This window comes from Comamonas sp. C24C (genome assembly GCF_053345995.1).
Map to the genome: position 1 here is coordinate 621,092 of NZ_JBKFBC010000002.1, position 55,478 is coordinate 676,569.

General features: G+C 62.3%; 50 protein-coding genes, 1 tRNA gene and 2 riboswitches (1 of these 53 cut by a window edge). Of the genes, 24 read left to right on the forward strand and 27 right to left on the reverse strand.

The window, feature by feature from the left end:
* Positions 1-383: 383 nt before the first annotated feature.
* A riboswitch (cobalamin riboswitch) is annotated at positions 384-641 on the reverse strand.
* A 49-nt stretch (positions 642-690) separates the two neighbouring features.
* Together ACLBXN_RS06505 and ACLBXN_RS06510 are read right to left on the reverse strand one after the other, a co-directional pair.
* Positions 691-1,488, reverse strand: a complete 798-nt coding sequence (locus tag ACLBXN_RS06505; protein WP_447611558.1) for an ABC transporter ATP-binding protein — start codon at positions 1,486-1,488, stop codon at positions 691-693.
* Positions 1,485-2,549 (reverse strand): iron chelate uptake ABC transporter family permease subunit, encoded by a 1,065-nt coding sequence (locus tag ACLBXN_RS06510; protein ID WP_087864258.1) that lies wholly within the window; start codon positions 2,547-2,549, stop codon positions 1,485-1,487. Before ACLBXN_RS06510 ends, ACLBXN_RS06505 begins: the two co-directional genes overlap by 4 nt.
* A 237-nt stretch (positions 2,550-2,786) precedes the next feature.
* Positions 2,787-3,030: riboswitch (cobalamin riboswitch) on the reverse strand.
* A gap of 313 nt (positions 3,031-3,343) precedes the next feature.
* On the opposite strand from ACLBXN_RS06510, the gene ACLBXN_RS06515 reads away from it, so the two are divergent.
* The gene (locus ACLBXN_RS06515; RefSeq protein ID WP_043004273.1) at positions 3,344-3,841 is read left to right on the forward strand and encodes a DUF2721 domain-containing protein; all 498 of its coding nucleotides are present in this window, start codon (positions 3,344-3,346) and stop codon (positions 3,839-3,841) included.
* A gap of 14 nt (positions 3,842-3,855) precedes the next feature.
* Positions 3,856-4,185, forward strand: a complete 330-nt coding sequence (locus ACLBXN_RS06520; protein WP_447611559.1) for a hypothetical protein — start codon at positions 3,856-3,858, stop codon at positions 4,183-4,185.
* A 1-nt stretch (position 4,186) separates the two neighbouring features.
* Here the strand turns inward: ACLBXN_RS06520 and ACLBXN_RS06525 are convergent, their stop codons facing one another.
* Positions 4,187-5,107, reverse strand: coding sequence for an HTH-type transcriptional regulator ArgP (locus ACLBXN_RS06525; protein ID WP_447611560.1), 921 nt, complete (start codon positions 5,105-5,107; stop codon positions 4,187-4,189).
* A gap of 91 nt (positions 5,108-5,198) precedes the next feature.
* Between ACLBXN_RS06525 and ACLBXN_RS06530 the strand changes: the two genes are divergently transcribed.
* Entirely contained in the window at positions 5,199-5,849 is a 651-nt protein-coding gene (locus ACLBXN_RS06530; protein ID WP_343677987.1) for a LysE/ArgO family amino acid transporter, read from the forward strand.
* A 58-nt stretch (positions 5,850-5,907) separates the two neighbouring features.
* On the opposite strand, the gene ACLBXN_RS06535 is transcribed toward ACLBXN_RS06530, so the two are convergent.
* Complete coding sequence (locus ACLBXN_RS06535; RefSeq protein ID WP_447611561.1) at positions 5,908-6,216, reverse strand: hypothetical protein; 309 nt, start codon at positions 6,214-6,216, stop codon at positions 5,908-5,910.
* A 155-nt stretch (positions 6,217-6,371) separates the two neighbouring features.
* Positions 6,372-6,848: an Lrp/AsnC family transcriptional regulator gene (locus tag ACLBXN_RS06540; protein WP_043004189.1), complete on the reverse strand. Its 477-nt coding sequence runs from the start codon at positions 6,846-6,848 to the stop codon at positions 6,372-6,374.
* Between the two features lie 88 nt (positions 6,849-6,936).
* Between ACLBXN_RS06540 and ACLBXN_RS06545 the strand changes: the two genes are divergently transcribed.
* The 4 genes from ACLBXN_RS06545 (at position 6,937) to ACLBXN_RS06560 (ending at position 13,196) form a co-directional block, all read left to right on the forward strand.
* The gene (locus tag ACLBXN_RS06545; protein WP_447611562.1) at positions 6,937-7,836 is read left to right on the forward strand and encodes an EamA family transporter; all 900 of its coding nucleotides are present in this window, start codon (positions 6,937-6,939) and stop codon (positions 7,834-7,836) included.
* A 463-nt stretch (positions 7,837-8,299) separates the two neighbouring features.
* Positions 8,300-10,222 (forward strand): PrkA family serine protein kinase, encoded by a 1,923-nt coding sequence (locus ACLBXN_RS06550; protein WP_167010036.1) that lies wholly within the window; start codon positions 8,300-8,302, stop codon positions 10,220-10,222.
* 74 nt (positions 10,223-10,296) lie between these two features.
* On the forward strand, positions 10,297-11,565 hold the full coding sequence (locus ACLBXN_RS06555) for a YeaH/YhbH family protein (protein WP_447611563.1): 1,269 nt from the start codon (positions 10,297-10,299) through the stop codon (positions 11,563-11,565).
* Complete coding sequence (locus ACLBXN_RS06560) at positions 11,562-13,196, forward strand: SpoVR family protein (RefSeq protein ID WP_407715984.1); 1,635 nt, start codon at positions 11,562-11,564, stop codon at positions 13,194-13,196. The genes ACLBXN_RS06555 and ACLBXN_RS06560 overlap by 4 nt, the downstream gene beginning before the upstream one ends.
* A 199-nt stretch (positions 13,197-13,395) precedes the next feature.
* Here the strand turns inward: ACLBXN_RS06560 and ACLBXN_RS06565 are convergent, their stop codons facing one another.
* The gene (locus ACLBXN_RS06565; protein ID WP_003055852.1) at positions 13,396-14,181 is read right to left on the reverse strand and encodes a MetQ/NlpA family ABC transporter substrate-binding protein; all 786 of its coding nucleotides are present in this window, start codon (positions 14,179-14,181) and stop codon (positions 13,396-13,398) included.
* 157 nt (positions 14,182-14,338) lie between these two features.
* On the opposite strand from ACLBXN_RS06565, the gene ACLBXN_RS06570 reads away from it, so the two are divergent.
* Positions 14,339-14,578 carry a DUF3820 family protein gene (locus tag ACLBXN_RS06570; protein ID WP_043004196.1) on the forward strand — a complete coding sequence of 80 codons (240 nt, stop codon included), beginning with the start codon at positions 14,339-14,341 and terminating at the stop codon, positions 14,576-14,578.
* A gap of 89 nt (positions 14,579-14,667) precedes the next feature.
* On the opposite strand, the gene ACLBXN_RS06575 is transcribed toward ACLBXN_RS06570, so the two are convergent.
* Positions 14,668-16,497 carry a sensor domain-containing diguanylate cyclase gene (locus tag ACLBXN_RS06575; RefSeq protein ID WP_343677990.1) on the reverse strand — a complete coding sequence of 610 codons (1,830 nt, stop codon included), beginning with the start codon at positions 16,495-16,497 and terminating at the stop codon, positions 14,668-14,670.
* A gap of 397 nt (positions 16,498-16,894) precedes the next feature.
* On the opposite strand from ACLBXN_RS06575, the gene ACLBXN_RS06580 reads away from it, so the two are divergent.
* From ACLBXN_RS06580 to ACLBXN_RS06605, 6 genes are all read left to right on the forward strand, one after another.
* Positions 16,895-17,401, forward strand: coding sequence for a sigma-70 family RNA polymerase sigma factor (locus ACLBXN_RS06580; RefSeq protein WP_211456006.1), 507 nt, complete (start codon positions 16,895-16,897; stop codon positions 17,399-17,401).
* 6 nt (positions 17,402-17,407) lie between these two features.
* Complete coding sequence (locus ACLBXN_RS06585; protein ID WP_447611564.1) at positions 17,408-18,361, forward strand: FecR domain-containing protein; 954 nt, start codon at positions 17,408-17,410, stop codon at positions 18,359-18,361.
* A gap of 111 nt (positions 18,362-18,472) precedes the next feature.
* Positions 18,473-20,914 (forward strand): TonB-dependent siderophore receptor, encoded by a 2,442-nt coding sequence (locus ACLBXN_RS06590; protein WP_447611565.1) that lies wholly within the window; start codon positions 18,473-18,475, stop codon positions 20,912-20,914.
* Positions 20,915-21,150: 236 nt separating this feature from the next.
* Positions 21,151-21,441 (forward strand): DUF3649 domain-containing protein, encoded by a 291-nt coding sequence (locus tag ACLBXN_RS06595; protein WP_447611566.1) that lies wholly within the window; start codon positions 21,151-21,153, stop codon positions 21,439-21,441.
* Between the two features lie 2 nt (positions 21,442-21,443).
* Complete coding sequence (locus ACLBXN_RS06600) at positions 21,444-23,129, forward strand: PepSY-associated TM helix domain-containing protein (RefSeq protein WP_447611567.1); 1,686 nt, start codon at positions 21,444-21,446, stop codon at positions 23,127-23,129.
* On the forward strand, positions 23,126-23,476 hold the full coding sequence (locus tag ACLBXN_RS06605) for a DUF3325 domain-containing protein (RefSeq protein ID WP_447611568.1): 351 nt from the start codon (positions 23,126-23,128) through the stop codon (positions 23,474-23,476). The genes ACLBXN_RS06600 and ACLBXN_RS06605 overlap by 4 nt, the downstream gene beginning before the upstream one ends.
* Positions 23,477-23,630: 154 nt before the next feature.
* Here ACLBXN_RS06605 and ACLBXN_RS06610 read toward each other — a convergent pair whose 3' ends face one another.
* The 6 genes from ACLBXN_RS06610 to mfd form a co-directional block, all read right to left on the reverse strand.
* On the reverse strand, positions 23,631-24,137 hold the full coding sequence (locus tag ACLBXN_RS06610) for an ABC transporter substrate-binding protein (RefSeq protein WP_447611569.1): 507 nt from the start codon (positions 24,135-24,137) through the stop codon (positions 23,631-23,633).
* Positions 24,138-24,452: 315 nt separating this feature from the next.
* Positions 24,453-25,010 carry an NADPH-dependent FMN reductase gene (locus ACLBXN_RS06615; RefSeq protein WP_447611570.1) on the reverse strand — a complete coding sequence of 186 codons (558 nt, stop codon included), beginning with the start codon at positions 25,008-25,010 and terminating at the stop codon, positions 24,453-24,455.
* Positions 25,011-25,153: 143 nt separating this feature from the next.
* A complete protein-coding gene (gene serB / locus ACLBXN_RS06620; RefSeq protein ID WP_043004205.1) occupies positions 25,154-25,867 on the reverse strand; it encodes a phosphoserine phosphatase SerB in 714 nt (237 codons plus the stop codon).
* 159 nt (positions 25,868-26,026) lie between these two features.
* Entirely contained in the window at positions 26,027-27,049 is a 1,023-nt protein-coding gene (locus ACLBXN_RS06625) for a Bug family tripartite tricarboxylate transporter substrate binding protein (protein ID WP_447611571.1), read from the reverse strand.
* A 181-nt stretch (positions 27,050-27,230) separates the two neighbouring features.
* On the reverse strand, positions 27,231-27,902 hold the full coding sequence (locus ACLBXN_RS06630) for a hypothetical protein (protein ID WP_447611572.1): 672 nt from the start codon (positions 27,900-27,902) through the stop codon (positions 27,231-27,233).
* 90 nt (positions 27,903-27,992) lie between these two features.
* A complete protein-coding gene (mfd, locus tag ACLBXN_RS06635; protein WP_447611573.1) occupies positions 27,993-31,484 on the reverse strand; it encodes a transcription-repair coupling factor in 3,492 nt (1,163 codons plus the stop codon).
* A gap of 276 nt (positions 31,485-31,760) precedes the next feature.
* On the opposite strand from mfd, the gene ispD reads away from it, so the two are divergent.
* Together ispD and ispF are read left to right on the forward strand one after the other, a co-directional pair.
* Entirely contained in the window at positions 31,761-32,528 is a 768-nt protein-coding gene (gene ispD / locus ACLBXN_RS06640) for a 2-C-methyl-D-erythritol 4-phosphate cytidylyltransferase (protein ID WP_447611620.1), read from the forward strand.
* Between the two features lie 122 nt (positions 32,529-32,650).
* Positions 32,651-33,133, forward strand: a complete 483-nt coding sequence (ispF, locus tag ACLBXN_RS06645; protein ID WP_407715995.1) for a 2-C-methyl-D-erythritol 2,4-cyclodiphosphate synthase — start codon at positions 32,651-32,653, stop codon at positions 33,131-33,133.
* 34 nt (positions 33,134-33,167) lie between these two features.
* Here the strand turns inward: ispF and ACLBXN_RS06650 are convergent, their stop codons facing one another.
* The 3 genes from ACLBXN_RS06650 to ompR all read right to left on the reverse strand — a co-directional run bounded on the left by ACLBXN_RS06650 (position 33,168) and on the right by ompR (position 36,038).
* On the reverse strand, positions 33,168-33,563 hold the full coding sequence (locus ACLBXN_RS06650; protein ID WP_447611574.1) for a GFA family protein: 396 nt from the start codon (positions 33,561-33,563) through the stop codon (positions 33,168-33,170).
* Between the two features lie 61 nt (positions 33,564-33,624).
* On the reverse strand, positions 33,625-35,127 hold the full coding sequence (locus ACLBXN_RS06655) for a sensor histidine kinase (RefSeq protein WP_043004213.1): 1,503 nt from the start codon (positions 35,125-35,127) through the stop codon (positions 33,625-33,627).
* 179 nt (positions 35,128-35,306) lie between these two features.
* On the reverse strand, positions 35,307-36,038 hold the full coding sequence (gene ompR, locus ACLBXN_RS06660; protein ID WP_003055820.1) for an osmolarity response regulator transcription factor OmpR: 732 nt from the start codon (positions 36,036-36,038) through the stop codon (positions 35,307-35,309).
* A gap of 312 nt (positions 36,039-36,350) precedes the next feature.
* Here ompR and ACLBXN_RS06665 point away from each other — a divergent pair, with 312 nt between their 5' ends.
* A complete protein-coding gene (locus tag ACLBXN_RS06665; protein ID WP_447611575.1) occupies positions 36,351-37,100 on the forward strand; it encodes an SIMPL domain-containing protein in 750 nt (249 codons plus the stop codon).
* 147 nt (positions 37,101-37,247) lie between these two features.
* Here ACLBXN_RS06665 and ACLBXN_RS06670 read toward each other — a convergent pair whose 3' ends face one another.
* A complete protein-coding gene (locus ACLBXN_RS06670; protein ID WP_447611621.1) occupies positions 37,248-38,030 on the reverse strand; it encodes a 3-hydroxybutyrate dehydrogenase in 783 nt (260 codons plus the stop codon).
* A gap of 75 nt (positions 38,031-38,105) precedes the next feature.
* On the opposite strand from ACLBXN_RS06670, the gene ACLBXN_RS06675 reads away from it, so the two are divergent.
* The 3 genes from ACLBXN_RS06675 to ACLBXN_RS06685 all read left to right on the forward strand — a co-directional run bounded on the left by ACLBXN_RS06675 (position 38,106) and on the right by ACLBXN_RS06685 (position 41,532).
* Positions 38,106-39,122, forward strand: coding sequence for an alpha/beta fold hydrolase (locus tag ACLBXN_RS06675; RefSeq protein ID WP_447611576.1), 1,017 nt, complete (start codon positions 38,106-38,108; stop codon positions 39,120-39,122).
* Positions 39,119-41,350, forward strand: a complete 2,232-nt coding sequence (locus ACLBXN_RS06680; RefSeq protein ID WP_043004215.1) for a RelA/SpoT family protein — start codon at positions 39,119-39,121, stop codon at positions 41,348-41,350. The genes ACLBXN_RS06675 and ACLBXN_RS06680 overlap by 4 nt, the downstream gene beginning before the upstream one ends.
* Positions 41,351-41,455: 105 nt before the next feature.
* Positions 41,456-41,532, forward strand: a tRNA-Val gene (locus ACLBXN_RS06685).
* A 359-nt stretch (positions 41,533-41,891) separates the two neighbouring features.
* Here the strand turns inward: ACLBXN_RS06685 and ACLBXN_RS06690 are convergent.
* The 4 genes from ACLBXN_RS06690 to ACLBXN_RS06705 form a co-directional block, all read right to left on the reverse strand.
* Positions 41,892-44,441 carry a TonB-dependent siderophore receptor gene (locus ACLBXN_RS06690; protein WP_447611577.1) on the reverse strand — a complete coding sequence of 850 codons (2,550 nt, stop codon included), beginning with the start codon at positions 44,439-44,441 and terminating at the stop codon, positions 41,892-41,894.
* A gap of 141 nt (positions 44,442-44,582) precedes the next feature.
* Positions 44,583-45,536: a FecR domain-containing protein gene (locus ACLBXN_RS06695; protein ID WP_447611578.1), complete on the reverse strand. Its 954-nt coding sequence runs from the start codon at positions 45,534-45,536 to the stop codon at positions 44,583-44,585.
* Between the two features lies 1 nt (position 45,537).
* A complete protein-coding gene (locus ACLBXN_RS06700) occupies positions 45,538-46,017 on the reverse strand; it encodes a sigma-70 family RNA polymerase sigma factor (RefSeq protein WP_447611622.1) in 480 nt (159 codons plus the stop codon).
* A gap of 200 nt (positions 46,018-46,217) precedes the next feature.
* Positions 46,218-47,147: a LysR family transcriptional regulator gene (locus ACLBXN_RS06705; RefSeq protein ID WP_447611579.1), complete on the reverse strand. Its 930-nt coding sequence runs from the start codon at positions 47,145-47,147 to the stop codon at positions 46,218-46,220.
* A gap of 68 nt (positions 47,148-47,215) precedes the next feature.
* Here ACLBXN_RS06705 and ACLBXN_RS06710 point away from each other — a divergent pair, with 68 nt between their 5' ends.
* Together ACLBXN_RS06710 and ACLBXN_RS06715 are read left to right on the forward strand one after the other, a co-directional pair.
* Positions 47,216-48,214 carry a tripartite tricarboxylate transporter substrate binding protein gene (locus ACLBXN_RS06710; RefSeq protein WP_447611580.1) on the forward strand — a complete coding sequence of 333 codons (999 nt, stop codon included), beginning with the start codon at positions 47,216-47,218 and terminating at the stop codon, positions 48,212-48,214.
* 29 nt (positions 48,215-48,243) lie between these two features.
* The gene (locus ACLBXN_RS06715; RefSeq protein ID WP_447611623.1) at positions 48,244-49,869 is read left to right on the forward strand and encodes an FAD-dependent monooxygenase; all 1,626 of its coding nucleotides are present in this window, start codon (positions 48,244-48,246) and stop codon (positions 49,867-49,869) included.
* 161 nt (positions 49,870-50,030) lie between these two features.
* Here the strand turns inward: ACLBXN_RS06715 and ACLBXN_RS06720 are convergent, their stop codons facing one another.
* Together ACLBXN_RS06720 and ACLBXN_RS06725 are read right to left on the reverse strand one after the other, a co-directional pair.
* Positions 50,031-51,284 carry a hydantoinase/carbamoylase family amidase gene (locus ACLBXN_RS06720; RefSeq protein WP_447611581.1) on the reverse strand — a complete coding sequence of 418 codons (1,254 nt, stop codon included), beginning with the start codon at positions 51,282-51,284 and terminating at the stop codon, positions 50,031-50,033.
* Positions 51,281-51,952 carry an orotate phosphoribosyltransferase gene (locus tag ACLBXN_RS06725; protein ID WP_043004235.1) on the reverse strand — a complete coding sequence of 224 codons (672 nt, stop codon included), beginning with the start codon at positions 51,950-51,952 and terminating at the stop codon, positions 51,281-51,283. Before ACLBXN_RS06725 ends, ACLBXN_RS06720 begins: the two co-directional genes overlap by 4 nt.
* A 175-nt stretch (positions 51,953-52,127) precedes the next feature.
* On the opposite strand from ACLBXN_RS06725, the gene ACLBXN_RS06730 reads away from it, so the two are divergent.
* Positions 52,128-53,048: a LysR family transcriptional regulator gene (locus tag ACLBXN_RS06730; protein WP_211456037.1), complete on the forward strand. Its 921-nt coding sequence runs from the start codon at positions 52,128-52,130 to the stop codon at positions 53,046-53,048.
* 129 nt (positions 53,049-53,177) lie between these two features.
* On the opposite strand, the gene ACLBXN_RS06735 is transcribed toward ACLBXN_RS06730, so the two are convergent.
* From ACLBXN_RS06735 to ACLBXN_RS06745, 3 genes are read right to left on the reverse strand one after another with little or no spacing between them, the layout of a single operon-like run.
* The gene (locus tag ACLBXN_RS06735) at positions 53,178-53,597 is read right to left on the reverse strand and encodes a DUF6691 family protein (RefSeq protein ID WP_447611582.1); all 420 of its coding nucleotides are present in this window, start codon (positions 53,595-53,597) and stop codon (positions 53,178-53,180) included.
* A gap of 19 nt (positions 53,598-53,616) precedes the next feature.
* Positions 53,617-54,060: a YeeE/YedE family protein gene (locus ACLBXN_RS06740; RefSeq protein ID WP_447611583.1), complete on the reverse strand. Its 444-nt coding sequence runs from the start codon at positions 54,058-54,060 to the stop codon at positions 53,617-53,619.
* On the reverse strand, positions 54,057-54,401 hold the full coding sequence (locus tag ACLBXN_RS06745) for an ArsR/SmtB family transcription factor (RefSeq protein WP_447611584.1): 345 nt from the start codon (positions 54,399-54,401) through the stop codon (positions 54,057-54,059). The genes ACLBXN_RS06740 and ACLBXN_RS06745 overlap by 4 nt, the downstream gene beginning before the upstream one ends.
* Before the next feature lie 94 nt (positions 54,402-54,495).
* Between ACLBXN_RS06745 and ACLBXN_RS06750 the strand changes: the two genes are divergently transcribed.
* Positions 54,496-55,401 (forward strand): MBL fold metallo-hydrolase, encoded by a 906-nt coding sequence (locus ACLBXN_RS06750; RefSeq protein ID WP_447611585.1) that lies wholly within the window; start codon positions 54,496-54,498, stop codon positions 55,399-55,401.
* Here ACLBXN_RS06750 and ACLBXN_RS06755 read toward each other — a convergent pair whose 3' ends face one another.
* Positions 55,402-55,478: the final stretch of an MBL fold metallo-hydrolase gene (locus tag ACLBXN_RS06755; protein WP_447611586.1), read on the reverse strand. Its footprint extends 1,411 nt past the window's final position; the window shows 77 of its 1,488 coding nt (coding positions 1,412-1,488); the start codon falls outside the window, past its right edge; its stop codon occupies positions 55,402-55,404.

Genomic DNA, 55,478 nt, shown 5'->3' on the forward strand with positions numbered 1-55,478 from the left:
ACGCTGGCCGGGAGGTCCAGCACGGGTACGTTCACATGGGAGGCCGTGGTTGACGGCTGGCTGGTCTGCAGCTCATGCGAGGGCAGGCGGTTTTCCCGCACCGTGACTTCGGGCAGGGACTGCTGGGCCATGCCGACGGCGGGGCAGAGCAAAAGCAGCTTGAGTGCGGTGCTGCCTAGATGGCGCAGCTGAGGCTTGGAGTTGAGGGCGGAATGAAGAGCAGCAGAGGTTTGTGGATGAGAGCACATATCACGAGGCCGAAACTGCCTGAAGGGATAGCTGTGCCGCAGACAGGTCCGCCTTTACCAGGCATGACGCAATCCACTTTCTGGCCGCTATCCGCACCCCGCAGACAGTTTTCGTAAATACCGCCCCAAGGGGCGGAGTTGAGTCATCGGCAGGCCGGTCTCCGGGCTCACAGGCAATTCATTGCTGAATTCACGACTCGCCTTCCCAAAAGATGCAGACCGTCGCGATGCGAGGGGCCGGATCATGTCCAGTGGCTGCAAGCGCAGATGCGCTCGCATGAGTGTGTTGACCTGTTTACCGTTGCGGGGGCAGCCAAGGCTTCCTGAGCTTGCGATCAGACCTTGTTCCCGTTTCACTCGCTTCAAGCGAGCACCTTCCGAAACGAAGCGCCATCAAGGCGCCGCGAGAGTTTATCAGTCCCCGGGCGAAACGCGCAGGGATTTAGAGCAACTCGTCCGGCATGAACTCGATCAGCGGTCTGCCGCTGCGCTCGCTCAGGCGCACCTGGGCATGCACGCCGTAGACCTCGGCAATGGTCTGCGCGGTCAGCACCTGGGCCGGCGTGCCCTGTGCCACCAGTTCTCCTGCCTTGAGCAGGTACAGGCGGTCGCAGTAATGAGCGGCCAGTGGCAGCTCGTGCAGCGCGGCCAGCGTGGTCAGGCCCAGGCTGCGGATCAGGTTCATCAGCTCGAACTGGTGGCGTACGTCCAGGTGGTTGGTGGGCTCGTCCAGCACCAGCAGCCTGGTCTGCTGGGCCAATGCCCTGGCCATGAGCACGCGCTGCTTCTCGCCCCCCGAAAGGGTGGAGAACATGCGCTGCGCCAGCGACTGGGCACGGACCTGAGCCAGGGACTGGGCGACGATGCGGAAGTCTTGCTCGCTGTCCCGGGCGAAAGAGCTCTGGTGCGGCGTGCGACCCATGAGCACCACATCGCAGACGCGCAGATCGAACTCGCTGACGCTTTCCTGGGTCAGCACCGCCATGGAGCGGGCATTGTCGCGAGCGCTGCGCAGCCAGACGTCCTGTCCGTCTATGCAGACCGCACCGCTGGCAGGCCTGAGCATGCGGTAGATCATGCGCAACAGGGTGGACTTGCCGCTGCCGTTGGGGCCGAGCAGGCCGACCAGTTCGCCATGCCGGATATGCAGGCTGATGTCCTTGACAATGGAGGCGGCTGCCGTCTGCCAATGCAGGCGGCTGGCCTCCAGCAGGCAGCAAGCGCTGGGTGCGGAACTCACGGATTGCCCTTTTCCCGCACGCTCTTGCGGCACAGCATCCAGACAAAGAAGGGGCCGCCCAGCAGCGAGGTGATGACCCCCACGGGTACTTCGGCGGGGGCAAAGCTGATGCGCGAGAACACATCGACCCAGATCAGGAAAATGGCACCTGTGAGAGCGGCCACTGGCAGCACGCGCCGGTGCTCGGAGCCGACCAGCATGCGGGCGACATGGGGCACGATGAGGCCGACAAAACCGATCGGACCCGTCAGCGCCACCAGCACGCCCGTCACCATCGAGACCAGAACGAATAGCCAGCGCCTGGTGCGGGTGGTGTCCACTCCCAGCGTGGCGGCGGTCTCTTCGCCTGCCAGCAGTGCATTGAGTGAGCGAGCCTGTGTCAGCAGCAGGGCCACGCCAGCTGCCAGCAAGGCAGCCGGCAGGCCCAGCTCCTGCCAGCGGGTTCCGGCCAGGCTGCCCAGGGTCCAGGTGAGCACGGAGTTGGCCAGCTCGCGCTGATCGGCCGTCAGCACAATCAGGCTGGTGACGCCGCCCAGGCAGTAGGCAATGGCCACGCCGCCCAGAATGAGTCGCGATGCCTGCAATCGTCCATTGGCATGGGCCAGAAAGTACACGGCCACACAGGCCAGCAGCGCGCCGCTGAAAGCGCCCAGCGGCAAGGCCAGCTCGCCGGCGAATGCCAGTGCGCCGAAGGCCAGCACGCTTACGGCACCGACCGACGCACCGGAGGAAACGCCCAGCAGATAGGGGTCGGCCAGCGGATTGCGCACCATGGCCTGCATGGCCACGCCCACCAGCGCAAGGCCAGCGCCGGTCAGGGCTGCGAGCAATACGCGCGGCAGGCGCACGCGCCAGACAATCTGGTACTGGGCGCTGCTCCAGCTGCCCGAAGGCCAGTCCAGGCCCAGTCGCTGACCCAGCTCATAAGCCGTGATCTGCCAGGCTTGCCCGGGGGCGATCCGTACCGGCCCCAAGGTGATGGCCAGAGTCAGAGACAGCAGCAGCACTGCCGCCAACATGGCCAGCCATAGCTTCAGCTGATGGCGTTGCTGGACGAACATCTGTGTCAACGGCTGGGTCATGGCTGCAGCAGGGGGGGGTCCCAGGTGGGCATGGCGCCAGCGGGCCCGAAGCGCGAGGCGAAAGCCTGTGCAAGGTGTCTCATTGTCATTAGCCAGGGCAGACGGTCTGCATGCTGGTGACGAGATCGGGCGGAGGGCGGGACTCGCAGCCTGTTGCCGTCACGCTGCTCCCCGCAGACGCTCGTTGCACATGCCGACTGCCGGGACTGGGTCCGGGTGGTCAGCGCTCAACAGGCCGGTATCCGGGCTGGCAGATTGCGCGAGGCATGTCACTTCGCCTTCCCGGCGTTGCCGCGCACCTCGTCGAAGAGGCCACGTAGAACACCAGTGACAGACTCCTGCAAGCGCAAAAGCCATGAAGTGGTTTGATCTGCTTACCGTTGCGGGGGCAGCCAAGGCTTTGAACCTTGTTCCCGTTTAACCCGATGAAGCACCGGGCACCTGTCGCATGGAGAAAAAGCCTGCGGCACGGCCGTGCCGAGACTTGTTTCAGCAAAAAATTATATAGCAGCGCATCCAGACATCGTCTGGGAGATCAGGGCGATTCCTTTGGGGCAGCGAGGCACAGCTCAAGGTAGGCGTCGCGTTCAGCGAGGCTCTGGTGCAAGTTCAGGCACTGTGGCGACGCTGCCCGTGATCGATATCCGATGCCCAAACAGGCTGCAGCCGCCTGAAATGTCGGCGGCGGCTGTTTTTGAGTGGCTGCAGTCAAAACTGCGCTGACATTTGTGCACAAAATAGAGGCTGAGAAAGCCCCCGATTCTGAGGACATCATGAGCATCTGGTCCATCGACGCACAGACCGTCACCCACAGCATTCAGCTCGCTGTTGCGCCGGTTTTTTTTCTGACTGCCGTGGCCGGCATGATCGGCTCCGTAGCGGGGCGGCTGGCCCGCATCATTGATCGCGCCCGCAAGCTGGAGGAAAGCCTGCGCACCCTGGAGGATCACGATCTGATCGCCCGCCATCTCAAGGAGCTGCATTTTCTGCGCGAGCGCGGGCGGCTGGCCAACGTCTCCATTGCGCTGCTGACGCTGTGCGGCATGTGCATAGGGCTGACCATCGTGCTGCTGTTCGTGGGCCAGGCCTACGGCGTCAGCGGCCACGGCTATGCCGTGTTCAGTTTTTTGCTGGGAGTTCTGGCCTTTGTGCTGGCGCTGTGCTGCTTTCTCTGGGAGACCATCATGGCGACACGCATTCTGGACTTTCATATGCTCAGCCAGGCTAGGGCGGCCGTGCGCCATGTGGCGGAGTCCGAGCGCCGTCCCTGAGGGGTCTGCGAGACATGTTTTTCCTGCCTTTGATCCTGGTGCCCATCGTTTTCCTGATGGCACTTGCTCGCCTCTATCAGATTCCCGTGCAGCTGCGCTCGGGGCGGTTGCGGCTGGTCGAGCGTGGCAGGCCGGGCTTGCGCCTTGCTACCTTGCTGGCCTATGTCGGTCTGCTGACGGGTAGCGGGGCATTGCTCGCGGCCTTGGTGTATGCGAGCTTTTTCGCGCCACAGCGCTGGCCCGCCTATCTGCACCTGGCTCCTTATGTGGCGCTTTATCCCTTGCTGTATCTGGCTGCCGCATGGGTGTTCTATTACGGCCTGAAGAAGTCTGCTGCCGCCTGAGCTAGTCCTGCATGGGCTCCAGCCAGGCGGTCGCAGCATGGATGATGCAGTCGGTCAGACGCTGCAGGCTGGCCTGGGCATTGCGGGTGTGAGCCCAGTACATGGGAATGTGGAGATCTCTGCCCGGCAGCAGTTCCATCAAATCGCCACTGGCCAGCTGCGGGGTGATCAGCTGCGCCGGGTGCATGCCCCAGCCCATGCCCAGTTCCACGGCTCGGGTGTAGCCCTGATTGGAGGGCAGAAAGTGACGTGCATTGTTGCGCCGTCCGTCCAGTCCCAGACCATGGAGCCATTGGTCCTGCAGGCTGTCCTTGCGGCCGTAGTACATCATGGGCGCCTTGGCCAGCATCTGTGCCAGTTCCCGGTCCGACTCGGCTTGGGCCAGATGGCGCTGCACAAACTCCGGGCTGGCCACGGCGATATAGCGCATGCGGCCCAGCGGCCAGGTGTTGCAGCCAGCAATCGCCGAGCCCGTGGCGGTGACGGCGGCCATGACTTCACCTTCCTTGATGCGTTTGGCCGTGTGGTCCTGGTCGTCAATGCTGATGTCCAGCAACTCGTTGCCATCCTGCGTGAAAGCCGCCATGGCATCCATGAACCAGGTCGACAGGGAGTCGGCATTGACTGCCAGCTTCAGCGTGGGCAGGGCGGTCTGGCCTTCGGGGACCAGCTCGGGATTCTTGCGGCGCAAATCGTTTTCCAGCAGCGCCACCTGCTCCACATGCAGGCACAGGCGTCGTCCGGCCTCCGTGCCGCTGCAAGGCGTGCCTCGCAGCACCAGCACCTGTCCCACGCGCTCCTCGAGCAACTTGATGCGCTGGGAGATGGCGGAGGGGGTGACATGCAGCTTGCGCGCCGCACGCTCGAAGCTGCCCTCGCGCAATACCGCGGCAAGCGCTTCCAGTCCTGCGTAGTCAAACATTAGAAATTCTTCATTGGATTGAGTAAATGTAATTTTACTTAATTGCTCCGTGGAGCAAGAATCCGGGCCGGTTTGGAGGAGTCAGCGGCTCATGGATATGACAACTAATTTTTATTCCGCCTGGATTGCAGGCTTTACGGTGTGCGCTTCGCTCATTGTTTCCATCGGTGCCCAGAACCTGTATGTGCTGCGTCAGGCAGTGCAGGGCGAACATGTGAAGGCCTGCGTGGCTCTGTGTGTGCTCAGCGATGGGCTGCTGGTAGCGCTGGGGGTGGCCGGCATGGCGCAGATGCTGACCAGCTATCCGGCATTGGCCCAGTATCTGACGCTGGGCGGAGCTGCATTCTTGCTGGCCTATGGTCTTTTCGCCTTGCGGCGCATGTGGCTGGCTCCGGATGCAGCCATGGAAGCCGGCGAGCGCAGGGCGGCACCGCGCGGGATGATGAGCGTGCTGGCTGCGCTGGCGGCCATCACCTTGCTCAATCCCCATGTGTACCTGGATACGGTGTTGCTGATGGGCTCGATTGGTGCCCAGCAGGAAGGTGCGGGCCGCTGGTCCTACGTGGTGGGAGCTGCCTCGGCCAGCTGTCTCTGGTTTGTGCTGCTGGCGATGGCAGGGCGCCGTCTCAAGCACCTGTTTGCCAACCCCGGCGCCTGGCGCGTCATGGATGGCATCACCGGCGTGATGATGCTGGGTCTGGCCTGGTGGGTGGCGAGCAGCGCATTTGGAATGGACGTCTGAGTCTCAGGTCGAGCCAGCGCTTCGCACTACGGATTGCTGCGCAGGCGCTGGCTGCGGTTCAAGCCGCTGCAGCCTGCTCCCACAGACCCACGGCTTCGATGAGGTTCCAGCTATTGCATTCGATACGGTAGTGGCCTGTGGCTCCGGTTTTCTGGCTCTGGCCCTCGATCACCACAATGTGCTTGCCATGGCGCTGGGCTTGCGAGATCGGGCGGATCTTGTCGTAGTTGTGCTTCTCGGCAATGTCGCCGCGAAAGGCAATCGTCACCTGCTCGCGCCGGGGGAAGTAGTCCTTGGCATATTTGTCCAGCGTGCGATCGGCAACCAGCGTGGCCATATCGGGCGGGGTGGCGGAAGAAGTGTTCATCGTGTCTCCTCAAGAGTGGACTCTTGTTGTGTGCAGAACCTGAGCAGGTTTATGACGCAATTGTTGCATTTTGTTTCCGGTGGCGCCAGTGCCAATCTCCATGGCAGATGGCAGCCATCGTTCTGCACCAACTCGGGCCACAAGGCAGAACTGCCTCATGGCGCGGACAGCGGCAGCTGCAGACCTGTCTTGATGCGTTCCAGTGCGATCGAGGTGCTGTAGCGGCGAATGTTCTCGTCTCCTTCGAACAGGCGTTTGCAGATGGCCTGGTAATCATCCATGTCGGTTGCCGTGACGACCAGGATGTAGTCGGTTTCGCCCGTCACATAAAAGCATTGCTGCACGGCCGCTTCATCGGCGATTCTGGCCCTGAAGCCGCGCGACAGGTCCGGCCTGTCGTTGACCAGCTGCACGGTGATGATCGCGGTCAGCGTACGGCCCACCTTGACGGGCTCCAGCACGGCCACGTTGGCGGCAATCACCCCAGTTTCCTGCAATCGCTTGATGCGTCGCTGCACGGCCGGGGCCGAGAGGTTGATGTGCTCCGCAATCAGACGCTGTGGCATGAGGTTGTCACGCTGGAGCAGGGCAAGAATCGCGTGGTCAAAGGAGTCCAGATCGGCAGCAGGCATGGTGTGGGATGGGTTGAGAGCGAAACTTGCAGATTCAGGGCCGAAAACGAGCAAATTTCGCGGGTGACATGCAATATCGTACCCACCTATGTCAAAAAACAGCTGGAATCACTGGTGGCCCGTGTTGGCCGTATTGGGCTCGGTCACTGCACTCGGGCTGGGAACTTCGCTGGCCAAGCAGCTGTTTCCCCTGGTCGGTGCCCAGGGAACCTCGGCATTGCGGGTGGGCTTTGCCGCGCTGATTCTGGTGTGCGTCTGGCGGCCCTGGCGCTGGTCGCTCAACCGTCAGCAGGCACAGGCGCTGCTGATTTTCGGCATGGCGCTGGGCGGCATGAACCTGATGTTCTACATGGCGTTGCGCGATATTCCGTTTGGCCTGGCCGTGGCCATAGAGTTTTCAGGGCCGCTGGCCGTGGCCATCTATTACTCACGCCGTGCACTGGACTTTGTCTGGCTGGCGCTGGCGGTTGCCGGGCTGGCCATGATTCTTCCTCTGGGCGGCAATGCTTCGGGCCTGAACCTGTCGCCGGTGGGCATTGCCTGTGCGCTCGGAGCCGCCATCTGCTGGGCCTCCTACATCGTGCTGGGGCGCAGGCTGGGCCATATTCCCAGCGGTCAGGCAGTCTCCCTGGGCTTGCTGTGCGCGGCTTTGGTGGTGGTGCCATTTGGCGTGGCCGAGGCCGGGCTCAAGCTGCTGACGCCGTCGATCCTGTTGTTCGGTCTGATGGTGGCGGCCATCTCCAGTGCCTTGCCCTACACCTTGGAAATGCTGGCCCTGCGCCGCCTGCCGCCTGCGACCTTTGGCATTGCACTGGCGACCGAGCCGGCCATTGCGGCACTGATGGGCATGCTGCTGCTCAGCGAGCATCTGAGCGCCACGCAGTGGACTGCGATTGCCTGCATCATGGCTGCAGCCATGGGCAGTGCCGTGACGCGGCCAGGTAGCAAACCGCCCACCGTGGATGCATCGGCAGCCACTTCCGGATGAATACCCATGCTATGAAAAGAGGTGCTGTAAGCGCTTGCTAATCAATGCTTTGCAGAATTTTTTCTAGTGAATAACCCTAGAAATTTGCGCAGCAAGCTCTTTTTTCTGTAGCTGGATGGGTCTGAAGCGCTGCCTGGGCAGCGCTTTTTTTTGCACATCGGCCTGGCTACCGGCAGCCGTTTTCTATGATTCCGGAGTCGCTGAAATCCTGAATACTGGCACACAGATAGCGTGTTTCATGACACAGGTGAAGCCAGTCCTCTATGCTCATTTTGAGTCCTGTTTTTTGACCGGTTTTTGCGCTATCCGGTTTGCGGTTTTGGCTGTCGTGGCTACTGCGTATTTGTAGGACTCTCGGTCTATTCAAATCAGGAGCGAGGTGCTACAACGGATGCACACGGTAACGAATGCTTTGCAACATTGCGGCACTGATTCGAACCCTGGTGCCGCCACGGGAGGTCATATGGATGTCATCAGCAATTCCGCAGCACGCTATGTCCGCCTGCGTGAAGAAGAAATGTCGCTGGACGAGTACCTGAGCCTTTGCCTGCGTGACCCTATGGCGTACGCGGGTGCCGCACAGCGCATGTTGGCGGTCATCGGCGAACCCGAGATGGTGGATACCCGCAACGACCCCGTGCTGTCGCGTCTGTTCGCCAACAAGGTCATCCGCCGCTACCCCGCTTTCTCCGAGTTCTACGGCATGGAAGATGCCATCGAGCAGGTGGTGAGCTTCTTCCGCCATGCAGCCCAGGGGCTGGAGGAGCGCAAGCAGATTCTCTATCTGCTGGGACCGGTGGGCGGCGGTAAAAGCTCTATCGCCGAGCGCCTCAAATACCTGATGCAGAAGGCCCCGTTCTACGCGCTCAAGGGATCGCCGGTGAACGAGTCGCCGCTGGGTCTGTTCGACCCCGTGGAAGACGGTCCGATTCTGGAAGAAGAGTTCGGCATTCCGCGCCGCAATCTGCAGCATGTGCTCTCGCCCTGGGCCGTGAAGCGGCTGGAGGAGTTTGGCGGGGACATTCGCCAGTTCCGCGTGGTCAAGCGCTACCCCAGCATTCTCAAGCAGATCGGCATTGCCAAGACCGAGCCCGGCGATGAGAACAACCAGGACATCTCGAGCCTGGTGGGCAAGGTGGATATCCGCAAGCTGGAAAACTTTTCTCAGGATGACACCGACGCCTATAGCTACTCGGGCGGCCTGTGCCTGGCCAATCAGGGTCTGCTGGAATTCGTCGAAATGTTCAAGGCACCCATCAAGGTGCTGCACCCCTTGCTGACCGCCACCCAGGAAGGCAATTACAAGGGCACCGAGGGGTTTGGCGCCATTCCTTTCGACGGCGTGGTGCTGGCCCACAGCAATGAAAGCGAGTGGAAGGCCTTCCGCAACAATCGCAACAACGAGGCCTTCCTCGACCGCATCTACATCGTCAAGGTGCCTTACTGCCTGCGCGTGAGCGAGGAGGTCCGCATCTATGAAAAGCTGATCCGGGAGTCTTCGCTGGCCAACGCCATCTGCGCGCCCGGCACGCTCAAGATGATGGCGCAGTTCTCCGTGCTCACACGTCTCAAGGAGCCGGAGAACTCCAGCATCTTCAGCAAGATGCAGGTCTATGACGGCGAAAGCCTCAAGGACACGGACCCCCGTGCCAAGAGCTACCAGGAATACCGCGACTATGCGGGCGTTGATGAGGGCATGGAGGGCATCTCCACCCGCTTTGCCTTCAAGATCCTGGCCAAGGTCTTCAACTACGACAGCACCGAAGTGGCGGCCAACCCCGTGCACCTGATGTATGTGCTGGAGCGGCAGATCGAGCGCGAGCAGTTCCCCGCCGAGCTGGAGACCAAATACATAGGCTTCATCAAGGAATATCTGTCTCAACGCTATGCCGAATTCATCGGCAAGGAAATCCAGACCGCCTATCTGGAGAGCTACAGCGAGTACGGCCAGAACATCTTTGACCGCTACGTCACCTACGCCGACTACTGGATTCAGGACAGCGAGTACCGCGACACCGATACCGGCGAGGTGTTTGATCGCAATGCGCTCAATGCCGAACTGGAGAAGGTGGAAAAGCCTGCCGGTATTGCCAACCCCAAGGATTTCCGCAACGAGATAGTCAACTTCGTGCTGCGGGCCAGGGCCAACAACCAGGGCAAGAACCCGAGCTGGACCAGCTACGAAAAGCTGCGCGTGGTGATCGAGAAGAAGATGTTCTCCAACACCGAGGAGCTTCTGCCTGTCATCAGCTTCAACGCCAAGGCCAGTGCCGAGGATGCGCGCAAGCACGAGGACTTCGTCACCCGCATGGAGGCCAAGGGCTATACGCCCAAGCAGGTGCGCCTGCTCTGCGAGTGGTATCTGCGCGTGCGCAAGAGCAGCTGACCGAGGGACCGGTGGTCGTCCTGGGCGACCACCGGCGCGATGATTGAGAACAGTCCCTGGAGATGGGAGCACAGATGGCACTGCATATCATCGACCGCAGGCTTGCAGGCAAGAACAAATCGGTGGGCAACCGCGAGCGGTTTGTGCGGCGTTTCAAGGAACAGATCGCGGAAGCGGTACGCAAGGCCGTGTCTGCGCGAGACATCCGCCATATCGACCAGGCGGAAACCATCACCATCCCGAAAAAGGACATTCAGGAGCCGGTCTTCAGGCATGGGCAGGGCGGTATCCGCGATGTCGTGTTGCCTGGCAACCAGGAACATGTGCGCGGCGATCGCATTGCGCGCCCGCCCAGCGGGGGCGGCGGCTCGGGATCGCAGGCCAGCGACAGCGGCGACGGGCAGGACGACTTCACCTTCACGCTGACCAAGGAAGAGTTCATGGATCTCTTCTTTGAAGACCTGGCCCTGCCGCGCCTGCTGCGCAACCATATCGGCAACACCCTGCAATACAAGACCAGGCGCGCGGGCTATAGCCATGACGGCACGCCCAGCAATCTGGCATTGGTGCGAACCATGCGCGGTGCCCTGGGGCGACGCATTGCACTGACCAAGGCCGCGCATCGCGAGCTCAAGGAACTGGAAGAGCAGCTCGACGCCTTGCTGGCGCAGGATGACGGTACCAGCGAGGCGGTAGCCGAGTTGCAGCGTCAGATCGACGCCCTGCGGGAGCGCATAGGCGGAGTGCCATTTCTCGAACAGCTGGATCTGCGGTTCCGCAACCGCAGCAAGGTGCCCGTGCCCAGCAGCCAGGCCGTAATGTTCTGCGTGATGGACGTGTCAGGCTCCATGGATCAGGAGCGCAAGGAGCTGGCCAAGCGCTTCTTCATTCTGCTGTACCTGTTTCTCACCAGGCATTACGACAAGATCGAGATCGTCTTCATTCGCCATCACACCCAGGCGGCGGAGGTCAGCGAAGACGAGTTCTTCCACTCCACCGAGAGCGGCGGTACGGTGGTCAGCAGCGCGCTGGTTCTGCTCGAGCAGATCATCAGGGCCCGTTACCCGGTCAATGACTGGAATATCTATGTGGCCCAGGCCAGCGATGGCGACAACTTCAGCGACGACGGAGGCAAATGCCACAGCATCCTCGCCGAAAGAATACTGCCGCTGGTGCGCTACTACGCTTATCTGCAGGTGGTGCTCGAGGAGCAGAGCCTTTGGGATGAGTACAACCGTCTGCTGCCGCTATTTCCCCATTTCGCCATGCGCAAGGTATCGGCCGCCAACGAGATCTATCCGGTGTTCCGTGATCTCTTCAAAAAGGATGGGGTATCGATATGAACCTCAATCTCTATCCCGTGCTGGATCTCAGGGCCAGCAAAAGAGCCGGCAATTCGCACACGCAAGGGGAGTCGCGTTACCGCGATGTTCCGCAGGCGCCGCTGGTGGCGTCGCAGCGGCCGTCGTCCCCGCTGCCCGATCCCAGCGACTGGACTTTCGAGCTCATCGAGCAGTATCACGCGGCGATTGCTGCCACGGCCGAGCGCTATGGCCTGGACACCTATCCGAACCAGTTGGAGATCATTACGGCCGAGCAGATGATGGATGCCTATTCCAGCGTCGGCATGCCCGTGAACTATAGGCACTGGAGCTATGGCAAGGAGTTTCTGGCCACGGAGCGCCGCTACCGGCGCGGCCATATGGGGCTGGCCTACGAGATCGTCATCAACGCCAACCCCTGCATCAGCTATCTGATGGAGGAAAACAGCACGGCCATGCAGGCCCTGGTGATTGCCCACGCCGCTTATGGGCACAACAGCTTCTTCAAGAACAACTATCTGTTTCGCATGTGGTCCGATGCCGGCAGCATCATCGACTATCTCGTCTATGCGCGCGACTATGTGGCGCAATGCGAGGAGCGCTACGGTCTTGACAGCGTGGAGCAGCTGCTGGACTCCTGCCATGCGCTGTCGAACTTCGGCGTGGATCGCTATTGCCGGCCCTCGCACAAAAGCCTGTCGCGCGAGCGCGCAGAGCGCGAGGAACGCGAGGCCTATGTGCAGCAGCAGGTCAATGTGCTGTGGCGCACCCTGCCTGCCCGAAGGGACAAGGACAAGGACAGCACGGTGCCGGGCAGCGAGCGCTTTCCTCGCGAGCCCGAAGAGAACATTCTGTATTTCATCGAGAAGAACGCTCCCTTGCTCGAGCCCTGGCAGCGTGAGATCGTGCGCATCGTGCGCAAGATCGCCCAGTATTTCTACCCGCAGCGCCAAACCCAGGTCATGAACGAAGGCTGGGCCACGTTCTGGCATTACACCCTGCTCAACACCTTGTACGACGAAGGCTGGCTGACCGATGGCGTGATGCTGGAGTGGCTGTCATCGCACACCAATGTGATCTACCAGCCGCCCGCAGGGCACCGGGCCTTCAGCGGCATCAACCCCTATGCGCTGGGCTTTGCCATGTACCGCGATATCCGGCGCATCTGCGAAAAGCCGACCGAAGAGGACCGCCGCTGGTTCCCCGACATGGCCGGCACACCATGGTTGCCGGCGCTGCACCACGCCATGCGCAACTACAAGGACGAGAGCTTTGTCGGCCAGTTCCTGAGCCCGCAGCTGATGCGTGACATGCGCTTGTTCTCCCTGCATGACGATCCCGAAGAGCGTGATGTGCTGGTCAGCGCCATCCACGACGAAGACGGCTATCGCACGCTGCGCCAGTTGCTGTCGCAGCAATACGACCTGGGAGCACGTGAGCCCAACATTCAAGCCTGGAGCGTGAATCTGCGTGGCGACCGCAGTCTGACGCTGCGGCATACCCAGTACCAGGGCAGGCCGCTGGCCGAGGATGCGCAGGAGGTGCTCAAGCATGTCGCCAGGCTATGGGGATTTGGCGTGCACCTGGAAAGTGTCAATGGCGATGGCGAGACACCGGTGCTGCTGCATTCTGTGCCAGCTCCCTCGCATTGAGGCACTGCAAGTGAAAATGGCTTCAAACGCTTTCCTGTAAAGCGCTATAAGCTATCAAAATGAAAGCAAAAAGCGCTGCCGTAGCAGCGCTTTTTTTAGGCTCGGGCCGTCAAGTGCAGTCCGCGGCCGGGTCTGCCCGGCCATGGGACTATGCAGTGCAGCCGCGACACCCTGCGAAGAAGGGCGTGGCCTGTGCGCATCAGAACGCAGGAACCACGGCGCCCTTGTACTTTTCCTGGATGAACTTCTTGGTGTCTGCCGAGTGCAGAGCGCTCATCAGCTTGGCAATGTCGGCGCCGTTGGCGCGGTCCTTGCGGGCCACCACGATATTGGTATAGGGCGAGTCGGCGCCTTCGATGAACAGCGCATCCTTGGTGGGATTGAGCTTGGCTTCGATGGCGTAGTTGGTATTGATCAGAGCCAGGTCGACATCAGCCAGTGCGCGGGGCAGCAAGGGCGCTTCCAGTTCCTTGAACTTCAGCTTCTTGGGGTTCTTGACGACGTCCAGAGCCGTGGGGGTCAGGCTCTTGGGGTCCTTGAGCTCGATCAGGCCATGCTTGGCCAGCAGGATCAGCGCGCGGCCACCGTTGGAGGGGTCGTTGGGAATGGCCACGGTGGCGCCATTCTTCAGATCCTTGATGTTCTTGATCTTGCTGGAATAGGCGCCGAAGGGCTCCACATGCACCTTGCCGTTGGGCACGGCCACCAGCGAGGTCTTGCGGTCCTTGTTGTAGCTGTCCAGATAGGGCTGGTGCTGGAAGAAGTTGGCATCTAGCTGCTTGTCTTCCACTGCGGCATTGGGCTGGACGTAGTCGCTGAACTCCTTGATTTCCAGATCGATGCCCTGAGCCTTCAGTGCGGGCTTGATGTGGTTGAGGATTTCGGCGTGAGGCACGGCCGTGGCGCCCACCTTGAGCACGTCAGCGGCCTGGGCCGACAGCGCCAGAGTGGCAATAGCGATAGCAGAAAGAGCTTTCTTCAACATTGGTTCTGACTTTCTTCAGCAAGTTGCGATAAATCCCGGGCCTTGTCTGGGCCGCAGTGAACTAAGGTGCATAGTCTAGTGCCCTGTACCAAGGCCTGCAGGACATTTTTCTTATTTGGTTATAAGAGCGTCGTTTTTTATACAAAGTTTCCCTGTCATGAATCCCGAAATGCTGGAGCGCCTGGTGCGCGTGTCTATGCCCTATGGCAAGTACAAGGGCCGCCTGATTGCCGATCTGCCCGGCAATTACCTCAACTGGTTTGCCCGCGAGGGCTTTCCCAAGGGGGAGATCGGCCAGTTGCTGGCCTTGATGCAGGAGCTCGACCACAACGGACTCGGTGCCTTGCTGGAGCCGATTCGCAGGGCCCAGGGCCTGCCGCCCAGGGCGCAGGAATAGGCCGCAACAGGGTTCTCGGCCAGGCGTGAGTTGCACAGAACAGGAGATGAAATCGGCGGGCCCGGGCTGCGGCCGGGCGGCGCGAGGCTTCAGCTCCCGGGGCCTTGTGCCAGATCCGCGTGCTGGACAATGCGTCCCTTGCCCGCATGCTTGGCCTCATACATGGCTTCGTCCGCTGTCTGCAGCAGGTTTGCCGTGGAGCTGCCTTGCACGCTGATGGAGATGCCGATGCTGCAGCCGACCTGAACCATCACTCCGCCTTGCAGCGCGATCGGCTGGCGCACGGCCTCCATGCAGCGCTTCATCACGGACATGGCCTCTTCGGGCACGTGCAGGCCGGACAGCAGCACCACGAATTCATCCCCGCCCAGGCGGGCGACGCAGTCGCCAGCCCGAGCCTGGGCCAGCAGACGGGCCGCGACCACGCGCAGAACCTCGTCGCCTGCGTCATGGCCCTGGGTATCGTTGACCTGTTTGAAGCCATCCAGGTCCATGAAGCACACGGCAACCATCTGACCGTCCGCCAGTTCCTGGTTCAGCGTTTCCTCGAGCGCGCGGCGGTTGGCCAGGCCCGTCAGCGCGTCGTGATTGGCAAGATGGTTGGCGGCCTGCTCGCCGCGCTTGAGGGCGTCGATGTCCACCAGGATCCAGAGCGACTCCTCAGCGTTGAGCAATGTGCCCGATGCATCGACCCACAACAGCTTGCCTTCGGCATTGCGCATCTGGAACTGCGCATGGAATTTGCCCCGGGCGAGCAAGGAGCTATAGGCTTTCTCGCCGATGCGCCTGTAGGAGGCCTCATCCGGGTACAGCGTGCGCGTGGACGCACCCTGCAGTGCCGCAGCCGACTGCTTGAGCAGGCGGCGCATGGCAGGGTTGGTCCAGACGATTTTGCGCTCGCGCAGGCGCGCCATGCCGATCAGATCATTGTCGATGACCAGCTCCTGCTCCTTGCGGATGCGGCGTTCGCGCTGCTGCAGACGATATAGCGCCACAGAACCCAGGGCGATGAAGGCGATGCACAGGCCGGCCAGGCCCCAGGCCCGCCAGGCCGAGGCGCGCCACATGGCCATATAGGCTTCGGTGCCAAGTCCCGTGAACACGGTCAGCGGATATCCGGGCAGCCGGTGGTAGGCCGTGATGCGCTCCACGCCATCAATCAGGGTCGGCGTGATGTACCAGCCTTCCTCGCGGTTGCGGCCGACGGCACGGTGATACTCGGGCGAGACGGCGGCCTTGCCGATGCCGGCTTCGGCGTCCTGGCTTTCGGCCGGATAGCGCGCGACCAGCCGGGCCTGATCGGTGCGCAGCGCCATGGCGCTGCTCGTGCCAAAGGACTGGCGCTGGAACAGTTGGTGAAAATGCTCCGCCGCGACGATGGCATAGACGATGCCCTGGAACTGACGGTCATCGGACTGAAGACGCCGGGCCAGCACGATGGACCATTTCCCGAAGGAGTGGCTGATCAGGGGCTCGGACACCACCATCCTGTCTGTTTCGCGGGCTTGGGCGAAATAGTCGCGGTCGGCCACCGAAAACGGCAGATCGGCTTCGCTGGGCGCGATCAGCACCTGGCCCGCACTGTCAGTGGTGCGCAAGGCCGTGACAAAAGGGATCAGGGCACGCTGCTCCTGCAGCATTTCATACAGGGCAGAGTTGGCAGCGGGCAGGCCGTCAGAGCTGCGTGCACGATAACGGCTGGCAATCGCCGACAAGGCGTTCTCGACCAGTCTCACCTCGGCAGCCAGCTCCAGGCTCAGGCTGCGTGCCTGGTGTCGTGTGACGGCCACTCCCAGCTCCATGTCCGCGCGGTAATTGGCATGCACGCCCAGCCAGGTGGCAAAGCACAGCAGGGCGGCTACCAGCAGGTTGCCGAGCACGATGCGACGCAAAAGCCGGTGAGGATGAAAGCCTGTCATCTTGATTCTTGAGTTTCCTGATTGGCAGCCCGGGCCGCAAGCGACGCGGTCACCGGCCCAGTAAAACATCGCCGATCTCGGCAGTGCAATAGCCATCGGAAAGTCTATCGGAGGCTGCGGCTCGCAACCGTGGGCCGCCGCCGCGCCCGATCATTGTTTGCCTTTTGCCACACCATCCGGTTGCCGCGATCTCTGGGCAGGCCCGGCATAGAGCAGGGCTTGCGCACAGTGATCTCTGCGCGGCGCTTGCGATCCTTGTGCTTCCAGCCGTCCGGCCTCGGCGCGGCGGGCTGGATGACGGAGCCCGATCCTTTCGGAAATAGTGACGCCTTTGCTTACATTGAAAATGAGAATTGATATCATTTGAGTTTCGCCCGAGCTTTATCTCCATCGCACCATGTCCGCTGCCGAATCCGTCATCCACCGCGAAGTCACCGCGCTATACATCGACCATCACGGCTGGTTGCAGGGCTGGTTGCGCAAAAAGGTCGGCAATGCCTTCGATGCGGCCGATCTGGCGCAGGACACCTTCGTGCGCATACTCGGTGTGCGCGAGCCGCAGCAGATTGAGTCGCCGCGTGCCTATCTGACCACGGTGGCCAAGGGCGTGTTGGTCAACTGGTGTCGGCGCCAGGCGCTGGAGCGCGCCTATCTGGATGCACTGGCCCTGCTGCCCGAGCCCGAAGCGCCGTCGCCCGAGCACCGGGCCCTGGTGCTGGAAGCCTTGCACGAGATAGATGCCATGCTCGATGCCTTGCCGCCCCTGGTGCGGCGCACCTTCCTGCTGTCGCAGCTGGAAGACATGAAGTACGACGCCATCGCGCTGCAACTGGGCGTGTCGCTGAGCAGCGTCAAGCGCTACATGGCCCAGGCTTTCAGGCATTGTCTGGCGCTGATGGATTGAAGCGCCATGGATGCACGCCTGCTTGACGAAGCCGCGGACTGGCTGGTCCGCCTCAACGATGAAGGCCTGACGGCGGCCGAGCATGCCGCCTTCGAGCGCTGGCGCCATACCAGCGCCGACCATGAAGGCGCCTGGATTCGGGCCGAGCTGCTGATGGGCAAGCTCGGTGGCCTGCCGACAGCGTTGGCCATGCCTGCACTGGACCGAACGCAGCGCCGCAGCCGAAGAGCCGCCGTGACCAGACTGGCGGTGCTGCTGGCCGCTGTGCCTGGTGGCTGGATGAGCTGGCGCATGGTGCAGCAACAGGGCTGGACGGCCGATCTGCGCACTGCCACGGGAGAGCAGCGCAGCGTGACGCTGGCCGATGGCAGCCGTTTGCTGCTGGATACGGCAAGCGCCGTGGATATCCGCTTCGATGCTCATCAGCGCCTGATTCATCTGCGTCGAGGCTCCATCCTGCTGGAAACCGCCGCCGATCCCAGCGGCGTGGACCGGCCCTTGCTGGTGGCGACGGCCGTGGGGCGTCTGCGGGCACTGGGCACGCGCTTTTCGGTGCAGCAGGACAGCGAGGGCCGGTTCGTGGACCTGGCCGTGACGCAAGGTGCTGTCGAAGTCACGCTGCACGGAGCCTCCCGGCCTGAGCTGGTGGTGCCTGCGGGCAACTGGGCGCGCTTGACTGACCGGGGCGCCGGAGCGCTGGAGACGGCGAGCGCGCAGCAACTGGCCTGGGCGCAGGGCATGCTGGTGGCGGATGCCATGCCCATGGCCGAAGTCTGCGCACGGTTGGCACGCTACCGCTCCGGTCTGCTGCATTGCGCCCCCGAGGTGATGGCCATCAAGGTCTCGGGAGCCTATCCCCTGGCTGATACCGATCGGGCATTGGCCATGCTGGCCGAGACCTATGCCGTGAGCGTGCACCAGCGCTGGCGCGGGTACTGGGTCACGGTGGCGGCGCGCTGAGTCCGCTGGAGCGGCCGCAAAAAAAAAGATGTAGGCAGCTGAGACTTTTTCGCAAGTTGTTTGGCAAGCAAGGTGAACCACTCATTTTTTGCTTCCAAAGGACTGCTTTTCATGCCTGCTTCCATGGCTTCCCGTTCCCTGCCGAATCCTGTATTTAGACCCGTTGCGCGCGCCGCCCGACTTGCCCTGCTGGGCTGGGCGCTGGCGGCAAGCGCCGTGCAGGCTGCCGAGCCGTCGGCCGCCGGCCAGGCCCAGACCTACCGGATAGAGGCAGGCCCGCTGGGCCGGGTGCTGTCCGAGGTGGCGGCCACGGCCGGCATGGCGCTGTCCTTCGACCCAGCGCTCACCCAGGGCCGGCAAAGCCCGGTTCTGGCCGGCAGCTACACGCCGCGCGAGGCATTGCAGCGTCTGCTGGCCGGCAGCGGTCTGGAGCTGGTCTCGCGTCCCGGCGGCAGCTACACCCTGCAAAGGCAGGCCGTGGCTCCCATCTCGGTTGAGGAGGGCAGCACGCTGTCCGAGGTGCGCGTGACGGCTCAGGCCGAGCGCAGCGGCACCACGGAAGGCACGGGAAGCTACACCCAGACGGGGCCCAGCCGCACGGCCACGGGTCTGAACCTGACGCTACGCGAGACGCCGCAGTCGGTCAGCGTGATGACGCGCCAGCGCATGGATGACTTCAAGCTGGAGACGCTGGCCGATGTGCTGGAGCAGACGCCGGGCATTGGCGTCTATCGCCAGAACAACGCGACGGACTTCCAGGCCCGCGGCTCGGAAGTGAATCTGCAGGTCGACGGCATGTCCCAGCTCAGCAACGGCTGGTACTTCGTCACCAGCACCATGTATGCGCTGGACGATATGGCCGAGATGGACCGTGTCGAGGTGCTCAAGGGCTCGTCGGGACTGGTTGTCGGCAAGGGCGGCTATGGCGCCACCGTCAACCTGATCCGCAAGCGCCCCACGCGCGAGTTCCAGGCCAGCGTGCGCGCCAATGCCGGCAGCTGGGATACCTACCGTGCGCAGGCCGATATAGGCGGCTCGCTCAATGAGGCCGGGACGCTGCGCGGTCGCGTCGTGGCTTCCATGACGGACGCGGGCAGCTTTCGCGACAATGAAAAGAGCAACAGCAAGATGCTGTTTGGCACGCTGGAGGCGGATCTAACGCCCGATACCCTGCTGAATCTGGGCATCACGCTGCGTCAGCGCGAGGCTCGCGGCTTCGGCACGACCCGGCCCATACAGCGCTACACCGCGGCAGGTGCCGAAGTGGGGTTGATGCCGCGCTCCTTCAACAACGGTGCGCCCTGGTCGGGCTATGAACAGGACAGCACCGAGCTGTTCGGCAGCGTGGAGCAGCGTCTGGCCCATGACTGGACGGCAAGCCTGAAGTTCTTCCATCAGAGCGTGAAGATGGACGACATGACACTGGGCTACCTCTGGAACAGCACCACTGCTGCCTATCTGCCCTGGAAGGATGTGGAAAACCGCAACTGGTCGGTCAATCTCGATGTCAAAGGCCCGTTCAGCTTGCTGGGACGCACGCACGAGTTGCTGGCCGGCATGGGCATGTCGCGCTACCACAGCGACCTGCTCTACGGCAGCTCCAAGAGCGTGCCACTGGCCAATCTGGGCCTGAGCTATGCCCAGGGCGGCGGCGCGCTGGCCCAGCCAGACTTCAACAACTGGAACTATGACCGCCATGTATTCAACCAGCGCCAGCGTTATGCCTATGCTGCAGGGCGCTTCCGCCTGGCAGATCCGCTGCAGCTGATTGCGGGCATGCGTGTGACGCAGTACCGCCAGCATGACGTGACGCCCACCTGGTGGAACTACGATATGCGCGAAACCGTCACCACGCCCTATGCCGGCCTGGTCTATGAAGTGCATCCCCAGGTCTCGCTGTACGGCAGCTACGCCACCATCTTCAAGCCGCAAAGCGCCCAGGACGCGCAGGGTCGCACCCTGGATCCCGAGCAAGGCAAGACCTTTGAAGTCGGCGCCAAGGGCGAATTCCTGGACAAGCGACTCAACGCCAGCATCGCCCACTTCTGGATGAAGACCGACAACTCGGCCGAGGAAACCGGCGCCTTCACGCCTGGCGGCGATATGGCCTACCGTGCCGTCAACGGCGCCACGCGGCGCGGCTGGGAGCTGGAGCTGTCGGGCGAGCTGGCGCGCGGCTGGCAAGTCCAGGGTAGCCTGGTGCAGCAAAACAGCTCGCTGACCAGCTCCAGCCTGTATCCCAAGTACCAGCTCAAGCTCGGCAGCACCTACCGCTTCGAAGGCGGCGCGCTGCGCGGTCTGACGCTGGGGGCGGCGACTCGCTGGCAAAGCAAGACTTCGACCAGCGACAGCCACAACACTCTGGCACAGCAGTCCTACGCGGTGCTGGATCTGATGGCCCGCTACCAGGTCGACAAGCATCTGTCGCTGAGCCTGAACGTGAACAATCTGCTGGACAAGAAATACTTTGCCGGCGTCAGCAATCTGGGCGGCCTCTACTACACCTGGGGTGCGCCGCGCAGCGTGAACGTGGGCATGCGCTACGACTTCTGAGGGCTGGCGCCACTTCTGCCTGAGTGCGGCGGCCACTTCTGCCTGAGTGCGGCGCGCCAGGCGGGCGATTGCTGGCCCGCTCTGCCATGGTTCAGCCAAGCCCGGTGGGGGCCGGCCTGTGCCAGGGCGTGGCGCGGATGACCCTTTTTGGGTTTTCGTTTGTCATACATAAAGAAAGGGCCTTGCGGCCTGCTTTGCCCCGGGCTGTCCGGGGCCTTCATCTCTTTCCTTATGTCATGACTCCATTCTTTCTACGCTTTGCGGGCAGCAGCGTCCTGTCCCGGCTGCTGGCCGCCGTCCTGGGCGGCTATCTGCTGGCCAGCGCCCTGGCCGTATTCCTGGCGACGGTCCTCTCCGAGCCGCGTGCCGAGTCGGTGCTGGCGGGCATGCTGTGGAGTTTCCCTGCGTATCTGCTGGCCGTGATCTGGGCCTTTTCGCCGGTGTCGCCGGGCCGCGTCTGGCTGGGGCTGCTGCTGCCCAGCATCCTGCTGGTGGGCGCCTCTGCCTGGCTGGCTGGAGGAGCTTGAGCATGGCCGAGCGTAAAAATGCGGGCGGAGCCGGCCAGGGCGGTTTTCGCCAGGCCCAGGCCTGGCTGCACACCTGGTGCGGCCTGTGGTTTTCCTGGTTGCTGTTCGCGGTCTTTTTCACGGGGACGCTGGCGGTCTTCGAGGAGCCCATCTCCCATTGGATGACGCCCGAGCATCACGCCCAGGAGCAGGCGCAGGCGGCCGCCCGAGCCTCCGGCCAGCGTGGGGGTGATCTGGGCCAGCGCCTGGCCTGGGGCTTGGCCTATATGGAAAAACACCATCCGGGGGCCGAGATGTGGGAGCTGTGGCCTTCGGATGCCGAGGGCGTTGGCGACCTGCGTGTCTACTGGTTCGATGAAAAGCGCCAGTACGCTGCGGCCGAACTGGATTCCGCCACCGGGCAGCCGCTGGGCAAGGACCAGTCTCATGGCGCCGTGCGCGCCACCAAGGGGGGCCACCATTTCGTGGATTTCCACTACCGGCTGCATGCAGGGCAGGCGGGCCTATGGGTGGTCGGCATTGCGGGCATGGCCATGCTGGTGGCGCTGCTCAGCGGGGTCATCACGCACAGACGCATCTTCAAGGACTTCTTCACCTTTCGTGCCCGCAAGGGGCAGCGCAGCTGGCTGGATGCCCACAATGCGGTGGCGGTGCTGACGCTGCCGTTTCAGATCATGATTGCCTATACGGGGATTGCCATCTCCGCCTCGACCTTGATGCCGGCCGGCATTGCGGCCTATTTCGGCACGGGCAGCCAGGGGCTGCGCGACTATGTGGTGGCGCTCAACGAGTCGGACAGGCCGGCACCGTCGGGCCGGTCCATGGCGGTTCCGCAGCTGGAGCCGTTTGTGCAACGCGCCCAGGTGCTGATGGGCCAGCCCGTACGGGCCGTGGTCGTGGACAACCCCGGCGATGCGGCGGCACGCATCGGCGTCTACGGCTGGAACAGCGAGGAGGAAATGCAGCAGCGCCTGAACCCAACGACCGGCATGGTGATGTTCTCGGCGGCGACAGCCGAGGTGCTGAGGCTGCGCCAGCCTGGCGAGGTGGACGGTGGTGACGCCTCCATGACCAAGTCGGTGATAGGTAGCCTGCACCAGGTGGAGTTCGGCGGCCAGGCGCTCAAGTGGCTGTATTTCCTCTGCGGGCTGGCGGGCAGCGCCATGATGGCCAGCGGCGCCATCCTGTTCATGGTCAAGCGCCGCGGCAAGCACCTGGGCCGGCAGGCCGGCGAGTTCGGCAGCGCCACGGCGCGCGTGTACCGGCTCGTCGAGGGACTCAATGTCGCGGCCATCGCCGGTCTGGGCTTGGGCTGCATAGGCTATCTGTGGGCCAACCGCCTGGTTCCCGTCGGGCTGTCCCATAGAGCGAGTTGGGAGCTGGCGGTGTTCTTCGGGCTGTGGGGCCTGACACTGCTGCATGCCATGGTGCGTGCTCCCGCAGCAGCATGGCGGGAGCAGCTGGGCCTGCTGGCCGCCTTGTGCCTGCTGCTGCCGCTGCTGAACTGGATCACGGTCGGTGACAGTCTGCCTGCGCAGATCGCTCGCGGCGACTGGGAGAGCGCAGGGGTGGAGCTGAGCGCCATGGCGCTAGGATTGCTTGCAGCCTGGGCCTGGCACTATCTGCGGCGCCGCAGCGCCCGTTCGGAAAGCCCGGTTTCAGCGAGCAAGATGGAGGTGGGAGCATGAATGTATTGCAAGCATCGTGGCTGGCATTTGCGCTGAGCTTTGCGGGCATGGCGGCGCTGGCGTTTGCCATGGAACGCCACCACGAGCAGCTTACGGCTGCCATGGAGATATCTGCGGCGCGAGCGCGGCTGCTGCGCGTAGTGGGAGTGGGGCTGCTGGCTGCGGCGGTCATGCCCTGCGTACAGGCCTGGGGCTGGTCCGTAGGCGTCGTGGCCTGGCTGGGCTGGCTATCGGCAGGCGCATTGCTCGTCGTTGCCCTGATCAGCATCGCTGCCCGCGGGGCCGCTGCGGCTGCCTGCATTCTGGCGGCGGCTGCAGCGATCATGGCCGCTGTCTGGAGCGCCTGAGTTCGAGGTGGAGGTCGGCATCGGCGGGCACGACCAACTCATGGTGCATGGCCGCGTCCGCGTATCTAGCGTGAAAAAAAGGATGCAAAAAAAGGGATGCAGGTGCATCCCTTTTTTTGCAGTGGCCGCAGGCCCGGCGTGCCGGGCCTGTTGATTACTTGACAGCTGCGCGAGCGGCTTCTGCCTTGGCCTTGGCATCGTCCAGCTGCTTTTGCAGGGCTGCAGCCTCGGCTTCGGCCTTCTTGGCCTCTTCTTCCTTGGCCTTCTTGGCTTCGGCTTCCTTGTCGCCACCGCCCATGGCGCCGGCAATGGCGTTGCCGGCCATGGTGCCAGCCACGGCACCGACGGCAGCGCCGGCCATGGTGCCCATCATGCCGGAGCCACGAGCGGCAGGTGCCGCTGCAGCTGCGGGGGCGGCAGCAGGGGCCGCTGCGGCAGCGGCAGGAGCAGCAGCCTTGGGCGCGGCGGCGGCAGGAGCCACGGGCGCGGGCTGAGCCGGCGCCTTGTTGCCGATGCTGGCAGGGCGCACGGACTTGCTGCTGCCCATGCGCTTGGCCTGAGCCAGCGAAGGCACGGTCAGCGATGCGATGGCGATGGCAATCACGGAGGCGGCAGCACGGTACGAAGTCTTCACGAAATGGTTTCCAGTCATGGTTGTCATAGACGGCCGCCCGCACTCAGACGAGCGAAGGCAACCAGCATGCCCTGCAACGGTTGTCGCAAAAGGCTTGCTTGCTATGGTATTTAAAGTCGAGAGGTGGATTTTCAAGGTGCCGAGCTGAAACTGTCCGTAAAAGGACAGGGCTCGGACCCTGGCGGCCGGATGTTGTGTGATGTATGAGGCCGCACGCTATTGTAGGAACAGTCTGCGTGCGCAAAAGTTCCAGCAGTCTTCAATGCAGGGAAATAGTCATGAAGTGCCCCGCAGCGCTTGGTGCATAAGCGGGGCATGCTATCGAATCGGAGGAAGATTGCTTTAGCGCTTCTGGTGCAGCTGTACCCAGTCCAGAAAGCGTGTCATGTACTTGACGAGGAAGTCATGGCTGCCCTGGCCGATTTTGCCGTCAGCGTCGAGCAGCGTGTCGGACCAGCGCACAAAGCCTTCGGGTTGGGGAAGGGTGGGCATGTCCAGCGACACCAGTACATTGCGCAGGTGCTGCTGGGCCATGGCCGTGGCGGCCGCGCCGGGCGAGCTGCCGATCACGGCGGCCGGCAGTCCTGCCCAGACGGATTGGCCATAGGGACGGCTCAGGCCGTCCAGCACGTTCTTGAGCGATGCGGGGATGGAGCGGTTGTATTCTGGTGTCACGAACAAAACGCCGTGGCAGCCGCGAATCTGGGGTTTGAGGTCGTCAAAGGGCTGGAAATCGGGGGTGTTGTCGAAGTCGCGGTTGTAGACCGGCAGGCGGCTGATATCGATGAATTCGAAATCGGCCTTGTCCTGCATGAGTGCAGCCAGGCCCTGGGCGAGCTGACGGTTGATGGACTGCTTGCTGAGGCTGCCCACGATGACGGCGATTCTGAGTTGGCTCATGCTCTGACCTTTCGACTGGGTTGAGGTGGATGCATGGCACTGTAGCAAAGCTGCCGGGGATGGCTGCACCGCAGCGGGCGCAAAAAAGCCGCTGACCCTGGACGACAGGGCCGCGGCTGATGAGGGCGGGTGCTTGTTCCAGCCTATCGGAGCACTTCCAGCAGGCGATCCAGGCCGCCCTCGTTGATGGCGACCTTGGCTTCGTTGCGCACGCGTGGCTTGGCATGGTAGGCGACGGACAGGCCGGCTGCCTGCATCATGGGGATGTCGTTGCTGCCGTCGCCCACGGCAATGCATTGGCTGGCATCGATACCGATCAGCGAGGCCACTTCCAGCAGGGTACGGCGCTTTTCCGCACCGTCGCAGATATCGCCCCAGGCCTGCTCGACCAGACCGCCGGTCAGTGCTCCGTCCTTGATCTCCAGCACATTGGCGCGCACAAAGTCGATGTCCAGCAGGCCGCGCACATGCTCGGCAAAGTAGGTGAAACCGCCGGAGACCAGCAGTACCTTCAGGCCGGCGGCCTTGGCGGCCTTGACCAGGGTTTCGGCACCCGGCGAGAGTTTCAGACGTTCGGCCAGAACGCGGGCCATGTCGGCCTCGGTCACTCCGACCAGCTTGCCTACGCGCTGGCGCAGGCTGTCCTTGAAGTCGGTGATTTCGCCGCGCATGGTGGCTTCGGTGATCGCCGCCACTTCGGCCTTCTTGCCCGTGGCGTCGGCGATCTCGTCGATGCACTCGATGGTGATCAGCGTCGAGTCCATATCAAAGGCGATGAGCTTGTAGTCCGCCAGCTTCTGGGGAGCGGTAAAGCCGCGGATCATCAGGCCGGGGGCGAATTCGGTGGCGTCGGTCATTGCGAATCGTGCGAATGAGGGGGTAGCAGAAAGGGGAAGGGCGGAGATCGGGTCTGCGCCATTCCTCAAGATGGCCGCCATTATCCGCTGTTGTGGCGGGCCTCGGCTGGCCATTCACCCCTGAGTTTGCCCCCTGGTGCTGTTCGAGGCGGTGCCTGCTTACTGCGGCTGAATGCCCGCAGCCTTGACCAGCTCGGCATGCAGCCTGATGTCCTGGGCCACGGTCTGCCTGAGCTGCTCGGGCGTCGATGGTGCGACTTCCATGCCGTTTTCACCCAGTTTGGTCTTGATCTCGCTGTCCAGTGCAAGGCGCACGGCGCGGTTGAGCTTGTCGATCACGGGCTGCGGCGTCCTGGCCGGTGCGAACAGGCCGACCCAGGCCGAGAGGTTGAGGTCGGCAAAACCGCCTTCCGCCATGGTGGGGGTGTTGGGCAGCATGGCCGCGCGCCTGGGCGCCATCAGCGCAAGGGCATGCAGCTTGCCGGCCTGGATATGGGGCAGGGCTTCGGGCAGCACGGCAAACAGCATGTCCACATTGCCGGCCAGTGTGTCGTTGACGGCCGGCGCACCGCCTTTGTAGGGCACGTGGAGCATCTTGGCCTGGGTGCGCGTCTCGAACATCAGCGCGGCCAGATGCTGTGGGCTGCCGTCGCCGGATGAGGCAAAGGTCAGCTTGCCTGGGGCTGCCTTGGCGGCTGCCACCACGGCAGCCACGCTGGGGAATTTCTGTCTGTCCTTGACCACCAGTACCATGGGTTGATTTACCAGCTTGCTGATGGGCGCGAAGTCGGCCTCGGGGTCATAGGGCAGGGATTTGAAGATGCTCTTGTTGGTGGTCAGGAATGAGGCCGGCGAGACCATCAGCGTATAGCCGTCCGGGGCGGAACGTGCAACGGCCGGCGTGCCGATCTGGCCCGAGGCACCGGCGCGGTTGTCCACCACAAAAGGCTGCTTGAGTTCAGTGGCCAGCTTTTGACCCACGACTCGGGCAATCATGTCGGCGCTGCCTCCTGCGGGCAGCGCGACTATGACCTTGACCGCTCGCTCGGGATAGGCGTCCTGTGCCTGAGCCGTGGCGGCAAAGCCTGCCACCAGCGCACAGGCCAGTGCTGGGCAGGCCATGGCGTGAACGGCATGGCGAATTTTGCTGTGAGCGATATTGCGGACGGGTTGGAGCAGCATGCGATCCCTCTCTTTCTCAAGATATGCACCAGCTTGGTGATTGCCGCGGTGCGATAGCCCGATGATGAGCAAGCCTTGTGCCAAATGCCTTGGCGTTTTGCCGGATGGGAAAGATGCGGTTTGCGCAGTGGTCGGGAAAGTGGCAGAGCTGAAGTGGTAGAGCTGATGCGCTTCGACGGCCTCAGCTTTCAGGATTGCCAGGCGGCTGCAGATATATGGCATCGGACCAGGTGGCCACCCAGTGCGGGCGAAATACCACGAATACCGCTGTCAGCATGCCGGTGGTCACGCCATCGCTCCAGGCCATGAGCCAGCGTGCCATGTGCGAGAGCTCGTCGTTGACATTGGGCAGCACATGCCCGGCCCATTGGCCGAGCAAGGACGCAATGAACACGCACACAACCGTGCCCAGAAAGCCACGCAGGAAAATAAAGACAAAGATGTTGTGCCAGCACCAGCGGCGCACTGCTGCCCCCCAGAGCATGGCCAGCGTGGCCGGCACCAGCCCCTGCCAGACCGCCAGGCCCAGAGCGTCCTGCAGTCCGAGTGCGGGAGCCAGTGCAAAGGCAATAGCGCTTGTCGCAAGCAGTACGGGCACTGCGAGCGGCCAGCCGATCAGAAGCAGCACCAGCGGTGCACCAGACCAGTGCAGTTGCAAAGGCATTTTGTGCAGCTCTGGCAGCGCCCAGACCCAGGGCAGCAGCACCAGAATGGCCAGCAGCGGTGTGATCAGCGGCGACAGTACCGGGTCATGCATGCCGCCGGGGCCGGCCCGGCTGCCCAGCATGCGCCAGGGACGGCAGAGCAGGGCCAGAAACAAAGCGAGCAGGGCAATGGCGGCTTCAAGAAACATGGCAGCTCGGAAAATCAGGTTCCGCCGCCATCTTGCGCCGTCTGCATCGGACTGGGGTCAATAGCCCTGCTGGCTTTGTCAGCAGCCCTGTCAGGCATGAACAGCTGTTTCGCTCTTGAGCGGCTGGCCCAGGCTGCGCAGCACATCGCGCACCATCTGGGCACGGTCCTTGGGGTTCTCCAGCTCTTTTTCGATGCGCAGCTTCTCGTTGCCCGCCAGCTTGATGTGCTTGTTCTTCTGGATCAGGTGAATGATGTTCATGGGATCGATCGGTGGCTGCGGCTTGAAGCTGATGTTGATCACGCCGGGAGCTGCATCGACCTTGACCACGCCATAGGGCTGGCTCAGTACGCGCAGGCGGTGCACGTCGATCAGGGTCTGCGCCTGGGGCGGCAGCTTGCCGAAACGGTCCACGATTTCCTCGAGCAGGGTATCGATCTGATCGGCCGTCTTGGCCGTGGCCAGCTTCTTGTAGAACGACAGACGAAGATGCACGTCTCCGCAGTAGTCGTTAGGCAACAGGGCCGGGGCGTGCAGATTGATATCGGTGGAGGCCGACAGCGGCGAGAGCAGATCGGGTTCCTTGCCGGCCTTGAGGCTGCGCACGGCCTCGGACAGCATCTCGTTATAGAGCTGAAAGCCCACTTCCATCATATTGCCGCTCTGGTTTTCGCCCAGCACCTCGCCGGCGCCACGGATTTCCAGGTCGTGCATGGCCAGATAGAAACCCGAGCCCAGCTCTTCCATCTGCTGAATGGCCTCCAGTCGCTGCTGGGCCTGCTTGGTCAGGCCGTCCAGGTCCGGCACCATCAGATAGGCATAGGCCTGATGGTGGCTGCGTCCCACACGGCCGCGCAGCTGGTGCAGCTGGGCCAGACCGAACTTGTCGGCGCGGCTGATGAGAATGGTGTTGGCCGATGGCACGTCGATGCCGGTCTCGATGATGGTCGAGCACAGCAATATGTTGTAGCGCTGGGCCACGAAATCGCGCATCACGCGTTCCAGCTCGCGCTCGGGCATCTGGCCGTGGGCTACGGCGATGCGTGCCTCGGGCAGGATTTCCTCCAGCTTCTGCTTGCGGTTCTCTATGGTCTCGACCTCGTTGTGCAGGAAGTAGATCTGTCCGCCGCGCTTGAGCTCGCGCAGCACGGCTTCACGAATCACGCCCGTGCCCTCATTGCGCACAAAGGTCTTGATGGCCAGACGCCGCTGCGGCGCCGTGGCGATCACCGACAGATCGCGCAGCCCCTCCAGCGCCATGCCCATGGTGCGCGGAATCGGGGTGGCCGTCAGCGTCAGCACATCGACCTCGGCACGCATGGCCTTCATGGCTTCCTTGTGGCGCACGCCAAAGCGGTGTTCCTCGTCGATGATGAGCAGGCCCAGGTTCTTGAACTGCGTGGATTCGGACAGCAGCTTGTGCGTGCCGACCACGATATCAACCGTACCGTCCGAGATGCCCTTGATGGCCGCCGTGATCTCCTTGCCCGAGCGAAAGCGCGACACCTCGGCCACCTTGATCGGCCATTTGGAGAAGCGGTCCACCAGGGTCTGGTAATGCTGCTCGGCCAGCAGCGTGGTGGGGGCCAGGAAGGCGACCTGCTTGCCGCCCATGGCCGCCACAAAGGCCGCGCGCAGTGCGACCTCGGTCTTGCCGAAGCCCACATCGCCACAGACCAGACGGTCCATGGGCTGGGGGCTGATCATGTCCTGCACCACGGCGTGGATGGCGGCGCGCTGGTCGGCCGTTTCCTCGAAGCCGAAGTCGGCCACAAACTGCTCGTAGTCGGCCGTGGGGAAGCGGAAGGCATGGCCCTGGCGCGCGGCGCGGCGGGCGTAGATGTTGAGCAGCTCGGCAGCCGAGTCGCGCACCTGTTCGGCGGCCTTGCGCTTGGCTTTTTCCCATTGCGTGCCGCCCAGCTTGTGCAGCGGCGCATCGTCGGGCGAGACGCCGGTGTAGCGGCTGATCAGGTGCAACTGGCTGACGGGTACATAGAGCACGGCATCGGCCGCATATTCCAGGTGCAGAAATTCCTGCAGCGCGGGCGTGCCGTCCGGGTTCTTCTGGCCCATATCCATGTTGATCAGCCCGCGATAGCGGCCTATGCCGTGGTCGGAATGGACGATGGGGTCTCCCACCTTGAGTTCGGACAGGTCCTTGATCAGGGCCTCCACATCGCTGACCTGCTCCTGGCGGCGGCGACGGCGGCCCGTGGGACTGCTGGCAAACAGCTCGGTTTCGGTGACGAAGTCCAGGCCTTCCTCGACCCAGGCAAAGCCCGTCATCAGGCTGGAGGTGGCGATGCCGATCTTTTCCGTGGCATCGGCCTGAAACTCGGCCAGAGAATCGAACACGGGCGGGTTGACGCCCGAAGCACGGAAAAAGTCGAGCAGGCTCTCGCGTCTGCCATCGGATTCGGCCAGAAGCAAGACCCGGCTTGCGCTGGCTGCTATATGTTTTTGCAGCTTGGCCAGCGGATCATCGGCTCCGCGCAGCACGGAAAGGTCTTCGAGCTTCTGGAAGATGGCGCTGTCGGCCACATCTTCGGTGCCCGGGCGCAAGGCCAGCTGGGCATGCTCCTTGCTGCGGGTATAGAACTGGTCGGCGCTGAGAAACAGCGTCTCGGGCGGCAGCGCCGGGTGGTCGGGGTCGCCTTGCACCAGGCGGTAGCGGTCCTTGGTGTCCTGCCAGAAGCGCTGGAAGGCAGGCTCCAGATCGCCGTGCAGCACCACGGTGGCCTCGTCGCCCAGATAGTCAAAGACGGTGGCCGTTTCGTCAAAGAACAGCGGCAGGTAGTACTCGATGCCGGCCGTGGCAATGCCCAGGCCCATGTCCTTATAGATGCGGCTGCGCGTGGGGTCGCCCTCGAGCAGCTCGCGCCAGCGGCTGCGGAACTTGGCACGCGCTTCCTCGTCCATCGGGAATTCGCGGCCGGGCAGCAGGCGCACCTCGGGCACGGGGTAGAGGCTGCGCTGCGTGTCGGGGTCGAAGGTGCGGATGGAGTCGATCTCGTCGTCGAACAGGTCCACGCGGTAGGGCTGGAGCGAACCCATGGGGAACAGGTCGATCAGGCCGCCGCGTACCGCGTATTCGCCATGGCTGACCACCTGGGACACATGCTGGTAGCCCGCCAGCGTGAGCTGGGCCTTGAGCTTTGCCTCGTCGAGCTTCTGGCCCTGCTTGAACTCAAAGGTATAGCCGGCCAGAAACGAGGGCGGGGCCAGGCGATAGAGGGCCGTGGTGGCGGGCACGATGACCACATCGGCGCCATGCTGCTTGTCGCGCTGGTTGATGCGCCACAGCGTGGCCAGGCGCTCGCTGATCAGATCCTGGTGAGGCGAGAAGCTGTCGTAGGGCAGGGTTTCCCAGTCGGGAAACAATGCGCAACGCAGCTCCGGGGCGAAGAAGGCCATCTCCTCCATGAGACGGTGGGCATCGGCGGCATCGGCCGTGATGATGGCCGTGACCCGGCCGTCCTGCTTTTCACGCTCGCCCAGCCTGGCCAGCAGCAGCGCGTCGGCGCTGCCAACAGGGCGGGGCAGGTGAAAGCGTTTACCGGGGGTGAGCTTGGGCAGTTGCATGGTTTTTCACAGACGAACGCAGGCAGCGACGCACAGGAGCGGGCTGGGTACGAAAAAACGGGGGCAGATTGAATGCGAGCGAGTCCGGCCATCAAAGGCAGGGCTCACAGCCCAATCAGCGCGGAGCTGATGGTTGGCAGCGCATTCACTCAAAATGGGGACACCTCAAGGCGATGCAAGTCGAAAGCAGGACTTCGATGGATCTCACGGGCTTTCGGACGAAATGCTGATTTTAAAATACTGTGCATGACAGATCGGTTTTTCTCGCCTGAGTCCATGACGGACGACAAGGCAAACGCTGCAGCGGTGTCGTCGCCGGCATCTGCGCCCCGCTGCTGGGGGCTGATTCCCTGCGCGGGCGTCGGTCTGCGCGCCATTGCCGCAGATTCCCCGGCCCCCGAACTGCCCAAGCAATACCAGAGTGTTGCCGGCCAGCCCATGGTCATGCACACGCTGGCCGCCATGTTGGCGGTGGAGCGCATGCACAGTGTGCTGCTGGTGGTCTCTGCTTCCGATGGTTTCTGGCAGGGGCGCGCGACGGACGCTCGGCTCGGCATTGCTGCCTGTGGCGGAGCCACCCGTGCCGAGACCGTGAGCAACGGCCTGCAGGAGTTGCTGCGCATGGGGGCCAGCGGTGAGGACTGGGTGCTGGTGCATGATGCGGCGCGCTGCCTGGTCACGTCGGCGCAGGTCAATGCCTTGATTGATGCCTGCCTGCCGGATGCGGTGGGCGGGTTGCTGGCGCTGAAGCTGCCCGACACGCTCAAGCAGCAGGCCGCAGGCGCGGGCCCTGCGCGTGTGGCGCAGACGGTGGAGCGCAGTGACAAGTGGCTGGCACAGACGCCGCAGATGTTCCGCATTGCTGCGTTGCAGGCGGCGCTGCAGGCGGCGGGTGCTGCGGTGACCGACGAAGCCAGCGCCATGGAGCTGGCCGGTCACTCACCCAGGCTGGTGCCGGGTGGTGCGCAGAACTTCAAGGTGACCTATCCCGACGACTTTGCACTGGCCGAGGCCGTGCTGCTGCAGCGCAAGGCGCGTGGCTAGACGGATTCGCCATCGACAGGGCTTGGCGGCTGGCAAGACCGTGTCCGAGCCGGATTGGTGTAGATTGTATTTAATTTGATAGCTGCTTGCGCTTTATGAGCAAGGGTTTGACAAGGATTTTTATGAATTTTCGTATTGGTGAAGGCTGGGATGTGCATGCCCTGGTGCCAGGCCGCAAGCTGATTCTCGGCGGTGTCGAAGTGCCTCATACGCTGGGGCTGCTCGGCCATTCTGATGCCGACGTGCTGCTGCACGCGATCACCGATGCGCTGTTCGGCGCTGCGGCGCTGGGCGATATCGGCCGCCATTTCTCGGATACCGACGCGCAGTTCAAGGGGGCGGACTCCGCCGTGCTGCTGGCCGAAGCTGCCAGGCGCGTGCGCGCCAAGGGCTTCGAAATCGGCAATATCGACAGCACCATCGTGGCTCAGGCGCCCAAGCTGGCACCCCATATCGAGAAGATGCGCGAGCGTATTGCCCAGGTGCTGGAGCTGGATGTGGAGCAGGTCAACGTCAAGGCCAAGACCGCAGAGAAGCTCGGGCCTGTGGGTCAGCTGCAGGCCATGGAGGCGCGTGCAGTGGCCTTGCTGGTGCGAACTGCCTGACCCTGCTTCACGCCATGGCCGTGGCGAAAGCCGGTCATGAATCGCTATAGAGGGCTTGCACTTCGGCCCCGGTCAGGGTCGGGGTGTCATTGGCCAGCGCGTAATAGTCGGGCTTTTCGTCGATATAGATCTGCTGTGCCAATTTCAGGCCTTGGGCATCCTGGAACAGCCCGGCGGACAGAAAATGCTCGTTGCTGGCCAGCAGGCGATAGAAGAGGTGGGTGCCGCAGCTGCTGCAAAAGACACGCTCGGCCCAGGGCGAGGATGCATAGCGCGTGACCGGGCCGCTGGTCTGCACTGCCGTGCCGCCATGCAGGGTGAAGGCGGGGCCTTCTCCCCAGCGCCGGCACATGCTGCAGTGGCAGACATGAACTTCGTGGGTGTCGGGTGCGGTAACGAGAACGGCTTTGCACAGGCATCGGGCTTGCATGGTGAACTCTCCGGCAGATGGTTGAAAAGGCGATGCCGATTGTGCATGGAGGCGGGCCGATTCAGTCTTCCCCGGTCTCGTCGTCTTTCTTGTCGCGGGGCAGATTGCGCTTGACCTGGGGGCGCTGCAGGCGCTGTTCGGGCGCCGCACCGGCCGTCACGCCCATGGCGCGCTGCAGCTGCAGATGGGCGACCAGGCCGCCCGTCGATGAGTTGGAAAGGGCAAACATGCCGCCCATGCGCTGCACGGTCTTGTCCACGATGGACAGGCCCAGGCCCGCGCCTGCGGCAGCCGTGCGCGCCGTGTCGCCGCGGAAGAAGGGCTGGGTCAGGTTGGCCAGTTGCTCGGCAGGCACGCCCTTGCCATGGTCGCGGATGCGGATGACCACCCATTTCTCGCTTTCCTTGGCAACCACGTCCACTTCGGTGGTGTCGGTGGACGGGGTCTTGCCGTAACGGCGTGCGTTCTCGAAGAGGTTGGAGATCACGCGTGCCAGCTCTACCTCGTCGGCCATGACGTAGAGGTCTTCCGGCACGTTCATGGTGATCTGCAGTTCGCGGTGATCCTGCACGGCATAGACGCAGGAAGCAACCACGGCATGCAGGTCCACGGGGCTGAGCATGACGCGATGATCAGGGCGGGCGTAGTCCAGGAACTTGTCGATGGTGGCGTCCAGCTGCACGATGTCGGCCACCATGTGCTCGCGCGCCACATCGTCATAGACGCTCATCTCGGTTTCCAGGCGCAGCCGTGCCAGCGGCGTGCGCAGGTCGTGGGAGATGCCGGCCAGCATCACGGCGCGGTCCTGTTCCAGCTTGGCCAGCTTCTGCGCCATGCGGTTGAAGCCGATGTTGACCTCGCGGATTTCGCTGGTCACGGCTTCCTCGTCAAGCTGGCTGGCGTCGAAGTCGCCCTCGCGCACGCGGTTGGCCGCATAAGACAGCTGCTTGAGCGGCCGGTTGATCAGACGGGCAATGGCGGCCGCGCCGATAAGCGAGAGCAGGGCGGCCGTGATCAGCCAGATCAGCCAGGTCTGGCCGCTGGCGGGAGTGAAGCGCGACTGGTCCATCAGCATCCAGTTGCGGTCGCCATTGATGGTGAAGCCCACCCATAGGCCCGGCTCCCCGTTGACGCTGCGCGCCACCACGGTGCCGTAGCCCAGGCGGGTGGTCAGCTCTTCGGTCAGCTTCTGGCCCAGTGCGTTCTGCTCCAGCAGCTCGAATGAGTCGCCGGGCTCGCGGGGCAGAATGCGCACGCCTTCCTGGTCGGCCATGGTCTTGATCAGGGAGACGCGATTGATCGCATCCGAATGCTCGAGTGCGGCGCGGCTCAGGTTGACCAGTGAGGCCACCTGTTTGGCCGTCTGCAGTGTGCGCGGCTCGAAATCCAGTGCCCGCAATGTCTGCAGCCAGGCCAGGATGCTGCCCACCAGCAGCAGTGCCAGCAGGCAGAAGGTGCGCCAGAACAGGTTCAGCCCCACAGGGGAGCGCGCTGTACTGCGCCGCTCGTACTCCAGGGGTACGGGGCTGGTGGCGTCGGGCGGCGTATGGTGAAAAGCGCTCATGAACAGCAATGCGGAAATAACTGGACCCGAGGGTACGCCCAATATGGGCGACTCGGGTTACGGTTTATCCAAAAAGTGTCTATCTACAGGTGGTTGTTGAAAGAGCTTGACTTACGGGCCGGCACCCAAGCGCAACAAGCCGCGCAGCGGGCGGCTTGTTGCAGTGGAGGCTGGCGGTATCAGTTCATGCCATCGGGTACGAACACATAGCCCACGCCCCAGACGGTCTGGATATAGCGCGGTGCGGCAGCGTCCTCCTCGATCAGCTTGCGCAGGCGCGAGACCTGCACGTCCAGGCTGCGGTCGAAGGGCTCGAACTCGCGGCCGCGGGCCAGCAGGGCCAGCTTTTCACGCGACAGCGGCTGGCGCGGGTGGCGCACCAGGGCCTTGAGCATGGCAAATTCGCCCGTGGTCAGTGGCAGCTCTTCGCCATTCTTTTGCAGCACGCGGGTGCCCAGGTCGAAGGTGAAGGGGCCGAAGGTGACCACCTCGTTGTCCCCGGAAGGCGCGCCCGGCGCTTCCTGGGGTGGGCGGCGGCGCAGCACTGCATGAATGCGGGCCAGCAGCTCGCGTGGGTTGAAGGGCTTGCCCAGATAGTCGTCGGCGCCCACTTCCAGGCCCACGATGCGGTCCACGTCCTCGCCCTTGGCCGTCAGCATGATGATGGGGGTGCGGTCGTTGGCCGAGCGCAGGCGGCGACAGATGGACAGACCGTCCTCGCCGGGCATCATCAGATCAAGCACGATCAGATCGACAGTCTCGCGCAGCAGGATGCGGTTGAGCGCCTTGCCGTCCTCGGCAATCATGATCTCGAAGCCTTCCTGCGTCAGATAGCGGCGCAGCAGGTCGCGGATGCGTGCATCGTCATCCACCACGAGGATCTTGTCAGTACGGTTGTTCGTCGTTGCCATGATCGTCCTTATCGATTTATTTGTAACTGGCCCATTGTTATCGCTAGATCCAAAAAATCCAGCAAAACAAGGTCAAGTCTTGCCACTTGTTACGATTGTTGCGTTTGTAAATAGAACAATAAATGTTTCTTGAGGAACTTTTTAAGAGTATTTTGCCCTATTGTTTCAATGTTTGTTCTGGTGGTGTGACTAATGTCGGCTATTCGTACATAAAGTCACACTCTGGGCTGACATGCTGCACAGCAGCGGCTTTGCGCAATGGTGAAATGCATGTGTATCTGCATGGCCTGATTTACTTACAAGGTGAACCGCATGAATCAATTTTCCAAGTCTTCCTCTTCTTCTCGCGCCACGGCTGCCGCCCTGGCGCTGGCTGCGGCCTGTGCCGGTGGCAATGTCTGGGCGCAGGCCGCAGCGCGTGACGCGCAAAGATCCGCCAATGTGGTGCAGCTGTCGGCCCAGGGCACGGTGGAGGTCAAGCAGGACTGGATGACGGCGACGCTGTCGGCCAGCAAGGACGGCCGCGATGCCGCTTCGGTGCAGTCCCAGTTGCAGAAGATCGTGGAGTCCGCCATGACCACGCTGCGTAACGATGCGCAAGGTCGGCAGATGGAGTTGAGCACCGGCAACTTCTCCATCTCGCCGCGTTATGGCAACAACGGCAAGATTGAAGGCTGGCAGGGCCAGGCCGAGATCGTGCTGCAGGGGCGTGACTTCGTGCGCATCACCCAGGCGGCGGCCAAGGTGCAGGATATGACATTGGGCAGCATGAGCTTCGGCCTCTCGCGCGAGGCGCGGGAAAAGGTGGAGGGCGAAGCTCAGGCCAAGGCGATCGAGAACTTCCGCCAGCGTGCTGCGGCCATCTCCAAGAGCTTCGGCTTTGCAGGCTACAGCCTGCGCGAGGTCAATGTCAGCAGCAGCGGCGGTGGCGGGCATCCCATGCCGCGCCCGCGCATGATGAGCATGGCCAAGGCCAGCTATGCGGATGCCGCGCCCGTGCCGGTGGAGGCGGACCGCGCCGAGGTGACGGTCACCGTCGGCGGCTCGATTCAGATGCAGTGATCGAATCTGCGTCAGGTTCGTATGAAAAAAGGAGCAGCTCGCGCTGCTCCTTTTTGATTTTCATCATGATTTGATGCTGAAGATGTCTGATGGCAAGCGCTAGATGCTATCTAATTAGTAGATGCTTCCGCGCAAGCCCTGCGGTGGCTACTGTGCAGCCCAGCCGCCGTCCATATTCCATGCCACGCCGCGCACATTGTTGGCCGCGGCCGAGCAGAAAAAGACGGCCAGCTCGCCGAGCTCTTCGGGCGTGGTGAACTGCATGGAAGGCTCTTTTTCGCCCAGCAGCTGTCTGGTGGCATCCTCGTTGCTGATGTGCTGGGCGGCAGCTTTTGCATCCACCTGTTTTTGCACCAGCGGCGTCAGCACCCAGCCGGGGCAGATGGCGTTGCAGGTCACGCCGGTGGTGGCGTTTTCCAGCGCCGTCACCTTGGTCAGGCCGACGATGCCGTGCTTGGCGGCGACATAGGCCGATTTTTCGGCCGAGCCGACCAGGCCGTGCACCGAAGCCACGTTGATGATGCGTCCCCAGTTGGCCAGCTGCATCGCGGGCAGGGCCAGACGCGTGGTGTGAAAGGCGCTGCTCAGATTGATGGCGAGGATGGCATCCCACTTCTCCACGGGGAAGTCCTGCACCTTGGCCACATGCTGAATGCCGGCGTTGTTGACCAGGATGTCGACGCGGCCGAACTCGGCGGCGGCGTACTTCATCATGGCCTCGATGTCGGCGGTCTTGCTCATGTCTGCACCGTGGTAGCCGACCTTGATGTCGGCCGACTTGCCTGCATCCAGTACCTGGGCGCGGGGTGCTTCGACATCGCCAAAGCCGTTGAGCACGATATTGGCGCCCTGGCGTGCGAGAGCGATTGCGATACCTAGGCCGATTCCGCTGGTCGATCCCGTCACGAGAGCGGTTTTGCCTTTCAACATGGACATACAAGGTCTCCGAATGAATTACGATGCGACACAGCCATTATCGGCCCCGGTCCTGAAAACACGTTCTCCATGAATCAACCTACGCTGAATTACGTATCGTGTCCCGGAGCCTCTGCAATGGCTCCCACCTGGGCCAGCGCTCAGCGCCTGGAGCAGCTTGGGGCCCAACCCGAGGGCATCCACCGCATGGCGTACTGGGAATGGAACCGTACCGGCAATCCAAGACATCCTCATGTCATCGTCTGCGTGCATGGCCTCTCGCGCCAGGGGCGGGACTTTGATGTGCTGGCCGCCGAGCTCAGCCGCTTTGCCCGCGTGATCTGCCCCGATGTGGTGGGGCGCGGCGAAAGCGACTGGCTGGCCGACCCCATGGGTTATCAGCTGCCGCTGTACGCGGCCGATATGCTGGCGCTGCTGGCCCAGCTGCATGCTCAGGCGCCGATTGAAACCCTGGACTGGGTCGGCACCAGCATGGGCGGCCTGATCGGCATGGGCATCGTGGGCCAGCCCGGTCTGCCGCTGCCGGTGCCGGTGCGACGGCTGGTGCTCAACGACGTCGGCCCGACCATTGAGTGGGAGTCGCTGGAACGCATCGGTTCCTATGTCGGCAAAAGCTTGCAGTTTCCCAACTTCGAGAGCGCCGCCGCCGCCATGCGCTTGATTTCCGAAGGATTCGGCCCACATAGCGATGAGCAGTGGAGCCGGCTCTCGCAGGCCATGATCAAGCCTGATCCCCAAGGGGGCGTGGTGCTGCATTACGACCCCCGTATTGCAGTGCCCATGGCTCAGATGACGCGCGAGACCGCTCAGGCCGGTGAGGCCTTGCTCTGGCAGCTTTACGACCAGATCACGGCACAGGTCTTGCTTATCAGAGGGGCCGAGTCTGATCTGCTTTCCGGCCGTACCGCCCAAGCCATGTCCGAGCGTGGCCCCAGAGCGCATTGCACGGAACTGGAAGCCGTGGGACATGCTCCTACACTGGTAGTGCCGGGACAAGTGGCTTTGATACAAAAGTTTTTACAAGGGGATAAGGGTCTGCCTGCGAGCATCAGTCTTGCGCAGCAGGCCCAAGAGGAAGCTGCATGAAGACCAGCGATACCGTAACCACCGTCTCTGACGCCGCACCCAAGCTCACGGAGCCTACGCCGCATCTGATTACCGCCACTTCCGAGGTTTTGCCCGATCAAGTCAATGCGCTGGCGCGTGCCCGCGCCTTTGCAGAACCGCTGATTGCCGGCGAAGTCATGGAGACCGGTGAAAACACCCTGACCCACGCCGACGCCGTTGCCGCCATCCTCAAGAAGATCGGTGGCTCGGAAACCATGCAGGCGGCCATTTATCTGGTGCACGCCAGCGTGCACCTGAACAAGCCGCAGGAAGTGATTGCCAAGGCGTTTGGCGATAATTTTGCGACCCTGGCGGTCGAAACCATCAAGCTCATCCGCGTGCAGCAGCAGGCGCGAGACGCCGAGCTGAGCAGCCAGCATGTCGATGGCGTGGCCACGCAGACCGAGAACGTACGCAAGATGCTGCTGGGCTTCTCGCGCGACCTGCGCGTGGTGCTGCTGCGCCTGGCGTCGCGCCTGCAGACGCTGCGCTACTACGCGGCCGAGAAGAGCCCGGTCTCGCCCAGCATCGCGCGCGAAGCGCTGTATGTCTTTGCGCCGCTGGCCAACCGTCTGGGCATCTGGCAGATCAAATGGGAGCTCGAAGACCTGGCTTTCCGGTTTCTGGAGCCCGATACCTACCGCCAGATTGCGCGTCTGCTCGACGAAAAGCGCGTCGAGCGCGAAGCCTATATGGAGCAGATGCGTGCGCGCCTCGAGGCCGATCTGCGCGCCCACAGCATCAGCGCCTCGGTTCAGGGACGCCCCAAGCATATCTACAGCATCGTCAAGAAGATGCGCGGCAAGTCACTGAGCTTTGACCAGCTGTTCGATATCCGTGCCATGCGCGTCATCGTGCCTACGGTCAAGGACTGCTATGCAGCCCTGTCCTGGGTGCACGAGCAGTTCACGCCGCTGGAAAAGGAGTTTGACGACTACATCGCCAAACCCAAGCCCAATGGCTATCAGTCGCTGCACACGGTGGTGCGCGATGAAACCGGTCGCACCATAGAGATCCAGATCCGTACCCAGGCCATGCACGACCATGCCGAGCATGGCGTGGCCGCGCACTGGGCCTACAAGGAAGCCGGCACCAAGGGCTATGCGGGCGTGTCGGCGTCCAGCGAATATGACGCCAAGATCGCCGTGCTGCGCCAGTTGCTGGCCTGGGGCAGCGATCTGACGGGCTCGGCCCAGCGTGGCCTGTTCGAAGATCGCATCTATGTGCTGACTCCCGATGCGGCCGTGATCGAGCTGCCGCAAGGAGCCACGCCGGTGGACTTTGCCTACTCGGTGCACACCAGCCTGGGTCATCGTTGCCGCGGCGCGCGTGTGGACGGAGCCATGGTGCCGCTGAACACCGCTCTGGAAAGCGGTCAGACCGTGGAAATCAACACGGCCAAGGAAGACCGGCCTTCCCGCGACTGGCTCAATGCCGACCTGGGTTACTTGGTCAGCAACCGGGCCAAGGCCAAGGTGCGCGCCTGGTTCAATGCCCAGGCCACGCACGAAACCGTCTCGCGCGGGCGTGAGGCGGTTGAGAAGCTGCTGCAGCGCGAAGGCAAGACGGCGATCAAGCTCGAAGAGCTGGCGGCGCAACTGGGCTTCAAGTCCGCCGATGCACTGTTTGAAGTCGTGGGCAAGGACGAGTATTCACTGCGCAATATCGAAGTAGTGCTGCGTCCCAGTGAAGAAACGCCAGAGGAGGACGCATTCACGCCGGTGCGCAAGGCGCGCGGCCATGACTCTTCGCGCGGCGGGGTGCTGGTGGTGGGCGTTGATTCGCTCATGACGCAGCTGGCCAAATGCTGCAAGCCCGCTCCTCCGGACGAGATCGGTGGCTTTGTGACCCGTGGCAAGGGCGTGAGCGTGCACCGCTGCGATTGCTCCAATTTCCGCGAGATGATGGCCAAGAGCCCCGAGCGTGTCATCGAGGTCGACTGGGGCACCCCCAAGAATGTGGACAAGGGCGGACCGGTTTATCCCGTGGACGTCGCAGTCGAGGCAGCCGACCGTCAAGGCCTGCTGCGCGACATCTCGGACGTGTTTGCACGCGAGAAGACCAATGTCATCGGAGTGCAGACCCAGTCTGTCAAGGGGACGGCGTGGATGACGTTCACCGTGGAAGTGGCGGACTCGGGTCGCCTCAACAAGGTGCTCGGCATCGTGGCCAGTGTCTCCGGCGTTCGCTCGGCCAGAAGGCGCTGATGTAAGTCCCGATTGCAGCTGGCAGCGCTTGATGACAAGAAAATGTTAGCTCTCAAAAAATGAGTGAAAAACCCGTGCTACAATTGCTTCATCGAACAGAACAACAGGCGCGTAGCTCAGCTGGTTAGAGCACCACCTTGACATGGTGGGGGTCGTTGGTTCGAGTCCAATCGCGCCTACCAACGTGCAGACGAAACCAGAGTCTGCAACAAAAAATCCCGCTCAATGCGGGATTTTTTGTTTCCTGCGCGCAGAACATCTGCGATGAATCTTCCGTGCACAGGCCTCATGGGCACTCTTCAAGGCTTGAGCGCCCTTTCTGGTATGCATTGCCGAGGCTGGATTGTCGAGTGCCGTAGTGGCAAGCCCTTGTCATTCCAGGATTACCAGGAACCTGGGCTCACCATCTGCATGCTTTCGTCACTCAATAGCTGATTGCCTGTTGCATTTCATCAAGAAGCCACTAAGCCGGCAATCGATGTGAAGCAAGCTTCTTCGGGCTTGTCCTCTGTTTGCGCAGACCGGGCCTTCTCAGGCATTGCTACCAGGTATGCGCATAGCTGATTCGAAGTACGGTGCCTGCCGCTGGAAGGCGGCTGGTGTTGTTGTTACTCCGAAGCAGCTGGCTGTACAGCGGGAAGTAGTTGCGGTTGAGCAAATTCTCCACACCCAGTGAGACACGATTCTTCGGGTCGATTTTCCACTGGCTGATCAGGTCCACCGTGGTGTAGCCCTTGGTTTCGTAGCGGCCGAAGCTTGTCTTGCCGTCCAGGCGATAGTCTCTGGAGGCATAGGAGGTAGCCTGGACTCGATGGCTCCAGCTGGCACTGGGGCGATATTCCACGTATGCGGTCAGTTTGAGGGGTGGAATGCGGTAGCCCGTCATGCTTTGATAGGAGCTTGCGCCCTGTGGGAGCTCGCGCCCTTTTATCCAGGTGAGACTGCCGCCGCTGGTCCAGCGGTCATCGTCGCTGAAATAGTCCAGGCTGGCTTCTAGTCCATGGATTTTTTCCTTGGTTCTCAGAAGAGTGAGGCCGTTGTTGAAGCTTTGCACGGCGCCGAGATCGGACTGCGATTGAAAGGCTCCCAGGTTGGCGATGACATTCGAGAACTTCCCGCGCCAGCCGATCTCTACGGTGTCGGTTTTGACGGCCTGCAGATTGGAGTTGCCGATGTTGAAGCCTGCCGTGGCATTGCGCACTACGACCCCGATGTCCGGCAGCTCGAAACCCTGGCTGTACGAGGCATAGAGTTCATGTCCCTTCGTCGGCGTGAAAACCGTGCCCAGGTTATAGGTCCATGAGCCATATTTCACGGTACCGCCAGCCACGGATTGTGGGCTCGGCAGCTTTGATTGCGACAAAGGGCTGAAGTCGCTGAAGCTGGCTTGGGCGCGGTCGTAGCGGGCGCCACCTTCCACGGACCACCTGTCGCTGAATTTGTGCTGCAGCTGGGCAAAGGCGCCAATGCTGCGCGTGGTGACTGGCGGCATATAGATCAGGCGGCCGATCTTGTTGAACACCAGTCCTTTGCTGGCGTCATAGGCTTTGGGATCAAAGATATCGATCGGCATGTCGGTGCGCTCGTGATTGAAGTCCGCGCCCCAGATCAGCAAGGAATTTTTCTCCTGTCCCAGCGGCGTCTTGATGGTCAGGCGTCCACCGAAGACATCGGAGTTCTGCATCGATTGATCGACGTTGGCACCCCGAACCGCAACGGCTCGGGCGTCGAAGGGCGCGAAGCGCGTGTAGAAATCCCGGTAGTAGAGCTGAGCCGCCAAGGTGCTGCCTGCAAGGTCGCGGTTCTCGTAGTCAAGTCCCAGCATGGTGTTCTTGATCTGGTTCTGGTCCGAAAGCACCAGACCTTTGATCGGCCTGGCGGCAGCCGTGCCGGCAGGCAGGCGGGCCACCGACGGGTCGGATGCATAGTCGGTGTCCTGGCTGGCGTTGTAGTGGCTCGCCGAGAACTGCAGCCGTTGATTTGCATCCAGCTTGAAGCCAATCTTGGCGGATGCGTTATAGATGTTGGAGTCGAACAAGTCTCCCTGGCTAGGCTCCGGAGCGATGCGGTTTCCCTTGGCATCGAATGAGCCGCCTACATGTTTGGCGCCCAGACTGACCGAGTAGTCGACGACGTCGCCGCCGCCAGACAGGTAGTGCTGCACTTCGGCCCCAAGTCCTGCGGCCTTGGGCCTGAACAGCGGTGACGATCCCGTAACGACAGTCTCTGCCTTGGTCTCGCCGGAGGGGCGTTTGGTGCGCACGGAGACGATGCCGCCTGCGGCACCACTTCCATAGATGGCGCTGCTGCCGCGCAGCACCTCGATCTGCTCGATGTCGGCAGGATTGATGTTGGCGAGGTTTCGGGAGGAGTCTCGGTTGGTGTTGAGCGGAACGCCGTCGACCAGAATCAGCATATTCCGCCCGCGCAGTGTCTGACCATAGTCCGTGATGGTGTGGCTGGAGTCGGCCATGCCCGGAACCACCTTGCTGAGCATAGTGGCCAGGCTGTCGGAGCCTTGTCTAAGTTGCTGAACTTCTTCGCCTTCGAGCAGGCTGATCTGACGTGCCGGGGCCACGAGATTGTTCTGGGTACGAGCCGTCACCGTAACGGCGGCAAGCTCCGGAGTGCCTGACTTTTCGGCGGATGCGGAGGTGTCGCTCTGAGGTGCAGTGGACGCCGTAGCCGCCTTGGCAGCCGGTACGGCTTCCAGTGCGTAGTTGCTGGCGCCCAGCCGGCGGACATGCAGCCCCGAGTTTTCCAGCAAGCGCGCAAAGCCACTATCGATGGTGTGGGAGCCCGACAGACCGGGGGTGCGCTGATTCCTGAGCAGGTCCGGGTCCATGCTGAGGTTGATGCCTGTCTGAGCGGCAAACTCCATCAGTGCGGGACCGAGCGGGCCGGCGGAGATCTGATAGGTCTGTTGCGCGGGACGGGCAATGGGCTCTGCTGCGTACGTCGCAGGCGCGTACAGGCTCATGGTCGCGGTGCCAAGGGCAGCGACCAGAGCGCCTTTGACGGCAAGGGTGACCGGATGCAGCGGCACCGCAAGAGAATTTGTGTGGAAGTGCGGCGAGCGCAGTGCAGGCATGATTTTCAGTCCTCGTTGGCTGTCAATGAATGGGTCTTGATGTGCTTGACAGGCGAGCTGGAAAAACCGGACAGCGATGCAACAAAAAAATTACGCCACTGTCCGGAACCCATCGATACCGGACGGCGCAGCAGAGCCGTCTCAGGAGGATGTGACCGTCACCCAGTAAGCGGTGCGCTCCCGGGTGCGTATGGGGAGGGTCTGCGTCAGCAGCTCCAGAATGCGGTCCGTGTCGCGGAGCTGGAATACGCCGGAGACGCGTAGTTCGGCGACGCTGGGGTCGCATTGCAGGACTCCCTGGCGGTAGCGTTGCAACTCTGCCAGGAAGTCGGCCAGACGCATGCTGTGCGCATGCAGGACGCCTCGGGTCCAGGCGTCTGCATGGGATGGCAGCGGGGTGACGGTGCCTGGATTGCGGGCATCGAAGGTCACTTGCTCGCCAGCTTGCACGACCAGCGTCTGCGTGGAGTGGCTGGGCATCACCTGGACCGCTCCTTGCAGAACGGACAGCGTCGTGCTCTGTGCATGCTTGCGCACGATGAATCTGGTGCCCAGCGCCTTGAGTTCACCATCGCTTGTTTGGACGATGAACGGCAGGGCCTGGTAGGTGCTCGTATGCGAGGTCTCCACCAGAATTTCACCTGCGTAGTGATGAAGCCGACGTGCTTCGCTGTCGAACCGTGCGCTGATGGCGGAGGCGGTGTTCAGCAGCACATGGCTGTTGTCGGCCAGTGTCACCTCACGTGTCTCGCCCGTGGCAGTCCTGAAGTCCGCATGCCATATCTGCCATGGCAGATAGCGGTATGAGAACCAGCCCAGCATGGGAGTCGCCAATGCAAGTGCCGTCGCGCGCAGCATATGCCGGCGATTTCCGGCTGAGCGTGGACGATCGAGTACGGCCATGCCAACTGCCGGGGGGACGCTGTCCATGCGAAATTGCAGCTGCTCTATGTGCTGCCAGATTTGCTCGTGCCTCGCACTTAGCTTGCGCCAGCGGGCAAGCTCTGCATTCTCCGTTTCGCTGAAGTCCGAGGCATGTCGGCGAGCCAGCCATTGGGCTGCTTCATCCAGTATGCGGGTATCTGTTGCAGGCATTTCAGGCATCCAGCATCACACGCAGGCATTGCCGGAAGCCTTGTGCCATATAGCGGGTGACCGTGCGCACACTCAATTGCATATGCGATGCAATCTCTTCGTAGGAGAGCCCCTCCAGCTGAGAAAGCAGAAATGTCGTGCGAACTTTGGCCGGCAGCTCGCCGAGCAACTGATCAAGCTCCTCCAGAGTCTCTAGCAGGATGGCGCGAGCCTCGGCAGACAGTGCTGTTTCCTCGGGCAGCAGATGCAGGGATGCCAGATAGGCCTGCTCAATCGACCTGCGTTCCAAGTGGTTGATCATCAAGCGCCTGGCGACGGTGGTCAGATAGGCTTTGGGCTCGCGGATGTCCTCGATGCTTTGCGATTTTGCAGTCGCCCAGATGCGCGTGAATGTGTCCTGAGCGATATCTGCTGCATCGTGACGATTGCCCAGTTTGCGCTGCAGCCAGGCGGTCAGCCAGCGGTTGTGCAGTGTGTACATGCTGCCAAGTGCGTCACTGGCGATGCTGTTGGCAGGGGAAGACACAGGAATCTCTCGGGATTAGAAATCCGCTGATTCTACACAAATGATACCTATTCTCATTTGTTGAGAGCTTGCCAGGCCAGCAGAGGTGGGTGTTGGAGTGTTCAGGCAAGTGGTGGCGACGGACGGGCTCGGAGCATGAAGCAGTGGGCGTAGCGTCAATCCAGATCATCCGACGTGGCTATATGCGCTTTCAAGGCTTCTATGAACTGGGTCTCGGCAAGCTGTCGATCAGCGCCCCTCCGTAGCGCGACGTACATGTTGAGGTGAACGGCTGGTTCGGTCAGCATCGCAATGTTCAAGCCGTGCTGCTGGCATTCTTCCATCATGAAAGAGGGTATGACTGCGTTGCCCAGACCCGCTTTCACCATGGCAATCATGGTGCCCAGAAAATTCATTTCTGCCCGATCATCCTGGCTGGCCTTGGCGCTGGGAAGGTGCTTGTCAATCAAGGCCTGAATCGGGTTGGAGATCGGCAGAGCGATCATGGGCAGGCCGTCCAGAGACTTCCAGCTGCGGCTCTGGATCTGTTTGCTGCGCCGCCTCTCGCCCGGGCTGATGCTCATGAGCCGGAACCGGCACACCGACTCTCTGAGCAGGCCTGCGGCAGGTTTCACAAAAAAGGCCATACCCATATTGGCATGTCCTTCCAGAACGGCCTGCCGAACGGTATCGAGGCTGCCATCCATGACCTGGATTCGTACTTCGGGATGCTTGCGTGCAAATTCGGCAACAACCTTCGGTAATAGGCAGGTGGCGATCACAGGCGTCGCGGCAATCGTCAGGGTCGACCGTGAGGCTGAGGAGCTGCCTTGCAAGGCCAGACCCAGTTGCCGCAGTTCCGTCACCACCCTCTCGGCATAGGGCTGCAGCAGCCGGCCTGCGTCGGTCAATGTCACTGCGCGTGTGGTTCGCTCGAATAACCTGACCCCCAACTGGCGCTCAAGTTCCTTGACCAGCATGCTGACTCCCGACGGAGACAGATGAATGCGCTCTGCCGCCGCAGCAAAGCTGCCGCACTTGCATATCTCGAGAAACGCCTGCAGTTGACGACTTCCGACATTAATCAGCTTTACTGATGAATTCACCAAAAATTCCCGTTTGATTCAAATCAATGGACGCGGTGCAATTGCAGCACAAAACACAAGGAGACACCATGCTTACACCTTCAGCAGGAGGCTTGCCCCTCAGCCGCCGCAAGGCTCTACTCACCGTGGCTGTCGCAGCAGCCGCGGGTTCCTCCGGGCTTTCGGCATTCGCGAATACGCAAGCTCCCGTGCGGCTGGTTGTGCCGTTCACGCCAGGCACAGGCATCGATCTGATTGCCCGGGTCATCGGTCCCAAGCTCTCGGAGCGCTTTCAGCGCCCCTTCATCGTGGACAACAAGCCAGGGGCCTCGGGCAATATCGGTACCCTGGAGGTAGTCCGGTCCACTCCCGACGGCACGACTTTGCTTGTCACCGTGAATACGTTGGTGATGAATACCGAGCTCTACCCCAAGATGGGATATAGCCCGGTTCGCGATCTCAGCGCCATCAGCCAGACCAGCGTAGGTCAATTGGTGCTTGTCACGGGCTCTCAATCCCGGATCACGGATCTGAAGGAACTCATCGGCTATGCACAGAAAAACCCTGGCGTTCTGAACTATGGCTCGCCCGGTGCCGGAACCCCCCACCACCTGGCAACAGAGCTGCTCAAGAGCAAAGCCAGGATATCGCTCACACATGTCAGCTATCGCGGAACGGCCCCGGCCTTGACGGACTTGCTGGGCGGGCAGATTGATCTGATGTTTCTCCCTATCCACGTTGCTTTGCAGCACATCAAGGCAGGCAAGCTCCGTGCGCTTGCGATCAGTTCAGACACGCCGTCCCCGCTCCTGCCTCAGGTGCCCTCGCTGAGGAGTCTGAACCTGGGCGATATGAATGTGGACATGTGGTATGGCTTGCTGGGCCCCAAGGGGCTGCCTCCCGAGTTTGTACGCAGCATCAACGAAGCCCTGAAGAGCATTCTTGCTCAGCCTGAAGTTGCCAAAGCATTCGAGTCCCAGGGCATGACGCCCCAGCACAGCACTTCCCAAGCCTTCCAGGCCTTGATCGAAGCCGATGCCAGGCGCTGGGGCAATCTCATCAAGACCCAGGGCATTACTGCCGAATAAGCCAGCCATAAAAAGAAGATCAAATGAACATGAATATGCAAGTCAATCAGACACCAGCGCCAGGCAAGGATGCGGATGTAATCATCGTGGGCGGCGGTCCCGTGGGCATGGGGCTGGCGATAGAGCTGGGTCAGCGCGGCATCCGTTGTATCGTCGTGGAGCGCTACGCCAAGCCGCAACCGATTCCCAAGGGGCAGAACTTGACCCAGCGCACCATGGAGCATTTCCACGCCTGGGGTGCGGAAAAGCAGCTTCGCGCAGCTCGTACCATTCCGCCCGAATACGGCATAGGAGGCCTGACGGCCTACAACACATTGCTGGGGTCTTATTCTTACGACTGGCTCCAGCGCGATCTCGTCAAGCCATACTATTTCACGGCGAACGAGCGCCTGCCTCAGTACGCCACGGAAGCGGTTCTGCGAGATAGAGCCGCGGAGCTGCCTTCTGTTGAGACCTTTTACGGCTGGAACTTCGATACCTTGGAGCAGGACGACGAAGGCGTCAGCGTAACGGTATCCGAAAAGAACGGATCGGATCGCAAGACGCTGCGCGCAAGCTATGTCGTCGGCTGTGACGGAGCACGCTCGGGCGTGCGCCAGCAAGCAGGCATCACCCAGACCAAGACCGACCATGACCGCCTCATGGTACTGCTCGTGTTCCGCTCACAGGGACTGCACAAGTTGCTCGAGCGCTTTCCCGGAAAGTCTTACTACAACGTGCTTCAGCCTGAGCTAAAGGGCTACTGGAAATTCTTCGGTCGCGTCGATCTGGGCAATACCTGGTTCTTCCATGCGCCAGTGCCACCGGGAACCACGGCAGACAACTTCGACTTCCAGGCCTATCTGGAAGATGCTGTCGGAGCGCCTTTCGATGTCGAGTTCGAGCATATAGGCTTCTGGGATCTGCGCTTCATGCTTGCCGACAGCTATCGCTCAGGCCGGGTCTTCATCGCCGGCGATGCCGCGCACAGTCATCCTCCCTATGGCGGCTATGGCGTGAATTCGGGCCTGGAAGATGCACGCAATCTCGGGTGGAAGCTGGCAGCCGTGCTGAAAGGCTGGGGCAGCGAAACGCTGCTGGACTCCTATGACCAGGAGCGTCGCCCGGTATTCAGATCCACCATTGACGACTTTATTGCCAAGTCCATAGAGACCGATCACCAGTTTCTGGACAGCTTTGATCCGGAAAAGGACAGGGGCGCCTTTGAAGCTGCCTGGAGTCAGAGGGCCAGTGGGGCCGCAGGCGAGGTGCATGCTTTCGAGCCCAACTATGAGGGTTCTCCCATTGTGCGCAGCGCTCAGGCGTCGGCCGTCGGCAATTGCAGCGCCAAGGGCTCACATATATTCACCGCACGTGCCGGTCACCACCTGGCTCCGGCCGCGCTCGGCGATGGCAGAAATATATTCGAGCATCTGGGGCAGGGCTACACGCTGCTCGCAGCCGATACGCCCGCGCAAACGCTTGAGACGTTTCGTTATATGGCCGACAGCAAGCGGCTGCCCCTGACCATTGTCGAAACTACCAAAACGGATGAGTTTGCACGCTATGAATCTGACCTGATACTGATTCGTCCGGATGCATTTGTGGCATGGACGAATAGCGAGAAATTCCTGTCGAACGAGGATGTGGAAAATCTGCTCCAGGCTGTTGCCTGAAAGATCGAGGGTCGCTCGATGCCCTTCGCCGGAGTCGCTCCCGGGCTTGGGCGAGGAGCCGCCAGGATGTTAAGAATGGCGTTCCGGCAGCAGGCGGCAGTGCAAAAATGGCTGCCGGCCTGCAAGGCGCACTGGAAGTGCCCGGCTAGAGCGGGCAGGGTTCAGGCAATCAGTGCGCGGGTCAGCAGATCGACTCCTGCCAGGAAATCGTCTATGTCCATGGCCTCATGTGGATTGTGAGAGCCATTTTCGTTGCGGATGAAGACCATGGCCGAGGGCACGCCGGCATTGGCAAACACTGCCGCATCATGGCCGGCACCGCTTGCCATGCGCTCCAGTTTGATGTCTTGCCCCGCTGCTTCCAGACGGTTCAGCCAATCGGCATCCATGGTGGCCGGTTCCGTGAACAGGCGCTCGTCGAACTCGAAACGTACGCCGCGGGCGCGCTCTATGACCTGGCACTCTTCGCGCATCAGGGTGTAGAAGCGCTCCAGGGTCTGGGTGTCCTGGCTGCGCACCTCAAAGCTGAATGCCACTTCGCCGGGAATGACGGAAACAGCATGCGATTGTGCCGAGGTGGAGCAGATGCCCGTGGTCATCACCATGTCCATGCCCATCTGCAGCAGCACGCGCCAGTGTTCATCCATGCGCGACAGCAGCTCGGCAACCGCCAGCAATGCATCCTTGCGCAACCAGCGCGGCACAGCGCCCGAGTGGCCAGTTTCACCGATGCAGCGGATCAGGTTGTGGCGGACATTGCCGCGGATACCGGTGACCAGGGCCACCGGCCAGCCGCGGTTGACCATGACCGGACCCTGCTCGATATGCAGTTCCAGATAGGCTGAGACATTGGCGAGATCGAGCAGCGGCTCGGCGCGCTCAATGGCATCGACATCGGCTCCGCAGCGCGACATGGCTTCGCTCAGGATGCCGACGCCATCGCGGTGAGGCCGCTTCAGTGTGGCGGCAGGTAGCTTGCCCAGCAGGGACAGAGAGCCCAGATAGGCCTTGCCGTACCAGGCGCTTTCCTCGCCACGCAGGGCCAGCACGCGCAGCGGCGGTGCCTGTTCGTGGCGGCCGCGTAGCTGAAGCAGCATCAGCATGCCGGCGACAATGCCAGCCAGCCCGTCGAAGTTGCCGCCCTGCGGCACGGAGTCGGCATGCGAGCCAACCACGACAAAGGGCTCGGCACGGTTTTCTTCAGGCAGGCTCAGCCACAGATTGCCGGCCCGATCCCATTCATGGCTCAGGCCCAGATCTTCGGCCCGATCCTCAAGTATGCGCAGCGCGGCAGTCTCGCCTTCGCCATAGCTTTCGCGGGTGACGCCAAGGCCGTCACGGGTGGCTTCGCGAATATCCGAGAGCAAGGCTTGCGCCAGTGCGCTGGTATCCGTCAGGGTGTTGCAGGCCATCATGCTCCGCTACCTCCGTGGCGGATGGACCAGTCCACAGGCGAGGCCGAGAAGTCCGCCAAAGTGGCTTTTTGCTCCGCACTGAGCTGTCCGCTCGCCAGCAGTGCTTCGTGCAGTTGATTCCAGGTCGCCAGGGCGTGCAGGGACAAGGCGTGATCGGCAAGTGTGCCTGCCTGGGGGGCATAGAGCGCATAGTCAAGCAGAACCAGCACATCCTCTACCACGGGGCCGGCGCGGCGCAAGGCGGCAACCGTGCCGGCCTTGGAGCGGCCGTCGGTGGTGACGTCATCCACCAGCAGGACCTTGGCGTTGTCGGGCAGTCGACCTTCGAGCTGGGCCGTGATGTCCCAGCCGACGGGGCGTTTGCGCAAATACAGCATGGGCAGCTCCAGGCGCTCGGCCAGCCATGCGGCAAAAGCAATGCCCGAGCTTTCGGTTCCCACGATGGCATTGATGCCGCGTGCAGCAATCAGAGGGCGCATGCAGCGGGCTGCGATGTCCATGATTTCGCCGCGCAGTGCGACATCGGACATCAGGACTTGCGCATCCACATAGACCGGGCTGGCCCAGCCCGAGGTATAGATAAACGGTTGATGCGAAGCAATGCGTACAGCACCGAGGCCGACCAGGGCCTGGGCAACGCGTGGCGCGTCGGAAGCGGAAAGAAGCATGTGAGTGTGTGTTTGCAAAGCGGGCATGTTAAGTAGCCAGGCCTGCAGCAAGAAGTGGCTAAAATTCCTCGAGCCGTTCCAAAACGAGATGGCTCGTGCTTTGTGCCTGGGCGTGACCGGGCACCTTTTGCCGAAATCCCCGGCTGCACATCCAAGTGCCCGCCGGCCATTGACCATGTCCGACTTCACTTCGCCGCGCAGCTTTCTGCGCCAGATCGACCTGTCATCACTGGATCTGTTCGTGCTGATCTGCGAATGCGGCAGCATTGCGCGTGCGGCCGAACAGGGTGGCATGGTCGCGTCGGCCGTGAGCAAGCGGGTTGCCGAACTGGAATCCCTGGCGCGCACTCCCTTGCTGTTGCGCCATGCCCGCGGAGTGCGTCCGACTCCTGCCGGAGAGTTGCTGCTGGCGCATGCGCGCACGATTCTTCTAGGGGTCGAGCATTTGCGCGACGACCTGGGCGAATATGCGCGCGGCATACGCGGGCTGGTGCGTCTCAGTGCCAATGCCTCCGCCGTGGAGCAGTTTCTGCCCGAGGATATTGCGATCTTCGTGAAACATCATCCCGACATCCGCATCGATCTGCGCCAGGCGACCAGCCGCTCGGTGGCACGCGCCGTGCGCGATCACATGGCTGATCTTGGCGTCTGCAGCCCCAGCGATGAAGTCGAGGGGCTGGAGTCCATGCCGTATCGGCGCGAGCGCATGGTGCTGATCATGCCCAGTGATCATGCTCTGGCCCGGCATCAGGAACTGGCCTATGAAGAAGCGCTGGACTATGCCCAGATCGGCTTGCGCGACAGCAGCATCGTTCAGGAGATGCTCAATCGGCAAGCCCGCGCTGGCAGACGCATGTTGCGACAGCGCATCGAGGTCGACAGCCTGAGTGCCATGTGCCGGATGATTGAGTGCGGACTGGGCGTGGGCGTCATGCCCGAAGGTGCCTATCAGCGGTTGGGCGAGGCACGCGCTCTGCATGCCGTGCCGCTGACCGATGCCTGGGCGGAGCGCAGCCTCAAGCTGTATGCCAACAGCTTTGCTGACCTGCCTGCGCCGGCTAGGCATTTTGCCCAGGCTCTGATGCCCAAGGACTGAGGCAAAGCGGATGGCATGAAGCGACGCGGGCGCTGCTTGCCCCCATACGATGAGAAAGCGGTGCGGACTGCTGGCACGGCCCGGGCATCTCGGCAGGCGGACGGCTCACGAGCGGTTGGCCGCCAAGTCTCAGCTTTTCTGTGCCGCCCACAGCTGATGTACCCACATGCCGACCAGCATGGCGGCGACAAACAGCCAGACCTGTGGTGTGAGCGTCGCCAGATTCATCAGCGCGGGGCCGGGGCAAAAGCCCGCCAGTCCCCAGCCTATGCCGAACAGGGCAGAGCCCGTCAGCAGCTTGCGATCAATGACGGTGCTGGCGGGCAGCTGCATGGGTTCGCCCAGCAAGGCTGTCCTGCGGCGCTTGGCCCAGGTGAAGGCAATCAGGCCGACTGCGATGGCGCCGCCCATGACGAAGCCCAGAGAAGGATCCCAGCGACCGAAAAAATCGAGAAAGTTCTGCACCTTGGCCGGGTTGCCCATGCCCGAAAGAATCAGGCCCAGACCGAACACAAGCCCGCAAAGCAGGGCTGCAATACTGGGGATCATGATGTTCCTTTATGGCGACTCAAGCGATGACATGGCGCATCACGAACACGGTGATGGCGCCCGTGGCGATAAAGCACAGCGTGGCGGCCAGCGAGCGCAGTGACAGGCGTGATAGCCCGCACACCCCGTGACCGCTGGTGCAGCCCGAGCCCAAGCGCGTGCCAAACCCCACCAGCAGTCCTGCGGCGATGATGATCGCCGGGCTGGATGGCAACTCCATGGCTGGTAGGGGTGCAAACAGCGACCAGAGCAGCGGAGCGGCGAGCATGCCCAGGATGAAGGCAAGGCGCCAGCCCCACTGCTTGACGGATGACCAGGTTGGCAACTGCAGCAAGGCTGCGGCGATGCCGCTGATGCCGGCTACCCGGCCCAGCAAGGCAATGAGCAGGGCGGCAGAAAGGCCGATCAGCAGGCCGCCGGCCAGCGATGCCCAGGGCGTGAACTCGCTCCAGAAGATATTCATGCGCTCTCTCCCGGTTGGCAAAACAGTTGGTACAGGGCTTGCATCAGCTGCAGGGCGCGGGCATCGGCCAGCTGATACCAGATGAATTTGCCTTCGCGCCGCGTGCTGACCAGGCCCTCGCGGCGCAGAATGCCCAGTTGCTGGGACAAGGTGGGCTGGGACACGCCGGTCAGCTGCTCCAGCTCACTGACCGTGCGCTCCTGCTGGGCGAGCTGGCACAGCAGCAGCAGCCGGTCTTCGTTGCCGAGCAGCTTGAGCATGGCCACGGCCTCGCCCGCATGGGCGCGCATGGCCTGCAGATCCAGCGCGGCTTGTGCTTCGTCAAAGCTTGATGAGGACATGGCTTCTTTCGTCAAAATATTTTCATATATTATATAAAAAAGTATATTGATTGCCGAGTTTCGGAATTCCAGTTGTGCCGTTCAAGGAGTTGCCATGTCAGCCAGCGTGATGCATATCGAGCCGTTTTTTGATACCGCTACCGGCACCCTGAGCTATGTCCTGGCCGACACGGTCAACGCTCAGGCTGCCGTGATTGACCCGGTGCTGGATTTCGAACCGAAGTCGGGCACCCTGAGCAGCCGTTCAGCGGACGCACTGATCGACTATGTGCGTGGCAAAGGCTGGCAACTGCAGTGGATACTGGAAACCCATGCTCACGCGGACCATCTCTCGGCGGCCCAGCATATTCGTCACCACCTGGGCGGCAAGGTGGCTATCGGCGCCCATATCTGCGATGTACAGGCCGTGTTTCGCAAGATCTATCACTTCGAGCGCAGCTTTCTGCCCGACGGCAGCCAGTTCGACCATCTGGTGCAGCATGGCGAGCGTCTGCCGTTGGGTCAGCTGGAGCTGCTGGCCATGAATGTGCCCGGCCACACCCCGGCCGATATGGCTTATCTGGTGGAAGATGCCGTGTTTGTGGGCGATACCCTGTTCATGCCCGACGTGGGCACGGCACGTGCCGACTTTCCCGGCGGCGATGCGGCGACGCTCTATCGTTCGATCCGGCACATTCTGGCCTTGCCCGAGCAGACCCGCCTCTTTGTCTGTCACGACTACCCTCCGGCGGGCCGCAAGCCGCAATGGCAGACCACGGTGCTGGCCCAGCGCAGCGGCAATATCCATGTGCATGACGGCGTCAGCGAGGCGGAGTTCGTGCAGATGCGCACTGCACGCGACGCCACGCTGGAGATGCCCACGTTGATTCTGCCCTCGGTGCAGGTCAATGTGCGGGCGGGCAAGTTGCCGCCCGCAGAGGATGATGGCCGTACCTATATCCAGTTGCCCATCAATGCCTTTGCTGCAGACGGGCAACTGCCTCAGGGCCTGTCGCAGTGATTACTGCGCTGGACCGGGTCGAGCGGCATCGGCTGTGCGTTGGCCGGCCAGTTCATTGAGCCTGAGCTGCAGGCGCA

Bases quoted from the DNA above. Each gene is read 5' to 3' on its own strand.
- ACLBXN_RS06535 (WP_447611561.1), bottom strand. From the start codon at position 6,216: ATGAACACTTCTTCCGCCACCCCGCCCGATATGGCCACGCTGGTTGCC.
- ACLBXN_RS06700 (WP_447611622.1), bottom strand. From the start codon at position 46,017: ATGTACACACTGCACAACCGCTGGCTGACCGCCTGGCTGCAGCGCAAA.
- ACLBXN_RS06655 (WP_043004213.1), bottom strand. From the start codon at position 35,127: ATGAGCGCTTTTCACCATACGCCGCCCGACGCCACCAGCCCCGTACCC.
- ACLBXN_RS06630 (WP_447611572.1), bottom strand. From the start codon at position 27,902: ATGTTTCTTGAAGCCGCCATTGCCCTGCTCGCTTTGTTTCTGGCCCTG.
- ACLBXN_RS06695 (WP_447611578.1), bottom strand. From the start codon at position 45,536: ATGCCTGCAACAGATACCCGCATACTGGATGAAGCAGCCCAATGGCTG.
- ACLBXN_RS06690 (WP_447611577.1), bottom strand. From the start codon at position 44,441: ATGCCTGCACTGCGCTCGCCGCACTTCCACACAAATTCTCTTGCGGTG.
- serB (WP_043004205.1), bottom strand. From the start codon at position 25,867: ATGACCGACGCCACCGAATTCGCCCCCGGCCTGATGATCCGCGGCTTT.
- ACLBXN_RS06560 (WP_407715984.1), top strand. From the start codon at position 11,562: ATGAACCTCAATCTCTATCCCGTGCTGGATCTCAGGGCCAGCAAAAGA.
- ACLBXN_RS06605 (WP_447611568.1), top strand. From the start codon at position 23,126: ATGAATGTATTGCAAGCATCGTGGCTGGCATTTGCGCTGAGCTTTGCG.
- ACLBXN_RS06615 (WP_447611570.1), bottom strand. From the start codon at position 25,010: ATGAGCCAACTCAGAATCGCCGTCATCGTGGGCAGCCTCAGCAAGCAG.
- ACLBXN_RS06580 (WP_211456006.1), top strand. From the start codon at position 16,895: ATGTCCGCTGCCGAATCCGTCATCCACCGCGAAGTCACCGCGCTATAC.
- ACLBXN_RS06530 (WP_343677987.1), top strand. From the start codon at position 5,199: ATGGATATGACAACTAATTTTTATTCCGCCTGGATTGCAGGCTTTACG.
- ACLBXN_RS06590 (WP_447611565.1), top strand. From the start codon at position 18,473: ATGCCTGCTTCCATGGCTTCCCGTTCCCTGCCGAATCCTGTATTTAGA.
- ACLBXN_RS06745 (WP_447611584.1), bottom strand. From the start codon at position 54,401: ATGTCCTCATCAAGCTTTGACGAAGCACAAGCCGCGCTGGATCTGCAG.
- ACLBXN_RS06565 (WP_003055852.1), bottom strand. From the start codon at position 14,181: ATGTTGAAGAAAGCTCTTTCTGCTATCGCTATTGCCACTCTGGCGCTG.
- ACLBXN_RS06550 (WP_167010036.1), top strand. From the start codon at position 8,300: ATGGATGTCATCAGCAATTCCGCAGCACGCTATGTCCGCCTGCGTGAA.
- ACLBXN_RS06730 (WP_211456037.1), top strand. From the start codon at position 52,128: ATGTCCGACTTCACTTCGCCGCGCAGCTTTCTGCGCCAGATCGACCTG.
- ACLBXN_RS06545 (WP_447611562.1), top strand. From the start codon at position 6,937: ATGTCAAAAAACAGCTGGAATCACTGGTGGCCCGTGTTGGCCGTATTG.
- ispF (WP_407715995.1), top strand. From the start codon at position 32,651: ATGAATTTTCGTATTGGTGAAGGCTGGGATGTGCATGCCCTGGTGCCA.
- ompR (WP_003055820.1), bottom strand. From the start codon at position 36,038: ATGGCAACGACGAACAACCGTACTGACAAGATCCTCGTGGTGGATGAC.
- ACLBXN_RS06600 (WP_447611567.1), top strand. From the start codon at position 21,444: ATGGCCGAGCGTAAAAATGCGGGCGGAGCCGGCCAGGGCGGTTTTCGC.
- ACLBXN_RS06715 (WP_447611623.1), top strand. From the start codon at position 48,244: ATGAATATGCAAGTCAATCAGACACCAGCGCCAGGCAAGGATGCGGAT.
- ACLBXN_RS06625 (WP_447611571.1), bottom strand. From the start codon at position 27,049: ATGCTGCTCCAACCCGTCCGCAATATCGCTCACAGCAAAATTCGCCAT.
- ACLBXN_RS06570 (WP_043004196.1), top strand. From the start codon at position 14,339: ATGAATCCCGAAATGCTGGAGCGCCTGGTGCGCGTGTCTATGCCCTAT.
- ACLBXN_RS06515 (WP_043004273.1), top strand. From the start codon at position 3,344: ATGAGCATCTGGTCCATCGACGCACAGACCGTCACCCACAGCATTCAG.
- ACLBXN_RS06665 (WP_447611575.1), top strand. From the start codon at position 36,351: ATGAATCAATTTTCCAAGTCTTCCTCTTCTTCTCGCGCCACGGCTGCC.
- ACLBXN_RS06525 (WP_447611560.1), bottom strand. From the start codon at position 5,107: ATGTTTGACTACGCAGGACTGGAAGCGCTTGCCGCGGTATTGCGCGAG.
- ACLBXN_RS06735 (WP_447611582.1), bottom strand. From the start codon at position 53,597: ATGATCCCCAGTATTGCAGCCCTGCTTTGCGGGCTTGTGTTCGGTCTG.
- ACLBXN_RS06725 (WP_043004235.1), bottom strand. From the start codon at position 51,952: ATGCTTCTTTCCGCTTCCGACGCGCCACGCGTTGCCCAGGCCCTGGTC.
- ACLBXN_RS06555 (WP_447611563.1), top strand. From the start codon at position 10,297: ATGGCACTGCATATCATCGACCGCAGGCTTGCAGGCAAGAACAAATCG.
- ACLBXN_RS06610 (WP_447611569.1), bottom strand. From the start codon at position 24,137: ATGACAACCATGACTGGAAACCATTTCGTGAAGACTTCGTACCGTGCT.
- ACLBXN_RS06675 (WP_447611576.1), top strand. From the start codon at position 38,106: ATGAATCAACCTACGCTGAATTACGTATCGTGTCCCGGAGCCTCTGCA.
- mfd (WP_447611573.1), bottom strand. From the start codon at position 31,484: ATGCAACTGCCCAAGCTCACCCCCGGTAAACGCTTTCACCTGCCCCGC.
- ACLBXN_RS06540 (WP_043004189.1), bottom strand. From the start codon at position 6,848: ATGCCTGCTGCCGATCTGGACTCCTTTGACCACGCGATTCTTGCCCTG.
- ACLBXN_RS06595 (WP_447611566.1), top strand. From the start codon at position 21,151: ATGACTCCATTCTTTCTACGCTTTGCGGGCAGCAGCGTCCTGTCCCGG.
- ACLBXN_RS06650 (WP_447611574.1), bottom strand. From the start codon at position 33,563: ATGCAAGCCCGATGCCTGTGCAAAGCCGTTCTCGTTACCGCACCCGAC.
- ispD (WP_447611620.1), top strand. From the start codon at position 31,761: ATGACGGACGACAAGGCAAACGCTGCAGCGGTGTCGTCGCCGGCATCT.
- ACLBXN_RS06510 (WP_087864258.1), bottom strand. From the start codon at position 2,549: ATGTTCGTCCAGCAACGCCATCAGCTGAAGCTATGGCTGGCCATGTTG.
- ACLBXN_RS06670 (WP_447611621.1), bottom strand. From the start codon at position 38,030: ATGTTGAAAGGCAAAACCGCTCTCGTGACGGGATCGACCAGCGGAATC.
- ACLBXN_RS06720 (WP_447611581.1), bottom strand. From the start codon at position 51,284: ATGATGGCCTGCAACACCCTGACGGATACCAGCGCACTGGCGCAAGCC.
- ACLBXN_RS06680 (WP_043004215.1), top strand. From the start codon at position 39,119: ATGAAGACCAGCGATACCGTAACCACCGTCTCTGACGCCGCACCCAAG.
- ACLBXN_RS06585 (WP_447611564.1), top strand. From the start codon at position 17,408: ATGGATGCACGCCTGCTTGACGAAGCCGCGGACTGGCTGGTCCGCCTC.
- ACLBXN_RS06575 (WP_343677990.1), bottom strand. From the start codon at position 16,497: ATGACAGGCTTTCATCCTCACCGGCTTTTGCGTCGCATCGTGCTCGGC.
- ACLBXN_RS06750 (WP_447611585.1), top strand. From the start codon at position 54,496: ATGTCAGCCAGCGTGATGCATATCGAGCCGTTTTTTGATACCGCTACC.
- ACLBXN_RS06520 (WP_447611559.1), top strand. From the start codon at position 3,856: ATGTTTTTCCTGCCTTTGATCCTGGTGCCCATCGTTTTCCTGATGGCA.
- ACLBXN_RS06740 (WP_447611583.1), bottom strand. From the start codon at position 54,060: ATGAATATCTTCTGGAGCGAGTTCACGCCCTGGGCATCGCTGGCCGGC.
- ACLBXN_RS06710 (WP_447611580.1), top strand. From the start codon at position 47,216: ATGCTTACACCTTCAGCAGGAGGCTTGCCCCTCAGCCGCCGCAAGGCT.